Source organism: Shewanella woodyi ATCC 51908 (genome assembly GCF_000019525.1).
Taxonomy (GTDB): Bacteria; Pseudomonadota; Gammaproteobacteria; order Enterobacterales; family Shewanellaceae; genus Shewanella; species Shewanella woodyi.
On sequence record NC_010506.1, the window covers coordinates 346,030 to 403,700 of the forward strand.

Annotated in this window: 39 protein-coding genes and 2 rRNA genes (2 of these 41 only partly in view); 15 read left to right on the forward strand and 26 right to left on the reverse strand. The window is 42.5% G+C overall.

Annotated features, from left to right (window positions below):
- Both SWOO_RS01455 and rrf read left to right on the forward strand, forming a co-directional pair.
- Window positions 1-2,884, forward strand: a 23S ribosomal RNA gene (locus SWOO_RS01455) (it extends 11 nt beyond the left edge of the window).
- Window positions 2,885-3,000: 116 nt separating this feature from the next.
- Window positions 3,001-3,116 (forward strand): 5S ribosomal RNA (rrf, locus tag SWOO_RS01460).
- 561 nt (window positions 3,117-3,677) lie between these two features.
- Here rrf and hxpB read toward each other — a convergent pair.
- Entirely contained in the window at window positions 3,678-4,343 is a 666-nt protein-coding gene (hxpB, locus tag SWOO_RS01465; RefSeq protein WP_012322934.1) for a hexitol phosphatase HxpB, read from the reverse strand.
- Between the two features lie 413 nt (window positions 4,344-4,756).
- Here hxpB and acnB point away from each other — a divergent pair, with 413 nt between their 5' ends.
- A complete protein-coding gene (acnB, locus tag SWOO_RS01470; RefSeq protein WP_012322935.1) occupies window positions 4,757-7,354 on the forward strand; it encodes a bifunctional aconitate hydratase 2/2-methylisocitrate dehydratase in 2,598 nt (865 codons plus the stop codon).
- A gap of 141 nt (window positions 7,355-7,495) precedes the next feature.
- Here acnB and SWOO_RS01475 read toward each other — a convergent pair whose 3' ends face one another.
- Entirely contained in the window at window positions 7,496-7,963 is a 468-nt protein-coding gene (locus SWOO_RS01475; protein ID WP_012322936.1) for an Rsd/AlgQ family anti-sigma factor, read from the reverse strand.
- A 501-nt stretch (window positions 7,964-8,464) separates the two neighbouring features.
- On the opposite strand from SWOO_RS01475, the gene hemE reads away from it, so the two are divergent.
- Window positions 8,465-9,529, forward strand: a complete 1,065-nt coding sequence (gene hemE / locus SWOO_RS01480) for a uroporphyrinogen decarboxylase (RefSeq protein WP_012322937.1) — start codon at window positions 8,465-8,467, stop codon at window positions 9,527-9,529.
- A 77-nt stretch (window positions 9,530-9,606) separates the two neighbouring features.
- On the opposite strand, the gene SWOO_RS01485 is transcribed toward hemE, so the two are convergent.
- The 4 genes from SWOO_RS01485 to SWOO_RS01500 form a co-directional block, all read right to left on the reverse strand.
- Window positions 9,607-11,088, reverse strand: coding sequence for a sensor histidine kinase (locus SWOO_RS01485; protein WP_012322938.1), 1,482 nt, complete (start codon window positions 11,086-11,088; stop codon window positions 9,607-9,609).
- On the reverse strand, window positions 11,088-11,819 hold the full coding sequence (locus tag SWOO_RS01490; RefSeq protein ID WP_012322939.1) for a response regulator transcription factor: 732 nt from the start codon (window positions 11,817-11,819) through the stop codon (window positions 11,088-11,090). Before SWOO_RS01490 ends, SWOO_RS01485 begins: the two co-directional genes overlap by 1 nt.
- An 81-nt stretch (window positions 11,820-11,900) precedes the next feature.
- Entirely contained in the window at window positions 11,901-12,632 is a 732-nt protein-coding gene (locus SWOO_RS01495) for a spondin domain-containing protein (RefSeq protein WP_012322940.1), read from the reverse strand.
- A gap of 10 nt (window positions 12,633-12,642) precedes the next feature.
- Entirely contained in the window at window positions 12,643-13,347 is a 705-nt protein-coding gene (locus tag SWOO_RS01500) for a spondin domain-containing protein (RefSeq protein ID WP_012322941.1), read from the reverse strand.
- 354 nt (window positions 13,348-13,701) lie between these two features.
- Here SWOO_RS01500 and SWOO_RS01505 point away from each other — a divergent pair, with 354 nt between their 5' ends.
- A complete protein-coding gene (locus SWOO_RS01505) occupies window positions 13,702-16,314 on the forward strand; it encodes a putative bifunctional diguanylate cyclase/phosphodiesterase (RefSeq protein ID WP_012322942.1) in 2,613 nt (870 codons plus the stop codon).
- A 72-nt stretch (window positions 16,315-16,386) separates the two neighbouring features.
- Window positions 16,387-17,190, forward strand: coding sequence for an SDR family oxidoreductase (locus tag SWOO_RS01510; RefSeq protein WP_012322943.1), 804 nt, complete (start codon window positions 16,387-16,389; stop codon window positions 17,188-17,190).
- A 33-nt stretch (window positions 17,191-17,223) separates the two neighbouring features.
- On the opposite strand, the gene SWOO_RS01515 is transcribed toward SWOO_RS01510, so the two are convergent.
- The 3 genes from SWOO_RS01515 to purH all read right to left on the reverse strand — a co-directional run bounded on the left by SWOO_RS01515 (window position 17,224) and on the right by purH (window position 20,684).
- A complete protein-coding gene (locus SWOO_RS01515; RefSeq protein WP_012322944.1) occupies window positions 17,224-17,448 on the reverse strand; it encodes a hypothetical protein in 225 nt (74 codons plus the stop codon).
- A 163-nt stretch (window positions 17,449-17,611) separates the two neighbouring features.
- A complete protein-coding gene (purD, locus tag SWOO_RS01520) occupies window positions 17,612-18,904 on the reverse strand; it encodes a phosphoribosylamine--glycine ligase (protein WP_012322945.1) in 1,293 nt (430 codons plus the stop codon).
- 172 nt (window positions 18,905-19,076) lie between these two features.
- Window positions 19,077-20,684 carry a bifunctional phosphoribosylaminoimidazolecarboxamide formyltransferase/IMP cyclohydrolase gene (purH, locus tag SWOO_RS01525; protein ID WP_012322946.1) on the reverse strand — a complete coding sequence of 536 codons (1,608 nt, stop codon included), beginning with the start codon at window positions 20,682-20,684 and terminating at the stop codon, window positions 19,077-19,079.
- A gap of 405 nt (window positions 20,685-21,089) precedes the next feature.
- On the opposite strand from purH, the gene zntR reads away from it, so the two are divergent.
- Both zntR and SWOO_RS01535 read left to right on the forward strand, forming a co-directional pair.
- The gene (gene zntR, locus SWOO_RS01530) at window positions 21,090-21,569 is read left to right on the forward strand and encodes a Zn(2+)-responsive transcriptional regulator (protein WP_012322947.1); all 480 of its coding nucleotides are present in this window, start codon (window positions 21,090-21,092) and stop codon (window positions 21,567-21,569) included.
- A 3-nt stretch (window positions 21,570-21,572) separates the two neighbouring features.
- Window positions 21,573-22,844 carry an SO_0444 family Cu/Zn efflux transporter gene (locus tag SWOO_RS01535; RefSeq protein WP_012322948.1) on the forward strand — a complete coding sequence of 424 codons (1,272 nt, stop codon included), beginning with the start codon at window positions 21,573-21,575 and terminating at the stop codon, window positions 22,842-22,844.
- Window positions 22,845-22,939: 95 nt separating this feature from the next.
- Here SWOO_RS01535 and mutT read toward each other — a convergent pair whose 3' ends face one another.
- From mutT to nadC, 17 genes are all read right to left on the reverse strand, one after another.
- Window positions 22,940-23,344 carry an 8-oxo-dGTP diphosphatase MutT gene (gene mutT, locus SWOO_RS01540; RefSeq protein WP_012322949.1) on the reverse strand — a complete coding sequence of 135 codons (405 nt, stop codon included), beginning with the start codon at window positions 23,342-23,344 and terminating at the stop codon, window positions 22,940-22,942.
- 3 nt (window positions 23,345-23,347) lie between these two features.
- Entirely contained in the window at window positions 23,348-23,560 is a 213-nt protein-coding gene (gene yacG, locus SWOO_RS01545) for a DNA gyrase inhibitor YacG (RefSeq protein WP_012322950.1), read from the reverse strand.
- Window positions 23,561-23,635: 75 nt separating this feature from the next.
- Window positions 23,636-24,370: a cell division protein ZapD gene (zapD, locus tag SWOO_RS01550; RefSeq protein ID WP_012322951.1), complete on the reverse strand. Its 735-nt coding sequence runs from the start codon at window positions 24,368-24,370 to the stop codon at window positions 23,636-23,638.
- A gap of 8 nt (window positions 24,371-24,378) precedes the next feature.
- A complete protein-coding gene (coaE, locus tag SWOO_RS01555; RefSeq protein WP_012322952.1) occupies window positions 24,379-24,984 on the reverse strand; it encodes a dephospho-CoA kinase in 606 nt (201 codons plus the stop codon).
- 37 nt (window positions 24,985-25,021) lie between these two features.
- The gene (locus SWOO_RS01560) at window positions 25,022-25,933 is read right to left on the reverse strand and encodes a prepilin peptidase (RefSeq protein WP_012322953.1); all 912 of its coding nucleotides are present in this window, start codon (window positions 25,931-25,933) and stop codon (window positions 25,022-25,024) included.
- Between the two features lie 570 nt (window positions 25,934-26,503).
- On the reverse strand, window positions 26,504-29,176 hold the full coding sequence (locus tag SWOO_RS01565; protein WP_012322954.1) for a DEAD/DEAH box helicase: 2,673 nt from the start codon (window positions 29,174-29,176) through the stop codon (window positions 26,504-26,506).
- A 2-nt stretch (window positions 29,177-29,178) separates the two neighbouring features.
- The gene (locus tag SWOO_RS01570) at window positions 29,179-30,711 is read right to left on the reverse strand and encodes a site-specific DNA-methyltransferase (protein WP_012322955.1); all 1,533 of its coding nucleotides are present in this window, start codon (window positions 30,709-30,711) and stop codon (window positions 29,179-29,181) included.
- Window positions 30,712-31,020: 309 nt separating this feature from the next.
- Window positions 31,021-33,153, reverse strand: coding sequence for an ATP-dependent DNA helicase (locus SWOO_RS01575; RefSeq protein WP_012322956.1), 2,133 nt, complete (start codon window positions 33,151-33,153; stop codon window positions 31,021-31,023).
- Entirely contained in the window at window positions 33,150-33,575 is a 426-nt protein-coding gene (locus SWOO_RS01580; protein WP_012322957.1) for a VPA1267 family protein, read from the reverse strand. The genes SWOO_RS01575 and SWOO_RS01580 overlap by 4 nt, the downstream gene beginning before the upstream one ends.
- A gap of 47 nt (window positions 33,576-33,622) precedes the next feature.
- Window positions 33,623-34,099 carry a hypothetical protein gene (locus SWOO_RS01585; RefSeq protein ID WP_012322958.1) on the reverse strand — a complete coding sequence of 159 codons (477 nt, stop codon included), beginning with the start codon at window positions 34,097-34,099 and terminating at the stop codon, window positions 33,623-33,625.
- A 3-nt stretch (window positions 34,100-34,102) separates the two neighbouring features.
- Window positions 34,103-36,799 (reverse strand): hypothetical protein, encoded by a 2,697-nt coding sequence (locus tag SWOO_RS01590; RefSeq protein ID WP_012322959.1) that lies wholly within the window; start codon window positions 36,797-36,799, stop codon window positions 34,103-34,105.
- Window positions 36,783-38,522, reverse strand: coding sequence for an integrase family protein (locus tag SWOO_RS25370; RefSeq protein ID WP_012322960.1), 1,740 nt, complete (start codon window positions 38,520-38,522; stop codon window positions 36,783-36,785). The genes SWOO_RS01590 and SWOO_RS25370 overlap by 17 nt, the downstream gene beginning before the upstream one ends.
- A gap of 1 nt (window position 38,523) precedes the next feature.
- The gene (locus SWOO_RS01605; RefSeq protein WP_012322961.1) at window positions 38,524-39,750 is read right to left on the reverse strand and encodes a site-specific integrase; all 1,227 of its coding nucleotides are present in this window, start codon (window positions 39,748-39,750) and stop codon (window positions 38,524-38,526) included.
- Between the two features lie 219 nt (window positions 39,751-39,969).
- A complete protein-coding gene (locus SWOO_RS01610) occupies window positions 39,970-41,232 on the reverse strand; it encodes a type II secretion system F family protein (RefSeq protein WP_012322962.1) in 1,263 nt (420 codons plus the stop codon).
- Between the two features lie 53 nt (window positions 41,233-41,285).
- Window positions 41,286-42,995: a type IV-A pilus assembly ATPase PilB gene (pilB, locus tag SWOO_RS01615; protein ID WP_012322963.1), complete on the reverse strand. Its 1,710-nt coding sequence runs from the start codon at window positions 42,993-42,995 to the stop codon at window positions 41,286-41,288.
- Window positions 42,996-43,079: 84 nt separating this feature from the next.
- Complete coding sequence (locus tag SWOO_RS01620; protein ID WP_012322964.1) at window positions 43,080-43,523, reverse strand: pilin; 444 nt, start codon at window positions 43,521-43,523, stop codon at window positions 43,080-43,082.
- Window positions 43,524-44,363: 840 nt separating this feature from the next.
- Window positions 44,364-45,254: a carboxylating nicotinate-nucleotide diphosphorylase gene (nadC, locus tag SWOO_RS01625; protein WP_012322965.1), complete on the reverse strand. Its 891-nt coding sequence runs from the start codon at window positions 45,252-45,254 to the stop codon at window positions 44,364-44,366.
- A 265-nt stretch (window positions 45,255-45,519) separates the two neighbouring features.
- On the opposite strand from nadC, the gene ampD reads away from it, so the two are divergent.
- The 7 genes from ampD to SWOO_RS01665 all read left to right on the forward strand — a co-directional run.
- Entirely contained in the window at window positions 45,520-46,092 is a 573-nt protein-coding gene (ampD, locus tag SWOO_RS01635) for a 1,6-anhydro-N-acetylmuramyl-L-alanine amidase AmpD (RefSeq protein ID WP_012322966.1), read from the forward strand.
- A gap of 55 nt (window positions 46,093-46,147) precedes the next feature.
- Entirely contained in the window at window positions 46,148-46,999 is an 852-nt protein-coding gene (gene ampE / locus SWOO_RS01640; protein ID WP_041417461.1) for a beta-lactamase regulator AmpE, read from the forward strand.
- A gap of 387 nt (window positions 47,000-47,386) precedes the next feature.
- The gene (gene pdhR, locus SWOO_RS01645) at window positions 47,387-48,139 is read left to right on the forward strand and encodes a pyruvate dehydrogenase complex transcriptional repressor PdhR (RefSeq protein WP_012322968.1); all 753 of its coding nucleotides are present in this window, start codon (window positions 47,387-47,389) and stop codon (window positions 48,137-48,139) included.
- 76 nt (window positions 48,140-48,215) lie between these two features.
- Window positions 48,216-50,879 carry a pyruvate dehydrogenase (acetyl-transferring), homodimeric type gene (gene aceE, locus SWOO_RS01650; RefSeq protein WP_012322969.1) on the forward strand — a complete coding sequence of 888 codons (2,664 nt, stop codon included), beginning with the start codon at window positions 48,216-48,218 and terminating at the stop codon, window positions 50,877-50,879.
- A gap of 13 nt (window positions 50,880-50,892) precedes the next feature.
- A complete protein-coding gene (gene aceF / locus SWOO_RS01655) occupies window positions 50,893-52,746 on the forward strand; it encodes a pyruvate dehydrogenase complex dihydrolipoyllysine-residue acetyltransferase (RefSeq protein WP_012322970.1) in 1,854 nt (617 codons plus the stop codon).
- A gap of 156 nt (window positions 52,747-52,902) precedes the next feature.
- Window positions 52,903-54,357 carry a dihydrolipoyl dehydrogenase gene (gene lpdA, locus SWOO_RS01660; protein WP_195742843.1) on the forward strand — a complete coding sequence of 485 codons (1,455 nt, stop codon included), beginning with the start codon at window positions 52,903-52,905 and terminating at the stop codon, window positions 54,355-54,357.
- 144 nt (window positions 54,358-54,501) lie between these two features.
- Window positions 54,502-57,671, forward strand: partial view of an EAL domain-containing protein gene (locus SWOO_RS01665; protein WP_012322972.1) — the 5' portion only. It continues 1,276 nt past the right edge of the window; the window shows 3,170 of its 4,446 coding nt (coding positions 1-3,170); its start codon is at window positions 54,502-54,504; its stop codon lies beyond the right edge, outside the window.

Below are 57,671 nucleotides of genomic sequence, written 5' to 3' on the forward strand. Positions count from 1 at the left end.
TAAGCGTATACGGTGGATGCCTTGGCAGTCAGAGGCGATGAAGGACGTAGTAACTTGCGAAAAGCGTTGGCGAGCTAGTAACAAGCATTTGAGCTAACGATGTCCGAATGGGGAAACCCACTTACATAAGTAAGTATCATTAACTGAATACATAGGTTAATGAGGCAAACCCGGGGAACTGAAACATCTAAGTACCCGGAGGAAAAGAAATCAACCGAGATTCCCCTAGTAGCGGCGAGCGAACGGGGATTAGCCCTTAAGCGTAGAGGGTGTTAGTGGAATGAGTTGGAAAGCTCAGCGGCACAGGGTGATAGCCCCGTACATGAAAACTAACTTTACGTGAAAACGAGTAGGACGGGACACGTGACATCTTGTCTGAACATGGGGGGACCATCCTCCAAGGCTAAATACTCCTGACTGACCGATAGTGAACCAGTACCGTGAGGGAAAGGCGAAAAGAACCCCTGTGAGGGGAGTGAAATAGAACCTGAAACCGTATACGTACAAGCAGTGGGAGCGGTTCTTGAGACCGTGACTGCGTACCTTTTGTATAATGGGTCAGCGACTTACATTTTGTAGCGAGGTTAAGCGAATAGCGGAGCCGTAGGGAAACCGAGTGTTAACTGCGCGTTTAGTTGCAAGGTGTAGACCCGAAACCCGGTGATCTATCCATGGGCAGGTTGAAGATTGAGTAACATCAATTGGAGGACCGAACCGACTTATGTTGAAAAATGAGCGGATGACTTGTGGATGGGGGTGAAAGGCCAATCAAACCGGGAGATATCTGGTTCTCCTCGAAAGCTATTTAGGTAGCGCCTCGAGCGAATACCATTGGGGGTAGAGCACTGTTAAGGCTAGGGGGTCATCCCGACTTACCAACCCTTTGCAAACTCCGAATACCAATGAGTACTACTCGGGAGACACACGGCGGGTGCTAACGTCCGTCGTGAAAAGGGAAACAACCCAGACCGTCAGCTAAGGTCCCAAAGTTATTGCTAAGTGGGAAACGATGTGGGAAGGCTTAGACAGCTAGGATGTTGGCTTAGAAGCAGCCATCATTTAAAGAAAGCGTAATAGCTCACTAGTCGAGTCGGCCTGCGCGGAAGATTTAACGGGGCTAAGCAATACACCGAAGCTACGGGTTTGCACCTTTGGGTGCAAGCGGTAGAGGAGCGTTCTGTAAGCCGTTGAAGGTGAAGGGGTAACCCACACTGGAGGTATCAGAAGTGCGAATGCTGACATGAGTAACGATAAAGGGAGTGAAAAACTCCCTCGCCGAAAGACCAAGGGTTCCTGTCCAATGTTAATCAGGGCAGGGTGAGTCGACCCCTAAGGCGAGGCCGAAAGGCGTAGTCGATGGGAAACGGGTTAATATTCCCGTACTTCTGCTAACTGCGATGGAGAGACGGAGAAGGCTAGGCTAGCGCGGCGTTGGTTGTCCGCGTTTAAGGCTGTAGGCTGTTCACTTAGGCAAATCCGGGTGAACATTAGGCTGAGAGTTGATGACGAGGTCCTAAGGGACTGAAGTAGTTGATGCCATGCTTCCAGGAAAATCTTCTAAGCTTCAGGTTAGCAGGAATCGTACCCCAAACCGACACAGGTGGTTGGGTAGAGAATACCAAGGCGCTTGAGAGAACTCGGCTGAAGGAACTAGGCAAAATGGTACCGTAACTTCGGGAGAAGGTACGCTCCCGACGGTGATGAGACTTGCTCTCTAAGCTGTTGGGAGTCGCAGATACCAGGTGGCTGCAACTGTTTATCAAAAACACAGTACTGTGCAAACTCGCAAGAGGAAGTATACGGTATGACGCCTGCCCGGTGCCGGAAGGTTAATTGATTGGGTTATCTTCGGAGAAGCTCATGATCGAAGCCCCGGTAAACGGCGGCCGTAACTATAACGGTCCTAAGGTAGCGAAATTCCTTGTCGGGTAAGTTCCGACCTGCACGAATGGCGTAATGATGGCCACGCTGTCTCCAGCCGAGACTCAGTGAAGTTGAAATTGCGGTGAAGATGCCGTATACCCGCGGCTAGACGGAAAGACCCCGTGCACCTTTACTATAGCTTGGCACTGAACATTGAACCTACATGTGTAGGATAGGTGGGAGACTTTGAAGCAGGAACGCTAGTTCTTGTGGAGTCGACCTTGAAATACCACCCTTGTAGCTTTGATGTTCTAACTCTGGCCCCTGAATCGGGGTTGAGGACAGTGCCTGGTGGGTAGTTTGACTGGGGCGGTCTCCTCCCAAAGAGTAACGGAGGAGCACGAAGGTTGGCTAAGTACGGTCGGACATCGTACGGTTAGTGCAATGGCATAAGCCAGCTTAACTGCGAGACATACACGTCGAGCAGGTACGAAAGTAGGTCATAGTGATCCGGTGGTTCTGAATGGAAGGGCCATCGCTCAACGGATAAAAGGTACGCCGGGGATAACAGGCTGATACCGCCCAAGAGTTCATATCGACGGCGGTGTTTGGCACCTCGATGTCGGCTCATCACATCCTGGGGCTGAAGTCGGTCCCAAGGGTATGGCTGTTCGCCATTTAAAGTGGTACGCGAGCTGGGTTCAGAACGTCGTGAGACAGTTCGGTCCCTATCTGCCGTGGGCGTTGGATGATTGAAGGAAGCTGCTCCTAGTACGAGAGGACCGGAGTGGACGAACCGCTGGTGTTCGGGTTGTTATGCCAATAGCATTGCCCGGTAGCTACGTTCGGAATCGATAACCGCTGAAAGCATCTAAGCGGGAAGCGAGTCCTAAGATGAGTCATCCCTAGGGATTTAATCCCTCTAAAGAGCCGTTCGAGACTAGGACGTTGATAGGTCAGGTGTGTAAGCGTTGTGAGGCGTTGAGCTAACTGATACTAATGACTCGTGAGGCTTAACCATACAACCCAGATGGGTTTTATGAGTAGCTAGTGTGATTACTTCATAAGCACAAAAGAATACGAACTTGATTTAAGTTTGAGACAATTATTTAAAGCTTTCTAAATTTACCAAATTAGTCTGGAAACAATAGCATTGTGGTCCCACCTGATCCCATCTCGAACTCAGAAGTGAAACGCAATCGCGCCGATGGTAGTGTGGGGTCTCCCCATGTGAGAGTAGGTCATTTCCAGGCGCCTAATACACGAAAAAGCCCTAGCAGAAAACGCTAGGGCTTTTTTCGTATATACGCTCCGCGAAGGAGCTATTCTCGATGTCAACCCACCGCTGAGCGGGACCTCCAGTTCAGCGACTACGTCGCTTCTCGCTACAAAGTAGCAAAATGCTGCCGCATTCAAAGCACTACTTTTCCGCCCCCATGTGTTCGCTGCGCGAACGTCGAGAGTAGGGCGAATATCGCGCTAGTGATGTGTTTATGGCTAAAAATAGCTCCATGCATTTTCAGCATTCCCCACATCCATGTGGGTTAGCGCGAAGCTGACCATGACAGGCGCCTATTTAAGTAGAGAAGCCACCTTATTAAGGTGGCTGTTTTGCGTTTGGGGCTTTGTAAAATTATTAACTTTACGTCTCGAATTTACCAGTGCTGATATCAGGTGGCTGCTCCACTTAAGCACGTACGTGCAATGCTTACTCCCGATGTCAGTCGATAATTGCATCCTGCATAATCGACACTTCTGCCATCCATGGCGGTCGCCCACCGCTGAGCTTAGTCTCAAACTGTATCCATGCTTATCTAAAACTTATCTTGTAAGTACTCAGGAAGCTCAAGTAGCGAGTCTAATTGCTTATGAGCGATGATCCATTTTTGATCATTTTTCTGCTCTGGTGCTGGGATCGCAATGGTTTGCATATTTGCAGCCCTAGCTGCAATAAGTCCATTGAATGAGTCTTCGATTGCAACACATTGTGAGCAAGACAGTTCCAGGTCATCAATGCAATTAAGGTAGACCTCTGGATGCGGTTTTCCGCGATTTAGGTGCTCTGCTGATTGAATTGAACTAAAGTAGTGTCCTATCTCCAGTTTGTTTAAAACTGCTTGAATGATGGCTTGTGATGAGGAGGTGGCTAATCCTATTTTTAGCCCGTTTGCCTCACAAAAATCCAGAGCTTTGAATACGCCTTGCATAGCCGTACCATCATCTAATATGTGCTGAACAACCTTGTTTACTATCTCTGTGGCAGTTTTAGGGTTGTCATAGTCCTTCCATGGAAAACGCTGATACCAGTAACTGACGACTTCATCGATTCTAAGGCCAGTTGTTTGTAGTGTATCTTGGTAGCTGATCTTTAAACCCTGGTTTCTCATTGTTTGATATTCAGCTAATTGCCAAGCCGGTTCAGAGTCTATTAACACCCCATCCATGTCGAAAATAACAGCTTTAATTAGTGGTGATGCCATAGTATTCCAGTATGTTCAGTATAATTAAGGTGAATATTACAGCTTTCTAATGGCTTTGAGGATAATAAACTTGGTATTTTCTAGATAAGAAGACCTTTACTTATATCCCTGATTTTATAATTTAACCAGATAGATATTAGATGTAAGTTGTTGTCATTAATAGGAATAGTTAATCTCGTAAACTATGGTCTAATTACATTGATGAGTTTAATGGAATAGATTACAGTGCATTGTGAGTTGTGCTATGGATCTATCTCTTGTTTGCTCTCTATAAGAGTGTGATCTGATTCAAACTTTTCTAGACTTGTAGTATAATGCGGCCAGAAATAAGGGTCGAGCCTGCTGAACTGTTAGCTTATTTATAAAGCAGTGCAGTTTTGTTGTAAGAACGCCAAACAAAGAGGAATGTTGCCGTGCTAGAAGCATATCGTAAACACGTCGAAGAGCGTGCTTCAGAGGGCGTAGTCCCTAAGCCACTAGATGCCCAGCAAGTGGCAGAGCTAGTTGAATTAGTTAAGAACCCGCCAGCAGGTGAAGAGGCATTTATCCTCGACCTGCTTGAGAACCGAATTCCACCAGGAGTAGATGAAGCTGCTTATGTAAAAGCAGGTTTCCTGGATGCAGTCGCTAAAGGTGAGGTGACATCATCAATCTTATCTTCTGCACGCGCAGTTGAACTGTTGGGCACTATGCAAGGCGGTTACAATATTGAGCCTTTAATTGCTCAACTGGATGTTGAAGCACAAGCGCCTCTTGCTGTTGAAGCACTCTCTAAAACATTATTGATGTTTGATTCTTTCCACGATGTGGTTGAGAAGATGCAAGCGGGTAATGAGTTTGCTAAACAGGTTGTTAACTCTTGGGCTGAAGCTGAGTGGTTCCTAAACCGTCCTAAGCTTGAAGAGAAGATCTCGCTGACTGTATTCAAAGTGACTGGTGAGACTAATACCGATGATCTTTCGCCAGCACCAGATGCTTGGTCTCGCCCAGATATTCCATTGCATGCGTTAGCTATGCTAAAGAATGCTCGTGATGGTATCGTTCCTGATGAAGCGGGTGTGATAGGTCCGATTAAAGAGATTGAGCAGCTTAAAACTAAAGGTTTCCCATTAGTCTATGTGGGTGATGTTGTTGGTACAGGATCTTCTCGTAAGTCTGCAACTAACTCTGTGCTTTGGTTTATGGGTGATGATATTCCTAATGTGCCTAACAAGCGTGGTGGCGGTTTCTGCTTAGGTGGAAAAATTGCACCTATCTTCTTCAATACCATGGAAGATGCTGGCGCACTCCCTATCGAACTAGATGTTAGCAAGATGGATATGGGCGATGTGATTGATATCTACCCGTACCAAGGTGTTGTTAAGCGTCACGATAGCGATGAAGTTATCTCTGAATTCAAATTGAAAACAGATGTGTTGATGGATGAAGTTCGTGCCGGTGGACGTATTCCGTTGATTATTGGCCGTGGACTCACTTCACGTGCCCGCGAAGTACTTAAGCTTGAGCCATCAGATGTGTTTGTACTCCCACAAGATGTTGCTGACACTGGTAAGGGATATACCCTTGCGCAGAAGATGGTTGGTAAAGCATGTGGTGTAACAGGTATTCGTCCTGGTCAATATTGTGAGCCTAAAATGACTTCGGTTGGCTCTCAAGATACTACGGGTCCAATGACGCGTGATGAGTTAAAAGATTTAGCTTGTCTAGGTTTCAGTGCCGATTTGACGATGCAGTCGTTCTGTCACACTGCGGCTTATCCAAAGCCTGTAGATGTAAATACTCACCATACACTACCTGATTTCATTATGAATCGTGGTGGCGTTTCTTTACGTCCTGGTGATGGTGTTATTCACTCTTGGTTAAACCGTATGTTACTTCCTGATACCGTTGGTACAGGTGGTGATTCTCATACACGTTTCCCTCTCGGTATATCTTTCCCAGCAGGTTCCGGTCTTGTGGCTTTCGCTGCGGCGACTGGTGTTATGCCATTGGATATGCCTGAGTCAGTGTTAGTTCGCTTTAAAGGTGAGATGCAGCCTGGTATCACACTGCGTGATCTTGTACATGCTATTCCACACAAAGCGATTGAGATGGGTCTACTTACCGTTGAGAAGAAAGGTAAAATTAACTTCTTCTCTGGTCGTGTTCTTGAGATTGAAGGGCTTGAGAGCTTGAAAGTAGAGCAAGCATTTGAGCTATCTGATGCTTCTGCTGAGCGTAGTGCTGCAGGTTGTAGTATTAAGTTAGACAAAGAGCCAATTATTGAATATCTTAACTCTAACATCGTGATGTTGAAGTGGATGATTGCTGAAGGTTATGGCGATCGTCGTACTATCGAACGTCGTATTACTGCTATGCAGGAGTGGCTAGCAAACCCTGAGTTGATGTCAGCTGATGAAGATGCTGAGTATGCTGCTGTGATTGAGATTGATTTGAATGACATTAAAGAACCAATTCTTTGTGCACCAAACGATCCTGATGACGCTGTACTGCTTTCAGATGTAAAAGACACTAAGATCGATGAAGTGTTCGTTGGTTCTTGTATGACTAATATTGGTCACTTCCGCGCTACAGGTAAGATGCTAGATAAGTTTGCAAGCACTTTGCCTACACGCTTATGGATTGCTCCGCCAACTAAGATGGATCGTGATCAGCTTACTGAAGAGGGTTACTATGCTATCTTTGGTCGTGTTGGTGCTCGTATCGAGATCCCTGGCTGTTCACTTTGTATGGGTAACCAGGCGCGTGTTGCTGAAGGTGCGACAGTAGTTTCTACTTCTACACGTAACTTCCCTAACCGTTTAGGTACTGGCGCAAATGTGTATTTGGCATCTGCTGAGTTAGCTTCTGTTGCTGCACTGTTAGGGCGTCTGCCATCGGCAGAGGAGTATCAGACTTATGCGAAAGAGCTGGATGCTACCGCTGCAGATACCTATCGTTACCTGAACTTCGATAAGATTGAATCTTATACCGAGAAGGCTGGCGAAGTTATCTTCCAGTCTGCGGTTTAACAACTCTTTTGTAGAGTGAGTTAACAGTCAAAAGGCCAGCTTATTAAGCTGGCCTTTTTGTATCTGTTTTTTAGGTTACTTCTAGGGAAGAGAATAGAGCTGATGCTCACTAACCTAGTTGCACATTTTGAAAAGAGCGTGTTATGAATGCTTAGTGTGCAAGACTTCTAATAACTTGTCTTCTAATTCGAAGCGTGTTTCCATCGCATGACCTAAAGATGAAAGATCTTTATCTAGTTGAAACAATACTTTATCATCGACTAGCTCGGTGTACTTGTCATTGAAGTCTAGCGCTGAATCTGTGGTTTCACTGATACGGGGAACCAGCTTTTGAGCGAGCTCTTTGCTTGAGACACCGTTCTTTTCGCATGCGGTCACGACTTGATCGTAAACCTCGAAATGCCCTTCAGAAACATAGTCCATGAGCTGATCACAAAACTCTTTAACTAAGGTGATTGCAGGGAGCGACTTCTCTGTCGAATCATAGGGAGGAATTCCGGCTATTTTGCAGTAATTTATCAGTAGTTTACGACGGTTGTTTAGCCAGTGATCGATTAAGGTGTTTGCACCACCCCATCTTTGTTCGGCTTTTTCCAATTGTTTTAACATGATAGTTCCCGATTCTGATTTCTTCCCTGACTTCTAATGTAGGTGACAACTAGGGTATTAATCAACCATTATTCGACTATTTTGCGAGATAATAGAAATTGAACGGAGAGGTTGTTTTTTTCAGAAGAAAATAGTGGTGAGGTAGGGGATTGAATCGGTTAAAAATAAAATGCCCAGCGATAAATGTTATCGCTGGGCGAGTATTGGTTTTGCGGGCTCGATGCGACGAGCTTCTTGATTGTTCTTGCTAGCGCAGACTTTTTATACCAAAGGCCAGTGAGGTGTGCAACTTTTTTTTCTCATATTGAGAACATTCACCGTTAATATTTATCAGGATAGATTTCTGTTCACTCTTCGTTCAATTGAGTTAAACATGTTCATCTTGGTTATTTTTTATATGTAGTGGTGTTTGTCACATAAATGATCTCAAGGAGATTATTTTACTCTCGTAAATGCTAAACTACGCCCAGCGGAAATCAATAAGTCTAGGAATAGAGCCACATGGCAGAATTAAAAAACGATCGTTATTTACGCGCCTTACTAAAACAACCTGTCGACAGAACTCCAGTTTGGATGATGCGTCAAGCTGGCCGTTATCTTCCAGAGTACAAAGCGACACGCGCTGAAGCTGGTGATTTTATGTCACTGTGTAAAAATCAGGACTTAGCTTGTGAAGTTACGCTTCAACCACTTCGTCGATATGATCTTGATGCTGCTATTCTGTTTTCAGATATTTTGACAATACCTGATGCTATGGGTTTAGGTCTGTATTTCGAAACCGGTGAAGGTCCTCGTTTCCAACGTCCTACCGACACGATCGATGCGATCAAAAAGCTTTCAATTCCAGATCCAGAAGATGAGCTTGGCTACGTGATGCGTGCGGTTAGCACTATTCGTCGTGAGCTTAAAGGTGAAGTTCCTTTGATTGGCTTCTCTGGCTCACCTTGGACTCTGGCAACTTACATGGTTGAAGGCGGTTCAAGCAAGACATTCGAAAAGATTAAGAAGATGGCTTACGAAGAGCCAGCAACTTTGCATATGCTTCTCGACAAGCTTGCTGATTCAGTGATCTTATACCTGAATGCTCAAGTAGCAAATGGTGCACAGTCTCTGATGATTTTCGATTCATGGGGTGGTGCGTTATCTCATCATGCATACCGTGAGTTCTCTCTGCGTTATATGCAGAAGATCGTTGATGGCTTAACACGTCATGCAGATGGCCGCCAAGTTCCTGTAACTCTGTTCACTAAGGGTGGCGGTTTATGGTTGGAATCAATGGCTGAAACTGGCTGTGATGCACTTGGTTTGGATTGGACTGTTGATATTGGTGATGCACGTCGTCGTGTTGGCCATAAAGTTGCCCTACAGGGTAATATGGACCCATCTGTACTGTATGCTTCTCCTGAGCGTATTCACCAAGAGGTAGATCAAATTCTATCTAGCTATGGTGAAGGTACTGGTCATGTATTTAACTTAGGCCATGGCATTCACCAACATGTGGATCCTGAGCATGCTGGCGCCTTTATCAATTCGGTACATGAGCTGTCAGCTAAATACCATAAGTAATTGAGCCACTAGTTATAATTGAGCCCATCCTGTGTGATGGGCTTTTTATTGCGCCGATTTAGAACATTTCGCTGTTATCATTTGACCTGTTGTAGCTCTATGTGGAACTGACTTCCCTCTCCGGGCACACTTTCGATATCAATATTACACTTTAGCAAGCCTAATAATTGTCTGACAATGGCCAACCCTACACCCAGTTGAGGGAGTACATCACTGCGGTTGAAAGTGGGCTTTGCTTTTAATTGTTTTAGTGCTTGAAGCTCATGTTTGTGCATCCCAGAACCATTATCTGATACACAAAGCCATACTGGATTCTCATTGACATGCAGTAACTCTTCGGATTGATGTGGCCGTGATTTGATGGTGATGCTACCACCTGCGGGTGTATAACGAATAGCGTTGTCGATAAGGTTACTCAATACACGCATTAATAGTTGTGGATCTGTTAGCACCGTGAGCTCTGAGTCAAGCTCAAAGTCCAGTATGACATTTTGCTGTTTTGCCCTAGGGGCAAAGATGAGCACTAATTCATGGAGTATGTGTGTTAGTTCTACGGGTTTAAAATCAGGTGTTATCTGCCCATTCTCTAACGCTGCTAACTCTAGCATTTGACTTAACAACCGTTGTAAATGTCTTCCTGAATTGGCTGCCACCTCTATTAGATCACTACTACGCTCACTGTCCGGCATCAGCAACCAGGTATCTATGTACCCTTGAAGGGAGGTGAGTGGTGTCTTTAGATCATGAGACAGGTGTAGCATGAAGTCATGCCGAGCTTGCTGTTGTTGGTTTATTGCTTGATGCTGCTGACTGATTTTTTCTAATAAATGGTTAATATGTAAACTCAGTTGTTGAATTTCACTACTGCCTCGATACTCATCTGGAAGCGATAGGCCGTCACTCAGTTTTTGGCTACCAAGTACGCCTAAATCGCGCTCTAATCTTGAAAATGGATTAGTCAGGTATCTTGCTAATAAAGCAAAGAGAATTAAGGCAAAAAGGATAGAAGCTAATGCAACCCCAACCCAAAATCTGGGGGCTTGATGTTCGCTGACTAAGGATTGCCACATATCAAAATCTTCACCACCTATGATCACATAGAGATAACCAGTCTTTTTGCCATCGGGACTTTGCAGGTAGGCAGCTGAAAATATCTTTTTACTGTTTGTAGAGCGGGGGTCCATACCCTTAATTGGTAACTCATCTCCATCTATAAAATTTTTCAACGCGTGAGTATCGACTCTTAAGCGTTTTATTTTTTCCGCTTTAGCATCATAGGCCACCACATTGCCTAAGGTATCGAGTGTGTATATCTCAAAACTTGGGCCTAATAGCATAAAGTCATGAAAGGCCTCCTTTAAGGCTGCATCAGAGGTGATCCCTTGTGATAGAAGTGGGTTGATATGGGACATATGCAGCGCCAGATCGCGATGCAAGGATTGCTGTACCTGATCTCTGCTGAACTCTTGGTTAAACTGAAACCATTGCCAAAGTGCTAAGATCAAAATGAAGACAACTAAACTTGCGGAGAGTAGTAGCCGACTAAAGAGACTATTCATTAATGTGACCGTGTTTCTGGTGGTGAGAATTTATAGCCTACTCCCCATACTGTTTTAACAAGCTCAGCAGCGGGAGTGCAATGGGATAGCTTGGCACGTAGGCGGTTTATATGGCTATTTACTGTATGTTCATAGCCTGAGTAGGAGTAACCCCAAACGGCTTCTAATAGCTGCAATCGACTAAATACCTGCTTAGGGTGCTTAGCCATAAACAGGAGGAGGTCAAACTCTCTGGCGGTTAACTCAAGTTGTGTGTCGAAGGCGATAACTTCTCGCGTGTCACAGTTGATAGTAATACCATTGAAGTCCAACTGTTGCTCTTCATGTTCAGTTTGATGGCCTCGTCTAAGCAGGGCTTTTACCCTGGCCCTAAGCTCAAGCACACTAAATGGTTTTGTCAGGTAGTCATCAGCTCCAGATTCAAGCCCCAGCACGATATCTGCTTCAGAGTCTTTGGCTGTCAACATCATGCAAGGTGTCTCTTTTCCAGCATGACGAAGTTGTTGGCACAGCATAAGTCCATCTCCATCAGGAAGGGTTCGATCGATTAAGATAAGATCAAAACTCTTAAGCTCTAGGTTTTGGTTTGCCTGCTTTAGGGTAGTGCAGTGAATAACATCAAAATTGAGAGTGTTGAGGTTGAGTTTGACTAAATTCGCAAGATCCGGCTCATCTTCAACGAGTAAAATTTTGTGAGTATATTGATTATTCGCTGTACGTGTTCCATTCATCTTAAGTGCCTCGAAGCGGATCCTTAAACAGTAGACCCACCTCGAGTGCTTTTTATTTCATCGATTGATAAACACCCTTGATTATTGAGTTCGGTTTATCATGATGCTGAGGACTGGATTGTCGAATCGATGGGATGCAGAGAGAACTGAGTCTGTTAGCCCATCGTCTTGACTTATCACCCCTGGATGAGCGTGCACCCTGTCAACATCGTCACGCATAGCATTAAACCCCTCTCCACCATCAGCAGGTCCTGGAAGAGTCCCTTTTGCTTCAGAATTGGATTCGGTACCTGCATCGTAAGCGATTGACCTAAATCTTATGGTTTGATCAACTGCTAGCTCACCTAATGAAAAGTCATTGAGACCTGCAAAAGCATCATTGGTATTGACCAACATGGTGAGTATGGATAAAGAATCAACATCATCAGGGGCGAGGCTAAGCTCTATACTCTCAGACATGCCTGGAGGCAAGATACCTGCTCCGACGGTGACGCTATCTACGTCATCCATCGATGAGAAAAGTGAACCATCACCTGACTCTGCTATTGTCTCTAGCGCCAGACTTGCAGGGGAGCCAACCTGCCAAGCTGATATGTCACCGTGTGCAATAAGAGTAATGGGAGACATTGGCTGGTTGGCCGTTAAGTTTGTCACCGTTACGCTATAAACTTGATTAACCACAGGCGCCGGTGGTGCTGGAGGGGTGACCTCTGGCGTATTATCACTATCGGAACAGGCACTGAGGAACAGGCTTGAAGATATTGCAGCCACGAGAAGGAGTTTATTTCGTGGTAGAGTTTTGAATGTATTCATCTGATACCACCTATTTAACTTCAACAACGACTCTTGCTACTGGGTTTAACCATCTGTGAATACGGCTATCAAGGTCACTTATACCACCAGCTTCATCCATATCACCTAATACACCTGCATGAATATGTACCTTGTCGTTTGCACTTGTGTCACTGACACCGGTTCCATTCATTCCTGCATCCATCCCAGGCGCAGCAGGGATACCGGGTGCACCAGGCATTCCTCCGCCATTGACTATCTCATCATTGGCTTCTGTGCCCGCATCATAAGCATTAACGTTGATAGTATAGGTGCCGGGAGTGGTAGGTATTTCCCAAGCATCAAGCCCAATAAAAGCATCATTCGTGGGCAGTACCATGGCGACTATGGATAGGTGTGTCATAGATTGAGTATCTAGCATAATCTCGTTAACTTTTCCGCCTGGAGCTAGAAGCCCTTCAGCTGGATTGCCTACCGTTAATTCGTTGTTGCCTGTTGCTGCAGCCATAAGATCTGCTATATCACCGCCTTCTGCCATTTTCTGTAATGCAGGGCTTGCCATCTCACCAGCTTGAAATTGATGGCTGGTGTTATCGTGAGCAGTGATTAGGATGGGGGTAAAGTGGTTGCCTTGAGTAAGGTTTGTGATGCTTATCTCTAACTCTGCAGCCATTGACGGTGCAGCTAGCATTAGCCCATTGAGTATTAAAATCTTACTTACTTTATTTAGGTTCATTATCTCTCTCCATATTGGTGTATATGTCGAGTATTACTAAATGAGATCACTGCAGTATCGCGTGTTTTTCACAACTTAGTTTTAAAAGTGTCACAAAAGTTTCACGGCCGAGTGGGGATAGGTTAGTCAGATCTCAAAATGAGGTAAATATTAATTTTACAGAGGGTTTTGTGTGCTAAATCAAAGCTAAGTAGTTTAGAAGGATGCACCCTATCGCTTACTTTAGCAACGGGCAAATTATAGCGGGTGTTATCCTGTTCCCAAATGGGGTATTTTGCACGGCGAAGTTATGGCTTTAGTCTGTTTTGAGTGGAGCCGCTGTTAATTTTCCATGAATGATCCCTGTGAGACAAAATGCATATTGGCAAGAAACTCATCGTCTTTGTTGTTGGCTTCTGTCTTCCGGCAGTTATTGCCGTTTCTTACTGTTTAAGCATGTGGTTTGAGCATAGAGTCGATAGATTAAGAATGAATGCCGTTAACGCTGAGTTAGTGGCTATTAAGACACAATTGAACAGTGATATTAAACAATTGACGCTAATGGCCGATGTTTATGCGGTTCCTATTGCAGATCTTAGCCCCATGTCCAGAGTTTCATTAGATGAAGCTTGGCGTAACAGTACAATCTCGGACAGCCTTAGTCTATTTTATCTTAATCGAGGAGAGTTGGAGCCTTTCTCACCACTTTATGATGATATCCTCTCCTTTGAATTTGATAAGTTACCCAAGGAGCTATTGAGTCATACCAAGCGAAAAAGTGGCGTATATATCGAAGATAATAGTGGCTTTATGGTTAGTCAGGTGCCCATCACTGATCATAAGTCAGTTTTGATTGTAAGAAAGCTGACAGAGGAGCTGCTGTCTAGCTATGGAGCAAATGACTTTGTTCATAAGATCTATTTCGCGCCGGGTCCTGCTGATGATCATTATATAATCGATGGCGCAAAGTATATTGTTGATCTCGATGTCGCGAGCTTACTGCCCCGACAAGATTCCCACCTTGAGGTTCAGTTTTCCACGGAGATGTATAACAAGGTTTGGCTTAAATACGATCTTGTGACTTTTGGTATTGTTGGTCTTGGGCTGTTGATACTCATCATTGGTTATATCTGGTTAAAGCTTGGTCTTATTCGGCCTTTCCATCGCTTGATGTCTCAACTAGCGGATATTGATCCTAAAGCTAAGGCCTATACGCCGATACAAGGCTCTGGTTGCTCCGAATTGATTGTAATGGCAGATAGGGTAAATACATTATTAGCACGTATTTTTCAGCAGAAAGAGCGAGCTAAGATAACCTTGGAGTCAATTGCTGAGGCGGTAATTTTAACCGATACACACGCTAAAGTTGTTTATTTGAATCCACAAGCAGAGCGAATGCTTGAGATTAAAGAGGCTAAGGCAATTGGTGCCAAGATAGATACACTTTTAAAAGCGGACAAAACAATTAAGAGTGCTTTGTTGAATGTTATGGGGAGTCAGGTCCAGCAAACTATACTGAATAAGCATATGTTTAGGACTGGTAATGCTAAGGTTATGGAGCGTAGCGTTAGCAGCTTACTAAACCACCAACAAGAGGTGGTAGGCTCTGTGATTGTGCTTAGAGACATAACCCAAGAGGAGAAATTAAAGCGGCAGCTAAGAGTCAGAGCTAACTTTGACCCAATAACATCTCTGCTTAATCGAAGGGCTTTTGAGGAGAGATTGACTCACTTTAGTGAGAACGCACACTCTCTAGCCATCTGTTATTTTGATCTTGAGCAATTTAAGTTAATCAATGATTCTTGTGGTCATAGCGCTGGCGATCAGATGTTGGCCATGGTGGCTAAAGCGATACAGTCTTGCCTGAATAAAGAGGATCTACTTGCGCGTTTAGGCGGCGATGAATTTGGTTTGGCAATACGAAATCAAAGTGCAGTTGAAGTTGCTCAAATAGTGAAACGTGTGATCTCCAGAGTCTCACTCCAAGTTCTACATCATCATGCTTGTCATTACCGCGTTGGGGTCAGTGTCGGCATCGCAATTGCCCGTGCACCCTATATCGCATCAAAAGAGCTGGTGAAAGATGCTGATATTGCTTGTTTAGCCGCGAAACGTAAAGGGAGTAATCAGATCCATTTTTATGATGATAAAGATAAGGAGTCTGTTTACCAACGTAATGCACCCATGTGGGCAGTGAGGATCGGACAGGCGATTGAGCACAATGAACTTCTTCTTTATTACCAAGAGATCAAAGGGATGGGAGAGGGAGTCAATCGTCAGAGAATGGAGATATTACTGCGTGTGCAGGAACCCTGTGGTCGGATACTTGCCCCTGCACAATTTATTGAAGCTGCTGAACGCTTTAAGTTGATGAATGAAGTTGATAAAGAGGTTATTCGCAAAACATTTCTCTGGTTATCTTTGCATGAAGATATTTGGGATGATCACTGCATTTCCATCAACCTTTCTGGTAACAGCTTAGGAGCGGAGGGGATGGTTGAGTATATCGCTAAGCAGTATGAGCGTTTTGAGATCCCGAGCCAGTGTATCTGTTTTGAGATAACAGAAACCAGTGCTATTCAAAATCGTAATCGCGCTATGGATATGATTAATCACCTACGCAAACTTGGTTTTTCATTTGCCCTAGATGATTTTGGTAGTGGCTTTGCATCTTATGGTTATCTGAAAGAGTTGCCCGTTGATTACGTCAAAATCGATGGTTGTTTTGTCAAAAATTTAGCTAACAATGCTAAATATTTTGCCATTGTAAAATCGATTCATGATGTATGTTGTGCCATGGGAATAGAAACTGTGGCTGAGTTTGTCGAAAACCAAGATATTATTGATAAATTAGAGAAAATTGGTATTAACTATGCTCAAGGGTACGCAATAGGCAGGCCAAAACCTTTAAATAATTATGTGCAAAGTCGGACGATTCAAGTTGAACAAGCTAAACTTGTATCTGAAGTTCAACTTTTGAGCGCATAAAGTTTGCCATAATGATGTAAGTATGTGATTTTATATGAATAGATAGTAAGTGATATTATTCAAGGAATGAATATGGATGGATTAAATGGAAAAGTCATTATTATCACTGGGGCCTCAGAAGGAATTGGCCGTGCATTAGCCCTCTCCATGGCACCTCTGGGCTGTAAATTGGTATTGAGTGCTAGGAACGAGTCTAGACTGCTCTCTTTAGCACACGAGATAGAGAGTCAGGGGGAGCCTCCCCTGGTGTTTGCCACAGATGTCACCAGTCAGTCACAGTGCCAAGAGTTAATTGATGCCACGGTAGAGCACTTTGGTTGCTTAGATATTTTAATCAATAATGCCGGTATGACTATGTGGTCCAAGTTCGATGAGCTATCGGATTTAAGTGTGTTAGAACGGATAATGCAGGTTAATTATCTAGGTCCCGCCTACTTAACACACGCAGCACTCCCACAACTGAAATTAACTCAAGGACAAGTGGTGGTCGTGGCCTCATTAGCCGGACTGACAGGCGTACCTGCCAGAGCGGGGTATGCTGCATCAAAGCACGCTGTTATGGGTTTTTTTGAGTCTTTGCGTATTGAACTTGCTGAGCATAATGTTGCCGTGACGACACTATGTCCGGACTTTGTCACAACTCAGGCTCATAAGCGTGCTTTGGATGCCGATGGTGAGCCCTTAGGACAAACCCCAATTCAGGAGTCAAGAGTGATGTCGGCTGAGGAGTGTGCTCGGATGATGTTACCTGTGATTTCAGGCCGAAATAGAATGATGATCACCTCACTTAGAGGAAAGTTAGGGCGGTTTGTAAAGTTAGTAGCCCCAGGAATGATCGATAGAATGGCCCGAAGAGCAAGCTCTTCAGGCTATTAGATGCTTCAAACGGGATATCTAAGAGAGCAAAGTCTAGGACTTAGTATTTAAGTGATTAATGATAGTTTGCTCTGCATCGGTTTGGGTTATCTGATTGTTTGATACTGTGATCTGAGCCGTTGGGGTGACGCCATTGGCCTCCTCTGCGATATGAAGCCAATCAGGGTGCCAGTAAAAAGAGGTGCCTGATATCGTATTCCAGTTATGTACTCCTGCTGTTTCCCCTTGATAAACCAGATCGCCAATAGAATATTTCATTGATACTTCCTTTCATTCAAATTAATGACAATATAGTGCGCTTCATCTAAAGAGAAAAGTGTGATCTACGTCCTGTTTTGTTTGTGTTGAGTCTGCTCGTTGCTATAAAGCTTTGGATATAAAAAAACCGGTTAAATACCGGTTTTTATTCATTATAGAAAGATTAACTTTCCCGTGAGATAGCGCGGTAGGCGATATCTGTGCGGAAGTAGATATCATCCCAATGGATCTTTTCAACCAAAGCATATGCAGCTTGTTGAGCTTCAGTGACACTATTTCCTAGGGCTGTTGCACAGAGGACTCGTCCGCCATTAGTTACCACATGGCCATCTTTCATGCTGGTGCCAGCGTGGAAGACTTTAGCATTATTGTTACCAAGGTCTAAGCCATCAATCACGTCATGCTTACGGTAGGCTTCAGGGTATCCGCCTGCTGCTAGAACAACGCCCACGGCTGCACGGCTATCAAACTCAGCAGTAACTTTATCTAGCTCACCACGAGTGGCGGCGAGACAAAGCGCTACTAGATCTGATTGCAGACGCATCATAATGGGTTGAGTCTCTGGATCGCCGAAGCGACAGTTATACTCAAGTACTTTTGCGCTGCCGTCAGGGGCGATCATCAGGCCTGCGTACAGGAAGCCTGTGTAGACATTCCCTTCTGCAGCCATTCCATCGACGGTTGGACGGATCACATTGTTGATTGTCCAGTCATGTACTGCTTGAGTGACGACTGGAGCCGGCGAATATGCACCCATACCGCCAGTATTTGGACCGTAATCACCGTTATCACGGGCTTTATGATCTTGGCTGGTGGCCATGGCAAGAATGTTTTTACCGTCAACCATAACGATAAAACTGGCTTCCTCACCTTTAAGAAACTCTTCGATAACCACGCGGGAGCCCGCTTCGCCAAATTTGTTGCCCGCTAACATATCTTCAATGGCGGCATCGGCTTGGATTTGGTCTTCGGCGATGATCACGCCTTTACCCGCAGCAAGGCCATCGGCTTTTATTACAATCGGAAAGCCAGTATTTGCCGTAACTTGAGTTACATAGGCTTTAGCTGGTTCAATCTCAGTAAAGTTTGAGTAGGCTGCGGTTGGAATATTGTGTCTAGCTAAGAAGTCTTTAGTGAAAGCTTTAGATGACTCTAGCTGTGCAGCACCTTGTGTTGGGCCAAAAATGGGTAGTTGAGCGTCATTGAATGCATCCACCACACCGAGTGCTAAAGGCACTTCAGGGCCAACGATAGTGATTTCAATGGCTTTGTCTTGTGCAAAAGCGACAAGAGCTGGAATATCTTCAACCTGAATAGCGACATTTTCAAGCTTAGGTTCCATAGAGGTCCCTGCATTGCCTGGAGCGACAAATACGGTTTCTACTTGTGCTGACTGAGCCGCTTTCCACGCTAGAGCGTGCTCACGTCCGCCGCCACCTATTACTAATACATTCATTTTTTTATCCTTTATCGCTTCTTCATCGGCTCTTGAACTGCATCAAACATACTCATGTATTGGCATTTTTTACCAATAAGAATCTGCGTGTGTTTTCTTTGTTCTAGAACCGATGATTTTGCGCTAAACCTTAAAAATTAATATTTTGTTCGAAACTCGAAACTTAGTTCTATTAATGACGGAAGTGACGCATTCCGGTAAATACCATCGCCATACCGTGCTCATCTGCTGCTGCAATGATCTCTTCATCACGGATAGAGCCACCTGGTTGGATGATACAGCTGATGCCGGCAGCGGCTGCGGCATCAATGCCATCACGGAACGGGAAGAAAGCATCAGATGCCATCACTGAGTCTTGCACCTCTAACCCTTCATCAGCAGCTTTTATACCAGCCACCTTAGCGCTATAGACACGGCTCATTTGGCCTGCGCCAACACCGATTGTCATGCTGTTCTTTGCATACACAATCGCGTTAGACTTAACAAATTTGGCGACTTTCCAGCAGAACATTAGATCTTTCATCTCAGCTTCAGTTGGTTGACGTTTAGAGACGACTTTCACCTCATCAAGTCCAACCATACCTTGGTCTCTATCTTGAAGCAGCAGCCCGCCGTTAACACGCTTGTAATCAAGGCTGGTGGTCTTATTTGCCCATTCACCACACTCAAGCAGGCGAACATTGGCCTTAGCTGCAACAACATCACGAGCGGCTTGGCAAACCTTAGGGGCGATAATGACCTCTACAAATTGACGCTCAACAATCGCTGCTGCAGTTTCAGCATCAAGCTCTGCGTTGAAGGCGATAATGCCACCAAAAGCCGAGGTAGGATCGGTTTGGAATGCACGGTTGTAGGCTTCAAGTAGGTTTTCACCAATGGCTACGCCACATGGGTTGGCATGTTTTACAATCACACAGGCAGGTTCACTGAACTCTTTAACGCACTCAAGTGCAGAGTCTGTGTCGGCGATATTGTTATAGGAGAGCGCCTTGCCCTGTAGTTGAACAGCTGTCGCAACAGAAGCTTCATCTATATTTGTATCGACATAGAAAGCGGCTGTTTGATGGCTATTTTCGCCATAACGTAGATCTTGTTTTTTAACTAGTTGAGTGTTGTAGGTGCGTGGGAATTTAGAGTCTTCAGCGCATAAAGAGCGTTCATGACACTCATCTTGACTGTGAGCAGGAACTTTTGTACCGAAGTAGTTTGCGATCATGCCATCGTATGCGGCTGTATGTTCAAAGGCGGCAATCGCTAAGTCGAAGCGAGTTTCTAGTGTGGTGCTGCCTTGATTCGCTTCCATCTCAGCAATGACGCGATCGTAATCATGTGCATTGACTATGATGGTGGTGTCTTTATGGTTTTTGGCTGTAGAGCGGACCATAGTTGGGCCACCGATATCGATATTCTCGACAGCGTCTGCGAGCGTGCAGCCCTCTTTAGCGACAGTTTCTGCAAATGGATACAAGTTAACCGCAACTAGGTCGATTGGCTTAATGTTATTTTGTTCCATAACAAGCTCATCGATGCCACGACGTGCCAAGATACCGCCATGCACTTTAGGGTGCAGAGTTTTAACGCGGCCATCCATGATCTCTGGATGTCCAGTATGATCCGACACTTCAATGACAGGCACACCATTATCTGCCAAAAGGCGGGCGGTGCCACCAGTAGACAGTAGCTCTACGCCTTGAGCGTGTAGTGATTTAGCAAACTCAAGGATTCCGGTTTTATCTGAAACGCTTAACAGCGCGCGACGAATGGGTCTGGCATTATTCATTTTGGGTACAGTGTCCAGTAGTTATATTTAAGGATCTTTCGGAAAACAGAACTGTATCATCAGGTTCGATAACAAAATCTGTTTTCCAAAAGTCCCTCAATGCTAGCTTCCTGCACTTGCCTCCTTCGCAGCGCGCGTATTTTAACGTAAATCTTCTCTCTAGGCTTTTTATTTATATGTGATTTCACAATACGCATACGCGAACAAAGAGTCATGGCTTAAGGGGATATTTGAGAGCTGATTGGTGGCGGCACATATATATTTTGCCGCTCTTCACACACTGGCTATCTAAAAGGTGTTTTAAGGAGATATTTATTGCACTATAACCCTTGACCTTGGATTTAACTCTAAGGTTTATACTTAGTCATATTCTAGGTTATTTGCGATGACTGATAAGGGCAATTCATGTATCGAATTGGTGAGTTAGCTAAGCAGTGTGAGGTGAAAGCCGACACATTGAGGTTTTATGAGAAGCATGGTCTGTTGGCGCCATCCTCCCGAAGTGACTCAGGTTACCGTTTGTATAATGAGCATGACGCGGAGCGGTTACGCTTTATCTTAAGGGCTAAGGCGGTTGGTTTTACATTAGCTGAGATCACAGAGCTACTCTCTATTGAGCTGGATAAGTCGAATTGGGCGTGTGCAGATGTAAAAGGCATGGTAGACATCAAACTTGAACATGTGAATCAAAAAATTGCTGAGCTTAAGCATTTTCAGGTTTCACTAGAGCGTCTATCTGATGCATGTTGCGGCGGACCAGAAAGTGCAGAGCACTGTTCAATACTAGAAGCGTTAGAGTCAAATACCGATAGCATAAAGTGTGAAAATCACGGCCATCACCATGATGCATCTCAGTATACAAAAAATTGTCAGAGTAAGGGTTAGTCTATGTTGTTAGCGAATTTTATTGATCTCTTTTTAGATTCAGCGCCTTGGTTGCTCTTAGGGCTATTTTTAGCCGGTATGTTGAAGATGTTTGTCCCTATGGCGTGGATGCAGAAACAACTTGGAGGACACGGCTTTAAAGCAACTGTCAAAGCGGCGGTGTTAGGCGCGCCTCTACCTCTTTGCTCCTGTGGTGTTATCCCTGCTGCAGTGGGATTACGTCGCTCTGGAGCATCAAAGGCGGCAACAACCTCTTTTTTGGTCTCTACTCCTGAAACAGGCGTAGATTCAGTGACAGTGTCATATGTCTTACTTGGCCCATTTATGGCTATTGTTAGGCCCATCGCTGCTGTAACAAGCGCAATTGTAGCGGGTCTATTGGTTGGGCGGGATGATAACGATAGTGCTGTAATCGCAGAGTCAGAGTCTCAAAGTGTGAAGCCGAGTAGTTCTTCATCTTGCTGTAGTGCTAGTAAGGGAGTAAAAAATACACCCGAAGTTACCATGACGCCCATTAATGCTGATGAGAGTTTAATGGTTCACCCTGCTACAAAGGTTAAGGCTGACTCATGTTGCAGTAATAAGCCTGTAGAGAAGCAGAAAGCCAACAACTCATGTTGTTCAACGAGTAGTGATACTGTTGATGAAGGTGAAGCTTGTTGTGAGTCGACAAAAGATGTGGCAACTGAGCTTAAAGGTACCCCGGTATTAAATCGTATCGGTAAAGGTTTGCATTTTGCAGCCACAGATTTGGTTCGTGATACGACAGTTTGGCTATTGATTGGTTTGTTTTTTGCCGCATTAGTTCAAACCTATGTTCCGGGTGATTTTATGGCTAAATGGGGCGATGGCATATTAGCTATGCTAGTGATGGTACTTATCTCTGTTCCTATGTATATCTGTGCTACGGCGTCGACTCCCATTGCAGCAGGCCTTCTATTAGCTGGTGTTTCACCTGGAGCTGTACTGGTATTTATGTTGGCGGGCCCTGCAACGAATATTGCAACATTAGGTGTTGTCACTAAAGAGCTAGGCAAGCGCGCACTATTTGGTTATCTGGGAGGTGTACTGGGTGTGGCGCTATTGTCAGGTATTTTGGTTAACTATCTGGTTGAGACGTTTGGATTTGAGGTGATGCCACAGATTGGTGAGCAACATAACTTGCTTCCAGAAGCTATCGTCTATAGCTCTGGTGTTGTGCTCGCGATTTTGATGGTAAAAGTGCTGGTGGAAAAGCTACCCAAAAACTGGTGGCGACGAGATTGCTGCTCTTAATCCAATGAGCTGAGTATTAAACTAAGCCAGTTGATTGTATCCGCTGGTTTTTTTGTGCAATATAATTTCTGCTGTTTAGTTATTCAATAGCTATTTTAATCAGCTAAAATTTTGTCAAGAATAGGCTTGTTAGCTTCTGGGAACTCATAATTTATCAGCTCTTTCTTTGGTACCCAGCAGATCTCTTGCTGTTCCAGTCCACGGGCTTTACCTGTAAAATTAGTGACTAAGTGTATATCGAGTAACACCTGCTTGTCTGGATAATCGTGACTGATCTCCATAAGTGGGGAACTTGAAGCGACGTCTAAATTGACCTCCTCCTTGAGTTCTCTTTTCAGTGCATCCGTTACGGTTTCACCTAGCTCAACTTTTCCGCCAGGAAATTCCCACTTTCCACCCTGATGAAGATGATCAAGGCGTTTCGCAAGTAAAATCTCTTGTTTGTCATTGATGATAACGCCAACTGCAACATGTACTCTCTTTTTTACTGAGTCAGTCATAGGTTAATTCTCTTTGAAAAAGTCAGCTTCGTCATAACCTAGGTTATCTAAGTCATCGGCATCGAATTCAGGTTTAACGGGGATGGCATGCTTTTCTGACGCCCAATCTCCAAGATCGATGAGCTTGCAGCGCTCACAGCAGAAAGGTTTAAATTTAGATTCGTTATTCCAGATCACATCTTTTTGGCAGGTAGGGCATTTAACACTTGTAGGCATGACGTAAGACTCAATTACTTAGGTTAGCAAACTGTTGTCGCTAAGGGATTAGAGAGATGGGTAATAATACTGATTTTAAGCGCAGGTGGCTAATTGGAATTCGATGGTTTTATCTGAGTGTTTCTGTTGTTCAAATTGAACAAAATGAATCGCAAAGCGATTTTTGTGTCCACTGATAGTCGGGTAGCAGCCCTGTTGAGAGTCAATTTTGACTCGTATCATTGAGAGTGCTTGATTGCTATTACCTTGAAAAAAACCCACTTTAGCCGTGGTATCGTTGAATTGGGTTGTCTGTCTGGTGAGTTCAAGTAGGAGTTTGATTGGGCTTAGTAGCGCGGTAAAGTTTTCGACCCAAGCTAAGTATTCTTGCTGACGTACATCCCAAGGTTTAGCTAGCCAGTAATGGAGCTGAGGGAGGTCGAAGTTACAACAGGCGCCCGGCATATTGAATCTCTGCCTTAGTGCGGCTAAGAAACGATCTTGTTTTAGTGCTGATCCAGGGCGGTCGCAAGCTTGTAAGGTTTCCTTGGCTGTTACTAAGCGGTTTAAATAAAATTCGACCTGTTGTTTATCTATATGGGGAAGAGTTTGCCAGTTAGAAAGTGTGATTATCTGTTTATCAAGATCCTTTAACACTTCACCACGATAGTCACAGCGCTCAGTTAATTCACACAAAGAAAAAAGCGGATAGAAGCATCTGTGTTGATGATCTTGTTCCACATTCGTCTCTAGCTGCTGTGATAAATACTCTAATCGAAGAAAGCTTCTGGTTTTTTCGTTTAAAGGTTGTTCATAGGTCAATTCTGTCATGGCATTGATTAAGTGTTATTGGACAATTTTAAATAGTTATTATGTAGTGCAACCACTTTATTTCTAAGTGCCGATCTCTCTCCATGATTGTCGATGACATCATCAGCTTTTGACAGCTTATCCTCTCTCGAAGCTTGGCTATCTATTATCTTCTGTACCTGCTCTGCAGTTACTGAGTCCCTGATTTTTGTTCTATTGCGTTGCTGCTCTGGTGAAATATCAACCAAAAGTGTTCGATCTACTAACCTATCTAATCCATTCTCAAATAGCAAGGGAGCAATCAAAATGCTATAGGGTGAGCGGGTATTATCGAGCTGCTTTAACATCTCTGTACGGATAATGGGGTGCAATAGGGCATTTAGCCACTCTAGCTCTTCGGGTTTTGAAAAAATATGTTCCCTAAGCTTAGCTCTGTTTAGTGTGGAGTCGGAGTTGAGAATATCGGCTCCAAAGTGTTGAGCTATTTTAGTGAGCCCTAGCGATCCTATTGCAACCACTTCACGTGCAACAATGTCGGCATCGACTAGTTCAATGCCTAACTCTGCAAATATATTGGCAACGGTTGTTTTACCACTGCCAATTCCACCTGTTAACCCAACTACTAAATTTGTCATGTCTCTATAGCCTAAAAGGTGTCTCTAATATTTGATTCTAAAGGGTGGAGAGGTACCAAGCGTTGATACTTGAGCCCCATATCATGGCTATCCAACCCGCGATAGCGATATAGGGGCCAAACGGAATAGGGTTTGTGTGATTGATTTTTTTTGTCACAATCAATCCAATACCAATAATCGCTCCGACGAGTGAAGAGAGTAATACTATTATGGGGAGTAGTTGCCAACCCAGCCAAGCACCGAATACGGCTAATAGCTTAAAGTCGCCATAACCCATCCCTTCCTTGCCTGTTAATAGCTTAAACCCCCAAAATACACTCCAGAGACTCATGTAACCAGCTGCAGCACCAATAATGGCATCAGTTGGGCTAACAAAAGTGCCGTTGAGGTTGATGATAAGCCCTAGCCAGAGTAGGGGAAGGGTGATCTGATCTGGTAATAGCATTTCGTCAAGGTCAATTCCAGTCAAGACGATTAAACCAAAAGTTAATGTTGTGGCTAAGGCAAACTCAATAGTTGGGCCAAAATGAAGCGCCAGAAAAGCAATCGCTAATCCAGTCAATAACTCTATAACAGGGTATCTGGCTGAGATATGAGTCTTACATGATGCACACTTACCTTTTAGCATTAACCACCCAAGAATAGGAAGGTTATGCCAAGGTTTTATATGGGTGCCGCATTTTGGGCATGCTGAATGAGGTATGACTAAATTGTATTTTTCAGGATAACTATCAATTGGCTTTTCTAGTTTTTTAGCAATAGGCTTAACTAGCGCTTCATGGTATTCATTCAGATATTGGTTGCATTCCTGCTGCCACTCTCGCTTCATCATTACTGGTAAGCGGTGAATGACGACATTGAGAAAGCTGCCGATAACGGCTGCAAAAACAAAACTAATCATGGCAAAGAGCCACAAATTATGGCTCATAGTGGAGATAAATTCGGACATGGAGTTTTAGTTCTTATTTGGCGTTATTATTAGTCAGCATTTTAACTGACGCTTTAAGCTGTTAGGAAGCCATAATTATATTCAACTATGCAATGGCTACCTCCTACAGAGACTAAAGAGAAAAATCGTTTCATTCTACTTGGTGAGTGAGTGAATCCTTTTACTCTATGGGTCAGCATGTAGTCTCTGTAATACCTTACAAGTTTCTCACGCAGTCAATGTGTCATTATGTTGCAATATTATGTACAAGTATACTCTAGCTAGACGAAAATGAAACAGTCTAGTTGGTCATAAAAGAAACTGATTTTTAGGTGAGAATGAAACGATTGCGATGTGTAAGTCTGTTTTTATATGTACAGGATTGTAGGTAAGATAACCACCTCAGACTGTTACAAGCAAGTTCTAACAGTCTTTGGAGGCTTGGTATTAAGTCACTTTTTCTTAGGCTTTATTTCGATAACCGTTATTATCATAAGTAATCTTCAAAGCGTATGTAGCGAAAGGTATGGACACGTATTCCTTACACCTTTCGCATCATAAATACTCCGTGCTATCACTCTATAGCATAGGTTAGCTAATTATATTCAAGAGTTGCTGTCTGACGCCTTGGCCGTTGTCATCCTTCTTTACAGCCATAAGAAATAAGCAATTACCTTGACTATGCTTAGCCCATAAATCACCAACTAGACGTTTCTCTGCTGAGTCATCATTGGTTTTGTAAGCTTCACCCTTATATTCAACTACTAAAATTCGACCATCATTAAGCTCAACAATAAAATCAGGAAAGAAGTTACCATGTGCTAATGGCAAGCTAAATGAAGCTTCTTCACGCCTTACAAGGTTTCTGACCCAGTGCTTAACTTCAGGCATTAAATCTATAATTTGAGCACAATCGAACTCTTCACCACTAGATTTCATATCTTCAATTTGAGGATAGTAATGCTTATTAAAGTCGTAGCTACCGCTATAGTATGGTGGACGAGCTGGATAGTTATTGGCTTTAAATTCATAACTGAAATCATAAGTCGTTAATACTTCAGATTCATTAGAAAATAATGCTTGTTGATAACCTTTGGTTGCTGCTTGTTTCCTGTACTCAGATACTAAATCTTGAATCGCATTCGCCAATGGGTACTTATTTCTAATCAAGGTTGTAAGAGTTAGCTCAGGCTTTTTCATCAAGTGATTGATGACATTTGACATAAAGCCAGTCATTTCTCTTTGAGTTACATCACTTTGGCGACATTCCATGTCTAGCCAGCCAACTAGTTCATCTTGAGTAACGTCTGTATTAGCAAAGTTTAAGTTTAGAGTTTGTGTATCATCTACAAAGCTATATTTAACCTTTTTCCCCTGCAAATCTACTGAGAAGCTAGTGGTATCTTCAGTAGGCTTGTAGTCTAGAACAGCAGGGTAATCTAATAGATTCCAGCCAAAAGCATCTAGAAAAACTTCTTTTTCAGCAAGTTCTAGCTCACCTTGGCTCATTACGCATAATCTTGGAAGTACGGCAAATTTAGCGCCATTTTCAGATGGCGATTGTGCCGCATAAACACTCTGGTTATGCATCTTGATAGATCTTTCTATTGATTTTTTAGGCTCTATTGCCACTTTCTCCAAAGCTTTTTTCAAAGTGTCTGATACTTTGCCAGTTACAGTAACAACTTTACGTCCTTCAACTTCAGATACCTTTATACTGCTTCGGTCTTCTTCAGTTAATAACGTTGAATCAACCACATCCTTAACTTCGACCATTAGCGTTGTTGGTGACAATTTTGATTCTGGCTTTTTGTTACCGCTTGAGTCAAATAATTCACCCTGACTAGCGTCTTGCTGACGAAGAAACGTTGCTACTTCTAGTTCTTCAAAGCCCATTGCGATAAGCTTATCTGCGAGTTCTTTTGCTGCTTGAGCCAAGCTATTGGTTGATAAGTGGGCATAGGCTCTATTTAAGTCTTCAATAACTCTTCGTTTTGCATATGGCATACGCAAAACTCGGCCTAATAGCTGTTCAGCATCTTTACTTGAAGAAACTTGTTTCACTGAGCAAAATACGTATGCAAATGAACAATCCCAACCTTCTTTTAATGCTTCAATTGTAATTACAAACTCAACTGGGCAGTCGGGTTGAAAAATATCAAGTCCATCAAGCTCTCGTTGTGTACCAGTAGCAATGGCGATCTTACTTTCATCGATATGGTGTTGTTCCATTAAGCACTGCTTTAAAACATCGACAGTTACTTTACCGCTCTTGCTTTCTGCCTGTAATAAAACTATCGGTCGGATATAGTCAGTATCTTTTTGAGCTTTTACTGCCAACCTTTCTCTGGTGAGTACAGCGTCTCTTACTGCTTCTTCCCAACCATTTACATGTTCAGTTAGGATGATTGGAAGTTTTATCATCTCCTCAGCTTTTAGCTGAGCAGCAGACACATGATATAAAATATTACTTGCATTGGTTCCAGTAGTATTAGGTGTGGCGGTAAACTCCATAATGGCAGCAGGGTAAACACGTTTAAGTGTGTCGAAGGTTAATGGAGTTCTAGCATTGTGGGCTTCGTCTACAATAACGAGTGGGTTATAAAGCGCCAATAAATTTGCAAACGAGTATTTGACTTTGCCAATGTCTCTAACTGTTAATCCGTTTTCTGAAACATCATCTTCAGTTACCTTTTCTAATTTATCAAATGCAGGGTTAGCACTTGTTAATTTAGAAAAATGAGGTTCAAAGTCTTCGTGATACTGATAAACCTTGCGATCTGTGGTTTTTGTTACTCTTAGATTCGCTAAAGTAGAAACAACAATAATGGCTTTATTGCCGATATCTTGAGAACGAATTTGGTTAACATCTGCGATATCATAAACGCTGACATTATTAGCAAATGCTTTGTTTAAGTGCTCGGTATAAGCTGGATTGCTTTTTAAAGCTGCAACAGTTTGCTGTTGAATCGTTGTGGTTGGCACTAACCATAGCGTAATTGGATAGCTTTTGGATAAAAACTCCTTGGCTGCTGTTGAAATCGCATAGGTGCCTAATATGGTTTTACCACCACCAGTCGGAATACGAACACAGACATAAGGAGTATTATCAAATTTATAAGCTCGATATGGTACATCAGTGAAATTATTCTCTTTTAAAGATTCACTGAAAGATGTTTCTATATTATTCGTCTCACGGCAGCGCTTGAAGAAACTAGCTAGGGTATCTAACGCACCTTGTTGGTAGCTTTTTAACTGGAACATCCCTATCTCCCACGTACATCATACGGAATTTGTTTAAATATTATATTTTCACTTTTTAGACGAGCAGAACCCATACGGCTGGTTTCGCCATAGATCACTTTCTTTCCGTTTTCAGCATCTAGCGGGTGCTCAGGCAATATCGCTAATACCTTCGATGTTAAAACGTTGCCACCATCAGGACGTTTATCCCCAAGGATACCGTTATATAAAAGGTAATAAGCAGTACCGTTGTGAACACCAAGTAACGGTGATTTTTCTTTTTGATCTAATGAATTGCGGGTATCGCCGTACCAGATGTGAGAAGCAAGGGCATTAAAGCTAATTCCTTCTTTTAATGAACCGTTTTCATTAAAGATAACCTCACCTAAGCGATAAAAATTAAACCCACCGCCACCTTGCCATGCCACGTCCTTAGATATGCCGCCTTGTTCGCCATCAATTACCTTTTTTTGTCGATGAACGCATAAGCTTTCTGCATGTTCTCCTAATTCAATACCAATGAATTTTCTATTCATTTTTGCAGAAACGGCAGAAGTAGTTCCAGAACCTAAAAATGAATCCAATACTAAATCACCTTCTTTTGAGGCTATATTTAAAATTCTTTGGATTAGTTTTTCTGGTTTTGGAGTAATAAATATTTCATCTAACTCATTAAATACTTCACGAACTTCTTTTTTGGCATCTGCGTTAGAACCTGCATCTTGGTAAGACCAAAATGTTGCTGGAACAACCCCATCTTTTGCCTCGCTAAGAAACTTCTTAACCCTTGGAACATTGTTTCCATCTTTTCCCCACCAAATTCTATTATCTGAATCTAATTTTTTAAAACTGTCTTCAGATATGCGCCAGAATGTCCCTTGAGGTGGGACATGTTTTCTTCCTGATGGCGAAACTATTTCATAGGTGCCTAGGCTATAATAATTTCTTGCTTGAATAGCATTGGTAGTCCACGCTCCACGTTTGTCATCATCAGCATTTGAGTAGTTTGAAGCTGATTTCTCGGTTCTGGGAAGTAAATTTCGTTCCCATATTTGTTTGTTTTTTGAATAAACCAAAACATGCTCATGCATATCTGACAAATATTTAGCTGAATTTTTTACGGTATAAAGCTTTTGCCAAATGCAGTTAGCAACAAAGTTTTTCCTACCGAAAATTTCATCTAAAATCACCTTCATATAGTGCGATTCATTGTCATCTAATGTAATCCAAATAGAACCATCATCTGCTAATAGCTGGTGTAAAAGCTCCATCCTTGGGTAAATCATACTTAACCAATGACTATGCTCTAAATTGTCATCGTAATGCTCAAAGGCACTTTTGGTATTATATGGTGGGTCAATGAAGATGCATTTAACTCTACCTGCATGGGTAGGGATGAGCGCTTTCAATGCTTCAAGGTTGTCACCTTGGATTAGCATGTTGTCGGTATTCGCTTCACCATAAGATAACTCTGGAACTTGCTCCAATAAACGATATGGACAGTCTCTTGCTGCGGTGACAGATTGCTCTTTATTTAACCAGTTTAGAATCGGCATTTAGCCATACTCCCTTTGCGTATCAAGCGACTAACGGCTAACACGTTTTCTAGACGAAATTATGCCGTGGAACATACCATATGCCTCAAATTTAGTCACTGAAAAGAGAGGTGTATTTAGTGTTGAATCTGGCAAGAATTTTTAAGCAAAACGTCTGTTTTTCTCTGTTGATATTGCTGATTACCATGCAGCAATTAAATCGCAAGTTTTCTAGTTAAAACCTTGTTGAAATGTCCTTTAACCTGCTCAATAGGCGGTAGTTCCATATCATCAATAATAAAGCCAATATTTGCTCTTTTAGGTCAATAATTAGTTTAGTAATTTAGATAGATAAATTTGTCTTAAGTGGGCTTTTGAAGGCTCCTTGATATAACGTTTAAACAACTTTGCATTTCCGATTAAATGAACTTCCTTTTCGGCTCTTGTAATAGCTGTGTATATCCATCCTCGATCAAGTAGCTTGCTTGGTACTATAGGGATAACAATACGCTCAAACTGGCTCCCTTGTGCTTTGTGTAATGATATTGCGTAGGCTAGCTGAATATGATCAAGCAGTGCCTCATCAAGATTAATTATTCGGTTATCATCAAGCGTGATCTCTCCGAATCCGTTTTCTGTTGTGGCTACTGAAGTTAGCTCTCCCAATGTCCCATTTTGAATATCAAGCTTAATATCGTTCTTGGTTAAAAGGATGGGATCACCGACTTTCAAATTGAGTATGAAGTCTTCATTAAATAGGCTGAACTGTAATTCTGGTGAGCTATTGTTTAGTGTTGTTTGTTCTAAGTGATTAAGAGCATTGATACCGCCATTTTCTCTCTTGTAAGTTGCTGCAATTATTTGAGTCGCATTTGTAGCTTCTGCGTAGAGGCCAACGATAGTTTCATTGATCTCTGTTTCAGGCACCTCATGGAAAGTCACTGCGCCAGTGCTCAAGCGCTCTGGAACAATGCCATTTTTTACATCACATGAATAACCAGGAATGCCAGATTCAGCATCTTGCCGCTTCACAATATCTAAAGTTACTTTAGGCACAAGCTTGGAATCTTGAATTGCATGAAGTACTAAACCAGCACCAATTGGCGGCAATTGGTCTGGATCACCGATAAGCACAAACTTCACTGAGTCATGAGTGTGGGTGATGATTTGGTACATAGTATTTGCGTCTACCATAGACGACTCATCAATGATTACAGCGGCTTTTTCGGTAACAACTGGCTCATCTCTTAAAAATGCGGCTATAGTCTTTGTCGGGCGTCCTGTGGACTCTCGCATACGTTTAGCAGCTCGACCAGATAGTGCAATTTGATGGATTTCGAACCCAAGGGCTTCAAAACCAGCCACTACAGATCTGATTACCGTAGTTTTACCCGTACCAGCCCCCCCAAAAACAGCGGATATTGAGTAGTTTAAAGCGTTGTATACGGCTTCTCCTTGCCGCTCAGTCAGAGGAAACTCAGATGAGCTACAAGCTTGCTCATATGCATCATCATGTTGAAATGACCACGCTTCTAGTTTAGCTAGTTTTTTGAATCGTTTTGCAATGATCCTTTCGATTACCAGCATTCCTGTAGGATGGTATGTACCTTCATCAGCTATGATGAAAGTACCGTTATCCAAACCTTTTTTAAGAGCTAGTATGGCTGCTTGTTTATCTTGTAAAAGGGTAATTACGTCACTGAAGATATCATCTCGATAGGCAAATGTATGACCTTTTCCAATCCATTGATTTAGTACTTGCTCTACAGCAGCAACAAGTCGCCTATCATCGTTCAAACTCATATTGAATTTTGTTTGCGCTAATGCATCAGAATCTTTGAACGACATGCCGAAAGTCATCATGCGATAAGGGTTTTCTTTTATCGAATTAATAGTGCCTTCTTTGTGGTACTTAACTATTTTTCCTGAGATCTCAGGTCTAATTCCTAAGCCTGATAACCATGATTGGTATTTCAAGTTGTCGTATTTCCTCCAGCCATCAAGAAGTGCTTTGATGGATTCAGGGCTTAATAGGGACTCAAAAGATTTGGGGTTCTGCTCTTTCATAAGGTCATAGATACCTTTGCCGAACTTGTTCCAAAGTTCTCTAGCTTTAACCGCTCCAATCCCTTTGAAGTCGGCACAAGAGCTAACGAAATCAATGAACAGTTCACCCGTATCTGGTAGCGTTACTTTGGCGTTAGATACATCTAGTTTTACAGCTAAATATTTAAAGCCATTAACAATTTCATAGTGCTCAGAAGCTGTGCCAGTAAGCTTCCAGTGTTGCCCCACTTCAGGGAGTATTGGCAAGTCATTTTTGGCTACCTTGGCAAATACAACCTTCTTAGCTGATTGGGTTCTGAAAGATTCAATCGGTACGCCACGGATAGTTACTAAGTCTTTGTGAGTGTTGAGTCCAGAAACACTCGTTACTCGAATTAGATAACGACTCTTACTCATGACGGTAATCTCCCCAGATCAGCAAGTACAGAACTTAGCTCTTCAAATCTGGATAGCTTCCTCCTTAATAAAGTATTTTCTGCTTTAAGCGCAATCATCTCTTGCTCAAGGCTGGTGAGCCTTTGCTTTTCTCTAATGGACTTATTCTCTGTTTGGTCATACGCCTTAGATTGATTTTTTGTTTCAATAGATTCAGGTAATACAGCACGTTTACGAAGGTTGAGTTCAAGCTCCTCCAACAAGTGTTTAATTCGAGGGTTTTGCCTAAGTACAGACTTAGCAAAGCCAGCGCCTTTGGCTACTTCAGCTCTATTAAGCCTTCCTCTGTAGACAATTTGCTTAAAGTCGGAATCGGTTTGACTGGCTATCCATAACTCGAAGCGCTCAACGTTTTCTTGAGCCAGTTGAATTCCATTTGCCATACTGATACCTCATACTCGTTACTTAAATTACAACCATCGTCAGCAAGTCACTGCTTTTTTCTAAATCGATCTAGTGCTTTATCATCAATTTTTGGCGTATTTATCTCGTTCTTTTTTGCATTAGCTTGCGCTTTCAGGAGCGGAGATTCTTCCATAAAACGGTTAGGATCTATGTTTGATTGCCGTGCAATAATTGCGGCATAGGCTAAACGTTCTCTTTCTCGACCCAGCTTTTTTTCAAGCTCAAAAATTTGTTTTTTAAGTTCAAGTATTTCATGGTCTTTAACACTCAATATTGACTGCTCTAGATCGTAATCAGCATTTTTTTCTTTATACTTTTTAATTAACTTGGATATACGAGCATGTTCAGAGCGAAAGTTTTCATTTCGCCATAATGTGGCTTTGGATACTCCAGTCGTCTCTTTAAAATAAGTCCAATTGAATTCTTTTGGTTCAATTAGCTTTCTTTCGAAGTGTTCAAGAATTTCAAATGCTTGAGTCCACTGTTCTTGTGATGTTGCCATTAATTATTTATCCCCACACTGGAATGGACAGTCGTCTGGATAAGAGCCTTTATCTTTGAAGGGCAATAACTCCTTACTTTCCTTGTTGCCTAGTAGGTTACTGGCGCTTTCAAGGACAGACTCAGTATTTTTTAATAGTTTTAAGTTGTGTTCTAAATGCATATTGATAGCGATGTTCCCAGTGTTGTCTCTTAACTCGACTAAGCGCTCTATTTCATGAATAGTCTGATCTCTAAGTGTTTTTATTGGCTCCAAGGCTGAAGGATCATCTAAATCCACAATGAAGTGCTTACAACCGTTGCCTGTTTTACCTATCATGCATCGTAGGTGGTACTCACAAGGGTTTAATTCGAGAGAGCGAGTACACATTCCTTCAGGTGTATAACTTACTGTTTGAAGTTCTTTGTTTAAGACTTCATTAATGAGTTCCTGTGGTGCATTCTTGCGTTTTAGCTCTGCTACTGTATTGGGTATAGCGCCAATAAATCTATTGACGTTATCACTCATTGCATCACGGATTACCTTTGCTCTCTCAGTGCCAGTGTTATGGTCATAGTGTTTGCCTTGGGCGTCTTTACGCCCCATCAATTTATTCACTATTGACTTGTTCGCCCCCGATCTAAATAAACTGGTTGTACGCCAATGCCGTCCTTGATGACTTTGCCACTCTTTAACTACTTCTTTAGAGGCTTTAACTCCAAAGCGTTCAAAGGCGGTTGGGTATCTGTCATTGCCCTTAAAAAAGTAATTAACAGAGGCATAATCTAAAATTTCAGGTATGTATGACACAAAGCTGATTTCGCCTTTCATGCCTGTTTTTCTCATCGCTCGTAAGAATAGATATTCAGAAACCATTTGTTCAGTTTTAAATGACCTAGACTTAATCTCAATTGGTAGTTGATTGGAAGATTCTATAGCGTCAGTTTTTTTTATTTGATCTAGCTGTTCTGCTTTGTCTATGTCATTGAGTTCATTTAAAACTGCATGATTGATTTCAAAGTATTTCGCATAGATGTACTTTTCAATTGAAGCTTTTTTTACTGCATAACCGCCAGTGACGCTATACCTTACTGGACTATCGGGGTTTTTCTCAAAGCTGACTCTTGTCGAGATTTTCTTGTGATCAGAGAACTCTAAGTGGGGATTGGCTATACGTATATCTTTGGTTTTGGCATTTGAGTAGTAGAACGGTAGTTCTGGGAAGTATCTGCCGAATGAAGTCATGTCCATTTCATCTTCATCGAGCAATCCATATGCATATTTTTTGAGTAGGATTGAAGCTTGTCGTCTGCTCATGGTTGTTGGCGCACGACCTTTACCCTTAAATTCATCTGGAGCAAAAGTATAGCAAGTCGCAGAGCCTCCAGATAATTCACTCGTCAGCTCAAAAATGTCTTTATCACGACCATGCTGTCTGGTGATTTTCCGACCATGAAGAATGCTCAGAAACTCTTGTTGTGTCAGATTTTCTGCTCTAAGAGATTTTTGCCATTTTACAAAACTGATGAGAGATTGACCCGTTACTGAGTAGGTGTTTCGACCTTTACCAATTGGAGTTGCATTAATCTCTAAGCCCCAAGCTTGGTAGGCTTTCAATAAACTAGGAGTGCTTTTTGCTGTGCTGCCTACTGGAAGGTAATCATAAACTTCGTCTAGAGCATATTCTACTTCTGGGTTTGGCTTACGCTTTAGTTTCCAGCTATTTTTTACCTCTTTTTCTTTGGCTTTAAAAAATAGATCTAGCTCGTTCTCTAGTCCATCGGCATCTAGTTTTCTTGCATTTTCGTACTCTTGGATACGCTCACGAATAACTGCTAGTATGCCACTGTCTATTTGACTGGCATATTGTCTATAGTTCTTTGTTATTTCGATAATCTTAGTATGAACTTCAAGGATCAGTTCCTTCCAATCACCTAAAACATAGCGAGGTACAGGTTCGCATCCTTTTTCTGTCCATACACGACACAACAATTTGCCTTCGTGATAAAAAAGACAGTCTTTTGATAGCCTTAAAATTTCACCTAGGCGCAGACCCAATCCATACTGAAACGCTTGCGTATAAATGCATAAGAGGTCGCTGACCCCTTGCTCTGAATAATCACACTGAGCCTCAACTTTATTTTTTAACTCAATGATTGCTTGCACAAGTTCGGGCTTCGGCATCTTCTGTTCAAGAGCTTTAAACTCCAGTCCAGAAGTGACGACTTTTGAAGATATGATGTCAATATTGCTAGGTAAAACATGCTCTTTGTCCAAGAACTTGATAAAGAGATTAAAATCATTAATCAGGCCAACACTAGAGGAAATGTTATTCCAGATTGAGCTATAGGTGGAAGTGTTTATTTTTTCTATGCTGTCTATACCAGCATTATGTAAATCGACTCCGACACGAACAAAACTTTGTACTCTAGAGTATGAGAGAGGTTCATTTTTAAGCCTGTTTTTCCAAAGCTGATTTAACAAAAAGCATTTGATTGCCCTAGACACAAAAGGGTTGAAGACTTTTTTGTTTTTCTTGGACTTGTTATTGACTGAGAAAAATAGGATTTTGCCTTTATACTGCCACTTTTCATCCGAATAGTTTTGCGATTTAAAATATGACAGGTCTGAAAACATTTTTTGCCCTATAAGTTCAATTCTTTCAAAGTTTTGAACATAGGTAAGTATTCTTTTATCATTTAAATTAATCAGCTTTGACATTGAGCTTCCCTACATCGTTGGCAGATTCATACTGAATTGCTATAACGTCCAGTCCTTCAGCATACTGTATTGCCGCTTCGCAGCCTGCTATAGCTTCATCGAACTGGTGAGCTACCTCCCTGTTTGACACCAATTTAGCCTTTTTAGCTCGACTTTGTAGACTTTTAAGCTGCTGGTGATGACCTTCAGCATTTTTATTCGGGCAAAATTTATCACATTGATAACAGGCCACTGCTGGCTCTAGTACGCAAGGTGCATTTTTTTGACATTTTCCGATGGAGATCGCTGTGCTTGGTGATACAACATCTTCTCCATAGATATTTCCGACTAACTCTTGTTTGCGCCATGCCGCAGTGAAAAACTTATTTTCTACTCGATCTAGAGTCGCATCTTCCAAAATTTCAAACATTTCATGAGTGTAGTGAAAGTAATGCTTTACGCTACCAGACGCTGAATGGTCAAGCAGTTCTGCTACTTCTATTTCAGTCATGCCTTGCGTAACGGCATTTGTTCCAAGCGTGTACCTGAAACGGTAAGCGTTCATTTGAAACGGTAAGCCAGTTCGAGGGCTGTTTGGTAGTAATTTTGAAATAAGGTCTAAGCGGTAATCTATCTGACTACTCGAAATATGATGAGTAATGTCTTCCCAATTACATTTTTGGAAATCTTCAAAATAAGGGTTTTTATTTACTATTCGCTTATCGTTGTCAGTTACTTCGTCAGTTACTTCGTCAGTTACTTCGTCAGTTACTTCGTCAGTTACTTCGTCAGTTACTTCGTCAGTTACTTCGTCAGTTACTTCGTCAGTTACTAAGTAAGGGTTAGCTAAATTACCTACTCTAAAAAAGATATGTCTCCTCATGATTAGAGGTGCATCTTCAATCTCAAGTTCTTTGTAAACAGTTCGATGAATAGCAATTAAAGTTGATAACAGTTCAGCAAGTTCCGAACTGACCAAGCGTTTTGTGAAGTGAGTGCGTCTATATCGATTTTTCTGTTTTACTCTTGGAATTTTTAAATATGCCAGCTCTAGCTCTTCGTCAACAATGAAGTCTGATTGCTTTAAGAGTGCTATTTGAATCGGTCGTAGGCCAAATTCTAGGCATAGTTTCAATACAACTCTATTCTCAATATGGATGTTAGGGTTTAACGCTGCTGCCTGAAGAATTCTCAATTCCTCTCTTATAAATGGACCATTTTCAGCGTCTAAGCTATAAAGCGCTAGATAACTATTTTTATTGCCGCCAAATACTAATGAGTGAATCTTCTCACAAAGGTCAAGATCCAGACCTTCAACTTCATATGCTATAAACCACTTCAATAGTCTTCGAAGTGAGGATATATTATCATCACCTTTTTCATGAGCTACTAAAACGGTATCTTGAATGGCTTTATTTATATCTTGTTCATTTCTATAGGTAGATGTAAATACGGATATTTGTTTTTCGATTACACTTAGGGTTTTTGGCATGTATTGCTGAATTGAAGCAATCATGAAAGGGCGCATTACCCGATCTATTTCCTCATCGCCAGTCAAAAATAACGATGGGTTTAGAGTGAAGACCATACCATCAGTATCTAGTACTTTTACTGTTTTTAGATAGGATTCATTGTGAGCTAATTCGATAGTGTTCCCTAAACGTCCAATCACGCTTCGCTGGTGTTCAGGGATGGAGGAACTATCCTCCGAAAGAACAATTGGATTTGGGGCTAGATCTTTCATGTTAGATTTCTCCATTATTACTCAATAGAGCCTCTTGTAGACGAATTTGAAGATCTGCTACTTTCCTCTGAATTGAGCCTTTAGGGTAGTGAGACACCATTTTCGAGCCAGCAGTCCAGCCTCCAGCATACTCTTGAATTGTTGCCTTGTTCTGCTGTTTTCTTATTGGAGCCACACCTTCAAACTCTACATCTAGTACATTTTCCAAAATATCGTGAAAAGTGTTTCTTAAAATATGAGGACTTAGCTTGCCTTTAAATTCGGGGTATTGAACTATTAAATCGTTTAATGACATGTTTGGCGTAAGGGCTGATAGAGGCTTTCCGTCTCTAATGGATATGAACATGTACTCACTCTTTTTTGCCCCTTTAAACAGTGGTCGAATCTTAGTTATGTAATACTCGAATATTTCCGCTAGTTGAGGGGTTAACTCTACTTTTCTACCTTTGGTTTTAACTTGAGGTATTTCCTTACGCCCATAATCATCAAATGTTCTATCTTCTTTTATTATTTCAAAGTATTTAGATGATTTGCTGCTACCACTTAGGTTGAAATGCCTAACCTTTAAACCTAGTGACTCTCCTTTACGATTGCCCCCCATCATCAATGTCATGAAAAAGCAAAAATTTCGCCATCTAACTTTTTCACTTTTATAGGGGTTTAAGGTGTTCTCATTGGTTGGGTCAATGATTGCTAGAAATTTGACTTGAAGTTCAGGAGTAAGGCCAATTCGCTCATTTTGGATTCCGTTATGAGGTGTTTTAGCATTTATCCCAAAGCTGTTACGCATTCCTTCTAAAACAATTCTTGATGTAGATAGTCGATGTGGGTCATTGATTCTACTTTGATAGAAAGAGTACAAGAACTCAATGTATCGAAGGATTGTTGACCAATTGTGCAAAAAGTAGGTTTGTGAGACTAGTTCACCAGTATCTTCTCTAAGTGACAGTACGCCATGAAGGTGTTCGATCTCGCCAATCGTTAATCTTTCAAGCTTAGAAAATCGCCCTATAAAATCGATATTGTTAGAGATGCAGAATAAATAAAATTTTCGTAATGCTTTCGCTTCTCGCTCGACCGTTTTTAATGCTGTACCATTATTGTAGCGGTGCAGTAAGTATGCAGCACTATTCAATTCTAGTTCGTCATTAATAATGAGCAATGGGAAATGAGCACCATTCAGGTGCTTAAAAGCAGTAGGAGAGATCTTAATTGACAATTCATTCATAAATACACACCTAAAAATGAAACGAATATTTTACTATACGTAATAAATGTAGGTTGTTTTTTGAACTTGTCAACTATTTATGAAACGATATTGTAACTATATGAAAATAGATTGAGAACGTCCCAGAATGAAACGTTCTTGTTTTGGTTTTATTATCTTATTGGTTTGTATATCAATAGTTTATCGTGTTTTGAAACGATCCTTTAGTCTATTTTAGTCTCAGCTGACAATCTTACCCATCTGGAAGATAGGAAGATACATGGCGACGATTAAGCCACCAACTAGAGTGCCAATAACCACCATCATAATAGGCTCGATTAGGCTAGATAACCCATCTACAGCATCATCTACCTGCATCTCATAGATATTAGCCACTTTATTCAGCATATTATCCAATGAGCCTGACTCTTCACCTATCATTACCATCTGAATTAGCATGTCTGGGAAAAGTCCCGTGGTCCGCATCGCTACATTCATCTGCATTCCCGACATCACTTCAGAGCGCACTTTGAGCAGCGCATTACGATACACTGCATTACCTGACGCTCCTGCTGCTGATTCAAGCCCATCGATAAGAGGGACACCTGCAGCAAAGGTTGTTGCTAAGGTTCTTGCAAATCGCGCCATAGCAGCTTTGTGTAAGATAGGACCTACGGCTGGTATTTTTAAAATAAGTGCATCTACCTTGTCTCTGAAAGTCTGCGAGTGCAGGTGAGCGCGGCGAAAGAGAAAAACAGTGATGATAATAGCAACAGCAAAGATATACCATGATGCTTGCAGTGCTTCAGATATATGAATGACGAGTTGCGTGAATGCGGGGAGCTCTGCACCGAAGCCTGCAAAGATCTCCTGAAACTGTGGCACTACAAACAGGAGTAAAAGAGTCGTGACCCCGATCGCAACGATGACTACCGCTGCTGGGTAGAACATGGCTTTTTTAATTTTAGATTTCAGAGCCTCGGCTTTCTCTTTATAGAGGGCTATGCGCTCAAATACTGCATCGAGAGAGCCTGAGTGCTCACCAGCTGCGACAAGATCGACATAGAGGTCATCGAAATATTGTCTGTGGGGACGAAGCGCATCTGAGAGCGGGATACCTGACTGTATTTCAGTTAAGATAGTACCTAACAGCTCTCGCATCTTTACTTTTTCATGACCTCGGCCCAGCATCTCTATGGTTGTTACCAGAGGTACACCAGCTTGAAGCATGGTGGCTATTTGGCGTGTCACCATGGCGATGTCCATGGCTGTAACTTTAGGGTCGCCGAGTTTAAACAGAGATGCAGCTTTCTTCTTTACTGACTTAGGGTTGACTCCTTGTGACTTTAGCTGACTCTTAACCTCTGCGATCGTTGCTCCTCGAAGCTCTCCTGAGGTTTTTTTTCCATCACGGTTTAAGCCTTTCCACTCATAGGTGAAAACCTTAGGTTGGGCTTTAGCTGTTTTTTTATTGGTTTTTTTGCTTGCTGTTGCCGTGGCCATGGTTCATTCCTTTGCTACTTAGATATATAGGAAGTTAGATTATTACTGTGAGCCTAAAAGCTAGTGACGCGGTTGATCTCTGTAATGCTAGTCACGCCTTGAATGACTTTGAGTAGCCCTGAGCCTCGCAAGTCTCGCATACCTTGAGTTTTAGCTTGATTAGCAATCTGCAATGAGTTACCTCCCTCCATAATAGTACGGGCTATCTCATCTGACATCTTCATTACTTCATAGATCCCCACTCGACCTTTATAACCTCCGGAGCACAAGTCACAACCAATAGGTTTATATGTGGTAATTCCTTTATCGATTGCTGTTTGTGGAAAGCCGAGCTTTTGAAGTTCATGTTCAGGGACATTTTCTGGCTGTTTACACTCAGGGCAGAGTCTACGTGCTAAGCGTTGAGCAATAATAAGATTAACTGAGCTGGCAATGTTATATCCTGGAACGCCCATATTAATTAGTCGAGTGAGTGTTTCAGCTGCCGAGTTTGTATGCAGAGTTGAGAGTACCAAGTGTCCTGTTTGAGCGGCTTTAATGGCTATCTCTGCGGTTTCTAAATCACGGATCTCACCCACCATCACCACATCGGGATCTTGACGTAAGAATGAGCGTAGCGCCGAGGCGAAAGTTAGCCCAGCTTTTAGGTTGATATGAACTTGGTTTACACCTTCAAGGTTTATCTCGACTGGATCTTCAGCTGTTGAGATATTACGCTCTTCGGTATTTAATATATTAAGGCCAGTATAGAGGGAGACGGTTTTACCAGAGCCAGTAGGGCCTGTGACTAGGATCATCCCTTGAGGTTTAGAGAGCATCTCTTCATAAAGCTCTCGCTGATCATCCTCATAGCCCAATTTCTCAATGCCAAGTTGCGCCGAAGAGGAGTCGAGAATACGCATCACTATCTTTTCACCCCAGATAGTGGGGAGGGTGCTCACACGAAAATCAATAGACTTTGTGCGTGAAAGCTTCATCTTAATGCGGCCATCTTGTGGTACACGTCGCTCTGCAATATCTAGCTTAGACATCACCTTTAAACGGGCTGATATTCGACCAGATAAATTGACTGGTGGCTCAGACACCTCATGGAGTATGCCATCAATACGAAAGCGGATGCGGTAACGTTTTTCATAAGGCTCGAAGTGGAGATCTGAGGCTCCTTTGCGGATAGCATCGGTAAGGATTTTATTGATGTAGATAACGATAGGGGCATCATCACCACTCTCCCCATTTTGATCGTCATCGCGCTTACTGGTATCTTCAACTTCAATACCGGCTAGTGCATCTTCATCTATGCCGCCAATATCCAGTGCGGATATATCCTCCTCCAAAACTTTTTCTAAGGCTTTAGTGAGTTTATCATCTTCAACTAGAATGGCTTCAGCATGCAAACCTGCACTGAACTGAAAATCTTCTAAAGCGGCAATATTTGTGGGATCAGAAGTACCAATATAGAGGCGATTTCCTCGTTTAAATAGGGGCAAACACTTGTGCTTCTCGATCAGTTTCTTGTTAAGGAAGTCTTCTGGAATACTGGCGATATCGAACTCATCAAGATCAAGAAGCGGGGTGCCATACTCTTCATAACAGAGTTCTGCAATTTCACGAGCCGAAATTAACTTTTCAGAGATAACGGTTGAGACAAGAGATTGTTTGCTTTGTCTAGATTTGGCGATAGAGGAAGCGATCTGCTCCTCTGTGAGCAAATTTTTACGGATGAAAAGAGTGGAGAGACCTAAGTGCAGGCCTGTTGTTGGCATACTGTAACCTTAGTAAAGGAAATTCTACAGCACAGCAGTACTAACTTCAGTTTGCACTGCTGTGTGTACATTGAAACTAAATTCTTATATTCCAGCTCCGTCTTGGCATTGCGCATCGTCTGCACCTGTACCAGAAGATGCGGCAGCAAAGGTTACAGTCCCATTAGGATTGATCGTTGCAGTAACTGCACAGCTCCCTTCGTCGAAAGCAATGTCTCCACCTACACCTTCTGCAAATTCAGCCGTTGCACTAAGCCCCGTTACTGCTGTAGAGCCAGCTAATTGACCTGTGTCACCGTTGATGGAATCACATGCTCTTCCTGATTGCACGCAAGTTACTGCTTTTGAAGTAAATGCACCTAATCCCTTCATCGCTGCACCACCGTGAGCTGAACCTGTATAATCTCGATAAGCAGGCAGTGCAACTGCGGCGAGAATACCGATAATTGCAACAACGATCATTAATTCAATAAGGGTGAAACCCTTAGCTTGCTTGTTTAGCTTCTTGCTTAACTGAATACCTTTCATTTTCTCTCTCCGTCGACAAATCTAGAACTTCATTAATCTATTTAGTATAGCTCACTTAGTCTGGGTGCTCCTGCGCTAGCTGTTTCATCCTGAATCAACCAAAGTCATTATAAAAAAGTTTCATTAGTTTAGGTCTGGTAATGAAACCTTAGGTGTTAACTATGGCTTGGTTGCTACTAACTAAGTTTGTCGCTGTTAAAGTTCGCTAATCTGCTTCTATATTTGTCAATTTGCTAACTGTTAAAAGTTTGTTACACCCTGTGGTGCAGATTCGTTATAACTCTATTCCGGCAAACCGCACCTTATGTTCTCCTCCAGTTCAATACCAGTTTTTATACTGGTTTCGAAAGGTTGAGCGGCTCCTTAAATAAAATTTAAAGTTACCTTAAGGTGAGGCTGGCCGAAATGGCCATCTCGCCTACGTCCAAAGTTAGTACAAAGTTAATGAGAATGGAACAGGAGATTGCAACAAAGTACTAATTTATCGGTAAATTCGTCTATTGTTTACAATTTAGCGGTTGAAAAGTTCTAACATTTTTTTGGCTCTGTACGAAAAACTGACGATTTCATCACATTCGTCAAATTTTAGTCGCGTTTTGCAGGGTTTTATTCTGGTTGATATCTGAACTGCAAAATTATGTTTGGTTTAACAATTAACCATTTTTTAAGTGTTAAATGTTAATTTTTTGTGTTTCTTGCGCTTTGGGCTGTAGCAATTAAAAAAGAAGGTATATAGATATAAGTGAAGAAAATGCAATGAATAGAGAAGACAGAGCCTGTGACTATTTACAGGCTCTTATTTTAGCTCTCTTTAACAAGGTTGAAGCTTGCTAGAATAAGTTAGCTCTTAAGTCGAAGAGAGAGATCTAGTGCTTTGACATGCTTAGTTAATGCCCCTACAGAGATATAGTCAACGCCGGTTTTGGCAAAATCGCCAATTGTTTCGAGTGTTACATTGCCTGAAACTTCAAGTTTGGCTTGTTGGGCATCAGGTAGGCGCTTATTTAGCTCAACTGCAGCTATCATCATAGTGACATCAAAATTATCCAGCATGATGATGTCAGAGCCAGCCTCTAATGCCTGCTGTAGCTCTAAAATACTTTCAACTTCGACCTCTACCAGTTTATCTGGCTGAAGCTCACGTGCTTTTGAGATAGCCTGAGCGATACCACCGCAAGCCATGATGTGGTTCTCTTTGATAAGAAAAGCATCAAACAGACCTATACGATGGTTTTTTCCACCACCACAGGTTACTGCATATTTTTGTGCTGTTCTTAACCCAGGTATCGTTTTTCTGGTATCAAGAAGCCTGGTGTTTGTTGTTGCGATCCTATCTGTATATTGTTTAGTTAATGTCGCGACACCGGAAAGAGTTTGGATGAAATTCATGGCCGTACGTTCGCCAGTGAGTATGGCGCGCGCTGGGCCTGAAAATTCACAAAGCACTTGGTTGGGCACTAAAAGGTCGCCGTCATCAACATGCCAATGTAGAGCAACCTCTCCACCTAATTGATTAAAAACCTGTTCAGCCCATGCTTTTCCACAAAATACACCCTCTTCACGGGTAATTAAGCTAGCTTGAGCATGTCGGTCTGCTGGGATGAGTTGTGCGGTAATATCAGCTGATGCTCTTTCTTGTGCTTGCTCACTGCTTGAGCTGCTTTCATCCTGGTAGCCTAAGTCTTCCTCAAGCGCAACTTTAACGGCAAGTCTGATGTCATTTTCCAACATGGTCGGTGTCCTTGAACTACTGCAAATGAACAGGTTAAGAGATTTGAAAATCTGTCTATTTACTATGAATTTTATAGCAGATCTATTTAGACTGGATGATAACAAATCTGATTTAGAAAGTAGAGTCAGTCTAAAGCTAGATTTCCCCTTTCTCGTATATTGTGGCTGGCATAGTTTTGACTTTATTATCAGGCTTTTCAGCCGTAGGAACTACTGGTAGAGTGTGAGTACTTCATTTTATCTTTATTAAGGCTGCCCTCTGTCAATGGTTGGACAAAATCCGATTAAATTAAATGCTGGTTGGGTTCAAAGTGGTGTTAGGGAGTGTCTATCCCCCCATTTTAATGCGCGGCCCAAAGGTGAAGTGAGCCTACTAGTGATTCACAATATTAGCTTGCCAGCTGGCTGCTTTGGTACTCCTTATGTTGATCAGCTTTTTCAGGGTTGTTTAGACTTAGAAGCTGATATTAGCTTTGGTGAATTAAAGGGGCTAGAAGTGTCGGCTCATTTTATGATCCGTAGAGATGGTGAAATAGTACAATATGTCTCTTGTGATGAGCGAGCATGGCATGCAGGAGTATCTGAGTTTCAAGGCAGACAAGGCTGTAATGATTTTGCTATCGGTATTGAATTAGAGGGGACGGATCTCATTGCTTACTCTGAGCTTCAATATCAGGCGTTGCTTAGGTTAACCCTTGCCTTGTTCAATGCATACCCTATGCTGAATATGGATAGACTGGTTGGTCATAGTGATATCGCTCCCGGACGGAAAACAGATCCTGGTGACAGTTTTGATTGGTTAAAATATAGGGATGGCTTAACTCAAGCATTGGCTTGATATCTGTTGAGATTTGATTGTTAGTTAAGTAATCATGGAATTTAAGGAATAAATGATGGCACTGTTCTCCTTGTTAGTGGCAATCTTAGTTGAGCGATTGAAGTTTCTGCCTCAATCTTGGCAACTCGATTCGATTCTTAATCTCTATTCAAAGACGCTGTTTGGCAATAAGCAGTTAAGCTCTGATGTTATGATGGCCTTGGCACTGATTCTGCCTGCTATCGCCGTTCAAGTTGCCATGTGGGCGGTTAATGGGATCTTCTGGGGATTAGTGAGTCTTACCTTGTGGGTGGCGATCTCAATTTTGTGCTTTAGTCACTTAAAGCAGAGACAGCTGTTTAAGCGTTACATGCAAGCTGCTTGCAGAGGCGATTCTCAAGCTTGTTACCATTTTGCCGATGCGCTCGATCCTAACGTCTCATTAGATGCTGTTTCTGAGGAGGAGTTAGGGGCTAAAGTTGGGCAAAGTGCGGCTTGGCTAAACTACCGCTTTTATGGTGCTGTTGCGCTGTTTCTTATCATACTTGGCCCAGCAGGAGCGGTTTTCTATTGCACGGTTCGTTATTTTTCTGACCAGAACCAAGAGGAGAAGCTTGAGCTTCCTTTAGTGGAAGATGTGTTAATGGTACTTGATTGGTTACCTAGCCGCATTTTTGCTTTTGGATATGTCCTCAGTGGTCAGTTTTCCCAAGCCTTCGCTTGTTGGATGCAATACGCGTTAAATATCCGCAGTAGTGCTAGGGAGGTCGTTACTCAGGTTGCACAGGCCGCTGAGCCGCAGCCAGAGACTTCTGCAACACCTATCTGTACACAGTCAACTTTAAGCCTACTGCAACTGAGTAAGCGAAATTTTATTCTTTTACTTGTTTGCTTGTCCATGTTGACCATCTTTGGTGTCGTGGCTTAAACCCATTTCGAAAGGGCTGAGGCCCTTTTAATTTATCAAATTAATGTAAGAGGATGTTTAAAGGCAGATAATTTATTTCAGCATCTGCTCTTTTAGGTTTTTTTCATTTAATTTCCCCACTCTTTGAACCCACTGATTTATCTTTTTATATAATTTTTTACTTTTAAATCAGTGCTCTTATTCACCAAGTACTAAGCGAATATGTAGATTTCCCTTTTGATTTGGTGATAATGGTCTGACCGCTAACGGGTTTGATTTCGGCTATGCTCACACATCGCCTATTTACATGATTCCGATCACAAGCTAGACATTCAAAATGTGATTTGATAAAGTGCGCGCAGTCAACTAAATTGGTAAGACCAATTTACAATAGAAGCTGAGGGCCATATGGCTTATAGCAAAATAAACCAGCCAAAAATATCCGATGTCATTATGGGGCAGTTGGAGCAGATGATCCTTGAAGGAAGCCTTCAACCGGGTCAAAAGTTACCACCTGAGCGCGAGCTTGCACTTCAATTCGAGGTCTCTCGCCCGTCACTACGCGAAGCTATCCAGAAGCTAGAAGCCAAAGGCTTGTTAATGCGCCGTCAAGGCGGTGGTACTTACGTGAAAGAGCAGCTTTGGCAGAGCTTAGCTGATCCGATAGTGGAGCTGATGCATAGCGACTCAGAAAGTCAATATGACTTGTTGGAGTTTCGTCATGCAACGGAAGGGATGATGGCTTATTTTGCAGCCCTTCGTGGTACCGATGCAGATATGCAAAATATCAAGCGCACTATTATGGACGTTGAAGCTGCGAAAGAGATTGAACAGCAAGCTAAGGCGATTGTGTGCTTCTATCGAGCGGTAGCAGAGGCGTCACATAACGTCGCTATGCTTCATCTCGTATTAAGTTTATCTCCTGTGTTACATAAAAATGTAGCGCAGAACTTGGAACTTCTAGATCGGAGAGAGGAAGCTTCCACTATGGCTAACGATCATAGGCGAGCTCTGCTTGCTGCTATTGTTCGCCGCGATCCCGATGCAGCAAGAGAAGCCTCGAATGAACACCTAAGTTACATCGAGGAAGTCATGTTGTCTGTGAGGGAAGAAGATAGTCGGTTGCAGCGAAGCCTGCGCCGTTTAAAAAGCGGTGTTTAAGACCTGAAAGCAGGTCAACACCAGACCATATTCTGAAAATACAAATTTCATAACGTATATAGGGAAGGACAGCAAAATGTCTGAACATATGCTACAAGACGTAGATCCACTAGAAACTAACGAGTGGTTGTCTGCTCTAGAATCTGTTGTACGTGAAGAGGGGGTTGAGCGTGCTCAGTATCTTCTGGAACAAGTACTTGATAAGGCCCGTCTAGACGGTGTCGATATGGCGACTGGTATCACCACCAACTATATCAACACAATTCCTACGAGCCAAGAGCCTGCATATCCTGGCAATACAACGCTTGAGCGTCGTATTCGTTCTATCATTCGTTGGAACGCGATCATGATAGTGCTACGTGCGTCTAAGAAAGATTTAGACCTAGGTGGCCATATGGCTTCTTTCCAGTCTGCAGCTTCATTTTATGAAGTCTGTTTTAATCATTTCTTCCGTGCACCAAATGAAGTCGATGGTGGTGATTTAGTTTACTACCAAGGCCATATCTCTCCAGGTATCTATTCTCGTGCATTTGTTGAAGGTCGTTTGACTGAAGAGCAGTTAGACAACTTCCGTCAAGAAGTCGATGGTAAAGGTATACCTTCATACCCACATCCAAAGCTAATGCCTGAGTTCTGGCAGTTCCCGACTGTATCTATGGGTCTTGGCCCAATGTCAGCCATTTATCAAGCACGCTTCCTTAAGTATCTTGATGGACGTGGTTTAAAAGACACCTCTGCACAGCGCGTATATGCTTTCTTAGGTGATGGTGAGATGGATGAGCCTGAATCTCGTGGCGCAATCTCTTTCGCTTCTCGTGAAAAGCTAGATAACCTATGTTTCTTGATCAACTGTAACTTACAGCGCCTAGATGGTCCTGTAATGGGTAACGGTAAAATCATTCAGGAGCTTGAAGGTCTATTTAGAGGCGCGGGCTGGAATGTCGTTAAAGTGATCTGGGGTAATAACTGGGACTCACTATTAGCAAAAGATACCACTGGTAAGTTACTGCAGTTGATGAACGAAACCATCGATGGTGATTACCAAACATTTAAGTCAAAAGATGGTGCTTATGTACGTGAGCATTTCTTCGGAAAGTACCCAGAAACTGCGGCGCTTGTGTCTGATATGACAGATGCTGAGATCTTCGCGCTTAAGCGTGGTGGTCATGAGTCATCTAAATTATTTGCTGCATTTAAGAATGCACAAGATACTAAAGGTAAGCCAACTGTAATTTTAGCTAAAACGGTTAAAGGTTACGGCATGGGTGAAGCGGCCGAAGGTAAAAACATTGCTCACGGTGTAAAGAAGATGGACATGACGCACGTGCTTCAGTTGCGTAACCGTCTAGGTCTTGATGACCTACTGACCGATGAGAAAGTCTCTGAGCTGCCTTATCTTAAGTTAGAGGAAGGATCTGAAGAGTATAACTACTTGCATGCTCGTCGTAATGGGCTTCATGGTTATACACCACAGCGTCTACCTAACTTTACTCAGGCACTAGATCTTCCAAGTGTAGAAGAGTTCGGTCCTTTGCTTACTGAGCAAAAGCGTGAAATCTCAACCACAATGGCATTTGTTCGTACATTGAACATTCTGCTTAAAAACAAAGGAATTGGTAAGAATATCGTTCCAATCATTGCCGACGAAGCACGTACTTTCGGCATGGAAGGTCTATTCCGTCAAATTGGTATTTATAACCCTTATGGCCAGGAATACACACCTGAAGATCGTAGTGTCGTTTCTTACTATAAAGAAGCCACTTCTGGTCAAGTATTGCAGGAAGGTATCAACGAACTAGGTGCTATGTCTTCATGGGTTGCTGCGGCAACATCATACAGCACTAACGATCTGCCAATGATCCCATTCTACATCTACTACTCTATGTTTGGTTTCCAACGTGTTGGCGACATGGCATGGATGGCGGGTGATCAGCAAGCACGTGGCTTCCTTTTAGGTGCTACAGCGGGCCGTACAACACTGAACGGTGAAGGTCTACAGCATGAAGATGGTCACAGCCATGTTCAGGCGAACACGATCCCTAACTGTATCTCTTATGATCCTACATATGCTTACGAGCTGGCCGTCATTATGCAAGATGGTATTCGTCGCATGTACGGTGAGAACCAAGAGAACGTGTTCTACTACTTAACGCTGATGAATGAAAACTACGCGATGCCAGCGATGCCTGAAGGCGCTGAAGAGGGCATTCGCAAAGGTATCTATAAGCTTGAGTCTTACAAAGGTAGTAACAAGGTTCAGTTAATGAGCTCTGGTACTATCATGAATGAAGTGCGTAAAGCGGCTCAAATCTTGAGCGAAGAGTATGATGTTGCGTCTGATGTATATTCTGTAACTTCTTTCAACGAGTTAACTCGTGAAGGCCAAGATGTTGAGCGTTTCAACATGCTTCATCCAGAAGCTGAGCAGAAACAAGCGTACATCACTCAAGTAATGGGAACTGAGCCTGCCATTGCTGCAACGGATTACATGAAAAACTATGCTGAACAAGTTCGTGCATTTATGCCTTCAGAGACATTTAAAGTGTTAGGTACCGATGGTTTCGGTCGTTCTGACAGCCGTGAAAACCTACGTCGTCACTTTGAAGTGAATGCAGGTTACGTTGTTGTTGCTGCACTGAATGAACTTGCTAAACGTGGCGATATTGAAAAGTCTGTGGTTGCAAAAGCCATTGCTAAGTTCAACATCGACGCTGATAAGACAAACCCGCTATACGCGTAAGAGGCAATACAAAATGACAATCGAAATTAATGTACCTGATATTGGTGCGGATGAGGTTGAAGTGACAGAGATCCTTGTTAGCGTAGGCGACAAGGTTGAAGAGGAGCAATCGCTCATCTCTGTTGAAGGCGATAAAGCTGCCATGGAAGTGCCAGCATCGACAGCGGGTGTTGTTAAAGAGATCAAAGTTGCCGTTGGCGATAAGGTGTCTACAGATTCTTTGATTATGATCTTCGAATCAGATGCTGCCCCAGCTGCTCCAGTTGCGGCACCTGCCGCACCAGCTGCGGCTGAACTAAAAGAAGTTCACGTACCAGATATCGGTGATGATGAAGTCGAAGTTACTGAGATTTTAGTCACTGTTGGCGACAGCATCTCTGAAGAGCAATCGCTGTTAAGTGTTGAAGGCGATAAGGCTTCGATGGAAGTACCTGCGCCATTTGACGGTGTATTGAAAGAGATCAAAGTTGCGGTCGGTGATAAAGTTTCTACTGGTAGCTTGGTAATGGTTTTTGAAGTGGCAGGTTCTGCGGCGGTAGCTCCAGCTGCTGCCTCTGCACCTGTAGCGGCTCCAGTCGCACCAGCGCCATCAGTACAAGAGGTTAACGTACCCGATATTGGCGGTGATGAAGTCGAAGTAACCGAAATTATGGTTCAAGTTGGCGATACCGTTACTGAAGAGCAATCACTGATCAGTGTAGAGGGTGACAAGGCTTCAATGGAAGTACCTGCACCTTTTGCCGGTAAAGTCCTTGAGATTAAGATAAGCCAAGGGGACAAGGTTTCTACAGGGTCGTTAATTATGACCTTTGAAGTTGCCGGTAGTGCGCCTGTTGCAGCTCCTGTAGCTACTCCAGCCCCTGTTCAAGCGGCTCCTGCGCCTGTAGCGGCTCCTGTTGCTAATTCTGCTGCGCCAGCGAAAGAAGACTTTGTTGCGAATGAGGCTTATGCCCATGCATCACCAGTTATTCGCCGTCTTGCACGTGAGCTAGGTGTTAACTTAGCAAATGTAAAAGGCACTGGTCGCAAGAATCGCATTATTAAAGAAGATGTTCATAATTATGTGAAAGCGGCTGTTAAACTGGTTGAGTCTGGTAACGCAGGTAAAGGTGGTAATAGTGAGTTAGATCTACTGCCATGGCCAAAAGTTGATTTCAGCAAGTTTGGTGAAACCGAGATTAAGCCATTATCGCGTATTCAGAAGATATCTGGTGCTAACCTACATCGTAACTGGGTGAAGATCCCACATGTTACCCAATGGGATGATGCTGATATTACTGAGCTAGAAGCTTTCCGTAAGGCGCAAAATGCAGCCGAAGCGAAGAAAGACTCTGGCATGAAGATCACGCCACTTGTGTTCATCATGAAGGCTGTTGCGAAAGCATTAGAAGCATTCCCAACCTTTAACTCTTCACTATCAGAAGATGGCGCAAGCTTAGTGCTTAAAAAGTATGTGAATGTAGGTATCGCGGTTGATACACCTAATGGCCTAGTTGTTCCTGTGTTTAAAGACGTGAACAAGAAAGGGATCCATGAGCTTTCTGATGAACTGAAAGAGGTATCTAAGAAAGCCCGTGGTGGAAAGTTAACTGCTGCAGATATGCAAGGTGGTTGCTTCACTATTTCAAGTTTGGGTGGTATTGGTGGTACGGCATTTACGCCGATCGTTAATGCTCCTGAAGTGGCTATTCTTGGTGTGTCTAAATCAGACATGAAGCCAGTTTGGAACGGTAAAGAGTTTGAGCCGCGCCTAATGTTGCCGCTATCACTGTCTTACGATCATCGAGTGATTGATGGTGCAGAAGGTGCACGCTTCATTACGTATCTAAATAACTGTTTATCAGATATTCGTACATTGGTTCTATAATATTAAAGGCTGCGTAATATACGCAGCCTTTTTATATTTCGTATGTAAGTGAATGATTGTTATCTGTGTCAAACACGGGTTAAAATGCAGCCACCTACAGAACATAGATGTTCAAGAGCTGGCTCTTAACCGTTTTACGTTATATTCGTCAGCGCAATGACAAGAAAAATAGAGGAAGAGATGAGTAACGAAATCAAAACTCAGGTAGTAGTACTAGGTGCAGGCCCTGCAGGATATTCAGCTGCTTTCCGTGCGGCAGATCTAGGTTTAGATACAGTTATTATCGAGCGTTTCAGTACACTTGGTGGCGTATGTCTAAATGTGGGTTGTATCCCTTCAAAGGCACTATTACACGTATCAAAAGTGATTGAAGAAGCAAAAACTATCTCCTCACATGGTGTTGTTTTTGGCGAGCCTCAAATTGATTTAGATAAGCTTCGCGAATACAAGAAATCAGTAATTGGTCAACTTACAGGTGGATTAGGCGGAATGTCTAAGATGCGTAAGGTTGATGTGGTTAATGGCCTAGGTAAGTTTACCGGTCCAAATACCATTGAAGTTGCTGGTGAAGATGGCGTTAAAGTTGTTCATTTCGAAAATGCGATCATCGCTGCGGGTTCACGCCCAATTCAATTGCCATTTATTCCACACGAAGATCCACGTGTATGGGATTCAACTGATGCGCTTGAACTTAAAGAAGTGCCAGGCAAATTACTTGTGATGGGTGGTGGTATCATTGGTCTAGAAATGGGTACTGTGTATTCATCTTTGGGTAGTGAGATTGACGTGGTTGAGATGTTTGACCAAGTTATTCCTGCCGCTGACAAAGACGTTGTTCGCGTATTCACTAAGAAGATCAAGAAGAAGTTCAACTTGATGCTTGAAACCAAAGTGACTGCCGTTGAAGCCAAAGATGACGGTATCTATGTGACAATGGAAGGCAAGAAAGCACCGACTGAAGCTGTTCGTTATGATGCGGTATTGGTTGCAATCGGCCGTGTTCCAAATGGTAAAGGTCTAGACGCAGAGAAAGCTGGCGTTAATGTTGATGAGCGTGGCTTTATCAATGTTGATAAGCAGATGCGTACCAATGTACCTCACATCTATGCTATTGGTGATATCGTGGGTCAACCAATGCTTGCTCATAAAGGTGTGCATGAAGGCCATGTTGCTGCTGAAGTTATCTCTGGTCTTAAGCACTTCTTCGATCCTAAAGTTATTCCTTCAATTGCGTACACAGATCCAGAAGTTGCGTGGGTTGGTCTAACTGAGAAAGAAGCGAAAGAGCAAGGCATTGCTTATGAAACTGCAACTTTCCCTTGGGCTGCTAGTGGCCGTGCTATCGCATCAGATTGTGCAGATGGTATGACCAAGCTAATCTTTGATAAAGAGACTCATCGTGTTATAGGTGGCGCTATCGTTGGTGTTAACGGTGGTGAGCTATTAGGTGAAATTGGTCTGGCGATTGAGATGGACTGTGATGCTGAAGATTTAGCGTTAACGATTCATGCTCACCCGACTCTTCATGAGTCAGTGGGACTTGCTGCTGAGATCTATGAAGGTTCAATTACTGACTTGCCGAATCCAAAGGCAAAGAAGAAAAAGAAGTAGTTTGAACTTCTTGTAATATAAAGGCGCTCATTGAGCGCCTTTTTTGTGGGTGATACAAATTAAGCGGTTTGTTTTGTTATTAAGCAGGTGAATTCAATTCGTCGAACTGCTACATTCAAGTTAAGTTTAAAATTTAACTGCCTAATGATAAAAAGCATCTTTCAACTCATCTTGCTAATTACAGTGATATTAGTCACTTGCCTTACACCAACGAAGGCGAGCGATATTGTGCAGCGTGTATTTTCTGAAAGAGATGGTTTGGTTAACGGGACGATCAACGACATCAGTTTCGATAGTTATGGTTTTACCTGGGTTGCGACTGAGGAGGGACTTTATCGGGTTAGCAATAGCAAGGTCAGGCGCATAGACAAAAAAGGGTTTAATACTCGACTATCTGATGAATATATCGACTTTGTGGAACCATTGAGTAAAAGACATCTTCTTATCAGTAATTATACCGATACCTACTTATACGATATTTTACAAGACTCCTTTATTCGCTTTGGCAGTGAAGAGTTATTTCCCAATTTTAACGGTGTTGCTCTTAATACTATGACTAAGGGAGAGGGGGAAGACTATCTCTTTTTAACAAAAACAGGAGAGTTATTAGCTTTCTCCTACCAAAATATGACTCTTAATCTTATCAATAGTCTCCCCGCTAATCAGGATCACCCTTGGTCTATTTTAGTGGTTTTGGACGACAAACGCTTTTTAGTCGCTTCTCCATCTCAACTGCAGTTAAGAGACCAATTAGGAGAGTTTAAAATGGCTCTGGATTGGCAAGAAGATATGGGCATGATTAAAGGCGTTATACAGGATTCCTCTAAGCGACTATGGCTGAGTTCTAGTGATGGCTTTTACGAGATAATGCCTGATGATTTTAATTTGAGAAAAGTACCTCAACTCCCTTTTTACATCACTAAAGTTGCAGAAGATCGTAAAGGTAATTTATGGCTGGCAAGTAGAGAAGGATTGATTAAGTGGCACCCAGAGCATCAAGAGATAAAAGTCTATAAAGGAGACATCAAACAAGCAGCAAATATTGATTATATTTTTGATATTGCCATTGATAGCAACGATATTACTTGGGTGGGTGGGTCCGGTGACGCACTGGCGGTGGTTGCAGAGCTTCCTGACTTTCTCAAAGAGGTCTATACAAAAGCTCCTCCCTATATAGTTTCTAATGAGATGATATGGTCAATTTGGGCTAAAAATAGTGGAGTGTGGCTAGGCACTGATAAAGGCTTAGTTGTAATAAATAAAGAGTCCCAGATTAGTGCCACAGTGTTACCTGAAGAGTTAGCGTTAAACGATAGCATCTATAAAGTGGATGAACTTGATTCTTCACATGTACTTCTTTCTACGACAAATGGGCTCTTTGTTGTCCATAAAGAGACGCTTGAATCACAGCGTTTTTCTCAGTGGAGCCAGGGAGATAATTCATTAGAAAATAAACTTATCTTTTCCAGCTATCTTGATCCTCAAATTAAAGGGCGCTGGTGGTTTCCTACCGGAAGTGGGTTGTTTTATTGGGAGCCTGAGCAGCTTAATCCCCAAGAATTGTTAGTTTTTGAAGAGGGTGGTGGCCAATATAAACCTGACTTGAGAACTGTTTATCGCAGTGAGGATGGTAAGTTATGGATCGCAGGAAGCGAGCTCTTTGGCTATATAGATGATATTGGAGTCTTCCATTCGATGCTAAGCATCTTTGATGGTTCAAATCGCTCACCTACCATCAGTTATATTGAAGAGGTAAGCCCTGGCATTCTTTGGTTAGGCAGTTCATTGGGATTGATATCTTACGATTATGATAAAGGGTTGAGCGAATCATTAACCAAAAAGTGGCAAGTTGATTGCTCCTCAGTTTTCTTTCTCCATGAGTCTCCCCCTTATCGAATATTAGGCTGCCTTAATTCAATCATCCGCGTGAATATGAATACTGATGAGCTACTTGTTATAGAACATGAAGATGGCTTGATCAGTCAGGAGCTTAATGACGGTGCTTCGTTTTATGACTCTGGTGCTGGTCTGTATTTAGGTACGCCAGATGGTGCCATGTTAGTGAATGTGTCGGAGATGAGAAACCGCATTAAAAATGATGGGATCATGCTTGAATCGGTTTCAGTTTTTTATGATAAGTCTACCGAGATAAGTTTAATACCTGAGAAAAATAGTATTATTAAACCTGGTGCACGGATGATCAATTTTCAGCTAACTAGCTTAGATTATTTAGACGATCGTCCACTCACCTTACAATACCGTATACGTTTGCAAGGTGAACAGGTTGACGTTAACTATCTTCTCCTTTCCGATCAGTCCCTTGTTAGCGTATCTGGCCTGAAAGCTGGAAAGTATGTTCTCGATATTCTTAGTTTGCAAAATGGGATCTGGTCGAGCGAGCCATACTCATATCACTTTGAAGTTGACGAGTTTTGGTGGGAAAGCTCATGGTTTAAAAGCTTTTTTATCGTCGTCTTACTGCTTATCGTCATTATTATCTTAATAGGCCGACAGCGCCAAATCTCTGCTTTTAGAGTGGTTAATGAAGCATTGGTGGAGAGTGAGGACAGATTACGCCAGTCTCTCAAAGGCAGTGACTCAGAGCTGTGGGAGTGGCGTTACGATACCCAGATGTTCAATCTAGAGAATCAAGGGGCAGCGCTCACAGGTAGTAAAAACATACTACTTACTTTAGATGACTTTCCTGTACATAGAGACGAGAAAAAAGGGGTTTTGGAAAGTTGGGAGAGTATGTTGAATGGAGATAGCGATCGATTTGAAGTGGAGTATCGCTACCGTAGGGAGGATAAATCTTGGGGCTGGACACGTGTGCGAGGTCGGCCTGTAGACTTTGACCCAGAAACTGGGAGGATAACACGAGTTGCTGGTATATATTCAGATATTACCACTCAGCGTCAACTAGAAGATGATGTAAAGCTATTAGCTCAAGCATTTGAAAATACATCTGAAGGTGTGCTTATTCTTGATGCCAAAGAGCGAATCAAAGTCTCAAATAAAGCGGCTCAAATAATTCTAGGCTTAGACGTAGAAGCGTTTCACTCTAAGACCTTTTCCTCCTTAATGGTGGCTAAAGAGGGGCGTTTAGATGAGGTTGCTAAATTGCTGGGTCGTGGTGACTCCTGGACTGGAGAGAGGGAGTTTATCTGTGCCAATGGAAACAACTGCCCTGTATGGCTAAATATCTCTACTATGCTGGGAGGAAAAGGCGACATTGTTCACTATGTAGCAGTATTTTCTGATATTACAGAGAGAAAGCGCTCAGAGGCTGAGTTACGGCGCTTGGCTAATTATGA

What these genes read in the sequence shown, in the direction of transcription:
- aceF (WP_012322970.1), top strand. Translation starts at nt 50,893, where the DNA reads ATGACAATCGAAATTAATGTACCTGATATTGGTGCGGATGAGGTTGAA.
- SWOO_RS01495 (WP_012322940.1), bottom strand. Translation starts at nt 12,632, where the DNA reads ATGAATACATTCAAAACTCTACCACGAAATAAACTCCTTCTCGTGGCT.
- SWOO_RS01560 (WP_012322953.1), bottom strand. Translation starts at nt 25,933, where the DNA reads ATGTCCGAATTTATCTCCACTATGAGCCATAATTTGTGGCTCTTTGCC.
- pdhR (WP_012322968.1), top strand. Translation starts at nt 47,387, where the DNA reads ATGGCTTATAGCAAAATAAACCAGCCAAAAATATCCGATGTCATTATG.
- nadC (WP_012322965.1), bottom strand. Translation starts at nt 45,254, where the DNA reads ATGTTGGAAAATGACATCAGACTTGCCGTTAAAGTTGCGCTTGAGGAA.
- ampE (WP_041417461.1), top strand. Translation starts at nt 46,148, where the DNA reads ATGGCACTGTTCTCCTTGTTAGTGGCAATCTTAGTTGAGCGATTGAAG.
- SWOO_RS01505 (WP_012322942.1), top strand. Translation starts at nt 13,702, where the DNA reads ATGCATATTGGCAAGAAACTCATCGTCTTTGTTGTTGGCTTCTGTCTT.
- ampD (WP_012322966.1), top strand. Translation starts at nt 45,520, where the DNA reads ATGGTTGGACAAAATCCGATTAAATTAAATGCTGGTTGGGTTCAAAGT.
- purD (WP_012322945.1), bottom strand. Translation starts at nt 18,904, where the DNA reads ATGAATGTATTAGTAATAGGTGGCGGCGGACGTGAGCACGCTCTAGCG.
- yacG (WP_012322950.1), bottom strand. Translation starts at nt 23,560, where the DNA reads ATGCCTACAAGTGTTAAATGCCCTACCTGCCAAAAAGATGTGATCTGG.
- SWOO_RS01620 (WP_012322964.1), bottom strand. Translation starts at nt 43,523, where the DNA reads ATGAAAGGTATTCAGTTAAGCAAGAAGCTAAACAAGCAAGCTAAGGGT.
- coaE (WP_012322952.1), bottom strand. Translation starts at nt 24,984, where the DNA reads ATGACAAATTTAGTAGTTGGGTTAACAGGTGGAATTGGCAGTGGTAAA.
- lpdA (WP_195742843.1), top strand. Translation starts at nt 52,903, where the DNA reads ATGACAAGAAAAATAGAGGAAGAGATGAGTAACGAAATCAAAACTCAG.
- SWOO_RS01570 (WP_012322955.1), bottom strand. Translation starts at nt 30,711, where the DNA reads ATGCCGATTCTAAACTGGTTAAATAAAGAGCAATCTGTCACCGCAGCA.
- SWOO_RS01485 (WP_012322938.1), bottom strand. Translation starts at nt 11,088, where the DNA reads ATGAATAGTCTCTTTAGTCGGCTACTACTCTCCGCAAGTTTAGTTGTC.
- SWOO_RS01515 (WP_012322944.1), bottom strand. Translation starts at nt 17,448, where the DNA reads ATGAAATATTCTATTGGCGATCTGGTTTATCAAGGGGAAACAGCAGGA.
- SWOO_RS01580 (WP_012322957.1), bottom strand. Translation starts at nt 33,575, where the DNA reads ATGGCAAATGGAATTCAACTGGCTCAAGAAAACGTTGAGCGCTTCGAG.
- SWOO_RS01510 (WP_012322943.1), top strand. Translation starts at nt 16,387, where the DNA reads ATGGATGGATTAAATGGAAAAGTCATTATTATCACTGGGGCCTCAGAA.
- zapD (WP_012322951.1), bottom strand. Translation starts at nt 24,370, where the DNA reads ATGACAGAATTGACCTATGAACAACCTTTAAACGAAAAAACCAGAAGC.
- SWOO_RS01590 (WP_012322959.1), bottom strand. Translation starts at nt 36,799, where the DNA reads ATGTCAAAGCTGATTAATTTAAATGATAAAAGAATACTTACCTATGTT.
- zntR (WP_012322947.1), top strand. Translation starts at nt 21,090, where the DNA reads ATGTATCGAATTGGTGAGTTAGCTAAGCAGTGTGAGGTGAAAGCCGAC.
- SWOO_RS01475 (WP_012322936.1), bottom strand. Translation starts at nt 7,963, where the DNA reads ATGTTAAAACAATTGGAAAAAGCCGAACAAAGATGGGGTGGTGCAAAC.
- mutT (WP_012322949.1), bottom strand. Translation starts at nt 23,344, where the DNA reads ATGACTGACTCAGTAAAAAAGAGAGTACATGTTGCAGTTGGCGTTATC.
- SWOO_RS01585 (WP_012322958.1), bottom strand. Translation starts at nt 34,099, where the DNA reads ATGGCAACATCACAAGAACAGTGGACTCAAGCATTTGAAATTCTTGAA.
- hemE (WP_012322937.1), top strand. Translation starts at nt 8,465, where the DNA reads ATGGCAGAATTAAAAAACGATCGTTATTTACGCGCCTTACTAAAACAA.
- SWOO_RS01490 (WP_012322939.1), bottom strand. Translation starts at nt 11,819, where the DNA reads ATGAATGGAACACGTACAGCGAATAATCAATATACTCACAAAATTTTA.
- SWOO_RS01605 (WP_012322961.1), bottom strand. Translation starts at nt 39,750, where the DNA reads ATGAATGAATTGTCAATTAAGATCTCTCCTACTGCTTTTAAGCACCTG.
- SWOO_RS01610 (WP_012322962.1), bottom strand. Translation starts at nt 41,232, where the DNA reads ATGGCCACGGCAACAGCAAGCAAAAAAACCAATAAAAAAACAGCTAAA.
- purH (WP_012322946.1), bottom strand. Translation starts at nt 20,684, where the DNA reads ATGAATAATGCCAGACCCATTCGTCGCGCGCTGTTAAGCGTTTCAGAT.
- SWOO_RS25370 (WP_012322960.1), bottom strand. Translation starts at nt 38,522, where the DNA reads ATGAAAGATCTAGCCCCAAATCCAATTGTTCTTTCGGAGGATAGTTCC.
- aceE (WP_012322969.1), top strand. Translation starts at nt 48,216, where the DNA reads ATGTCTGAACATATGCTACAAGACGTAGATCCACTAGAAACTAACGAG.
- hxpB (WP_012322934.1), bottom strand. Translation starts at nt 4,343, where the DNA reads ATGGCATCACCACTAATTAAAGCTGTTATTTTCGACATGGATGGGGTG.
- SWOO_RS01500 (WP_012322941.1), bottom strand. Translation starts at nt 13,347, where the DNA reads ATGAACCTAAATAAAGTAAGTAAGATTTTAATACTCAATGGGCTAATG.
- SWOO_RS01575 (WP_012322956.1), bottom strand. Translation starts at nt 33,153, where the DNA reads ATGAGTAAGAGTCGTTATCTAATTCGAGTAACGAGTGTTTCTGGACTC.
- pilB (WP_012322963.1), bottom strand. Translation starts at nt 42,995, where the DNA reads ATGCCAACAACAGGCCTGCACTTAGGTCTCTCCACTCTTTTCATCCGT.
- SWOO_RS01535 (WP_012322948.1), top strand. Translation starts at nt 21,573, where the DNA reads ATGTTGTTAGCGAATTTTATTGATCTCTTTTTAGATTCAGCGCCTTGG.
- SWOO_RS01565 (WP_012322954.1), bottom strand. Translation starts at nt 29,176, where the DNA reads ATGTTCCAGTTAAAAAGCTACCAACAAGGTGCGTTAGATACCCTAGCT.